This is a genomic window from Streptomyces viridosporus (assembly GCF_002078235.1).
GTDB classification, from domain to species: Bacteria; Actinomycetota; Actinomycetes; order Streptomycetales; family Streptomycetaceae; genus Streptomyces; species Streptomyces viridosporus.
This window is the reverse complement of the sequence record NZ_MSGP01000015.1, coordinates 1-46,250: the sequence shown is the minus strand read 5'-3', so window position 1 is coordinate 46,250 and position 46,250 is coordinate 1. Positions and strand designations below refer to the sequence as shown.

Annotated in this window: 38 protein-coding genes, 1 tRNA gene and 2 pseudogenes; 17 read left to right on the top strand and 24 right to left on the bottom strand. The window is 74.0% G+C overall.

Annotation, left to right across the window (positions count from 1 at the left end; all coding sequences use genetic code 11):
- The 9 genes and pseudogenes from B7L92_RS41835 to ppdK form a co-directional block, all read right to left on the bottom strand.
- A pseudogene (locus B7L92_RS41835) lies at positions 1-163 on the bottom strand (3-hydroxybutyrate dehydrogenase); the annotation flags it as partial.
- 152 nt (positions 164-315) lie between these two features.
- Complete coding sequence (locus tag B7L92_RS01375; protein WP_081235667.1) at positions 316-1,743, bottom strand: 3-hydroxybutyrate oligomer hydrolase family protein; 1,428 nt, start codon at positions 1,741-1,743, stop codon at positions 316-318.
- 173 nt (positions 1,744-1,916) lie between these two features.
- Positions 1,917-3,335 carry an extracellular catalytic domain type 1 short-chain-length polyhydroxyalkanoate depolymerase gene (locus B7L92_RS01370; RefSeq protein WP_174703906.1) on the bottom strand — a complete coding sequence of 473 codons (1,419 nt, stop codon included), beginning with the start codon at positions 3,333-3,335 and terminating at the stop codon, positions 1,917-1,919.
- A 294-nt stretch (positions 3,336-3,629) separates the two neighbouring features.
- Positions 3,630-4,289: a CoA transferase subunit B gene (locus B7L92_RS01365; RefSeq protein ID WP_081235666.1), complete on the bottom strand. Its 660-nt coding sequence runs from the start codon at positions 4,287-4,289 to the stop codon at positions 3,630-3,632.
- A gap of 1 nt (position 4,290) precedes the next feature.
- Positions 4,291-5,073, bottom strand: a complete 783-nt coding sequence (locus B7L92_RS01360; RefSeq protein WP_081235665.1) for a CoA transferase subunit A — start codon at positions 5,071-5,073, stop codon at positions 4,291-4,293.
- Between the two features lie 407 nt (positions 5,074-5,480).
- Positions 5,481-6,500 (bottom strand): sigma-70 family RNA polymerase sigma factor, encoded by a 1,020-nt coding sequence (locus B7L92_RS01355; RefSeq protein ID WP_081235664.1) that lies wholly within the window; start codon positions 6,498-6,500, stop codon positions 5,481-5,483.
- Between the two features lie 173 nt (positions 6,501-6,673).
- Complete coding sequence (locus tag B7L92_RS01350) at positions 6,674-7,138, bottom strand: pyridoxamine 5'-phosphate oxidase family protein (protein WP_174703905.1); 465 nt, start codon at positions 7,136-7,138, stop codon at positions 6,674-6,676.
- 106 nt (positions 7,139-7,244) lie between these two features.
- Complete coding sequence (locus B7L92_RS01345; protein WP_081235662.1) at positions 7,245-7,670, bottom strand: hypothetical protein; 426 nt, start codon at positions 7,668-7,670, stop codon at positions 7,245-7,247.
- A gap of 100 nt (positions 7,671-7,770) precedes the next feature.
- Entirely contained in the window at positions 7,771-10,458 is a 2,688-nt protein-coding gene (gene ppdK, locus B7L92_RS01340) for a pyruvate, phosphate dikinase (protein WP_081235661.1), read from the bottom strand.
- Between the two features lie 256 nt (positions 10,459-10,714).
- Here ppdK and B7L92_RS01330 point away from each other — a divergent pair, with 256 nt between their 5' ends.
- Entirely contained in the window at positions 10,715-11,407 is a 693-nt protein-coding gene (locus tag B7L92_RS01330) for a response regulator (protein ID WP_081235660.1), read from the top strand.
- 112 nt (positions 11,408-11,519) lie between these two features.
- Positions 11,520-12,554, top strand: coding sequence for an Acg family FMN-binding oxidoreductase (locus B7L92_RS01325; RefSeq protein ID WP_081235659.1), 1,035 nt, complete (start codon positions 11,520-11,522; stop codon positions 12,552-12,554).
- Between the two features lie 48 nt (positions 12,555-12,602).
- Here the strand turns inward: B7L92_RS01325 and B7L92_RS40505 are convergent, their stop codons facing one another.
- Together B7L92_RS40505 and B7L92_RS40500 are read right to left on the bottom strand one after the other, a co-directional pair.
- Entirely contained in the window at positions 12,603-12,995 is a 393-nt protein-coding gene (locus tag B7L92_RS40505) for a vitamin K epoxide reductase family protein (protein WP_159460989.1), read from the bottom strand.
- 157 nt (positions 12,996-13,152) lie between these two features.
- Positions 13,153-13,554, bottom strand: coding sequence for a hypothetical protein (locus tag B7L92_RS40500; protein WP_159460988.1), 402 nt, complete (start codon positions 13,552-13,554; stop codon positions 13,153-13,155).
- Between B7L92_RS40500 and B7L92_RS39095 the strand changes: the two genes are divergently transcribed.
- From B7L92_RS39095 to B7L92_RS01300, 4 genes are all read left to right on the top strand, one after another.
- A complete protein-coding gene (locus tag B7L92_RS39095; protein WP_107501340.1) occupies positions 13,496-13,888 on the top strand; it encodes a hypothetical protein in 393 nt (130 codons plus the stop codon). The two genes, B7L92_RS40500 and B7L92_RS39095, sit on opposite strands and share 59 nt — an antisense overlap.
- The gene (locus B7L92_RS01310; protein ID WP_081235657.1) at positions 13,834-15,561 is read left to right on the top strand and encodes a sensor histidine kinase; all 1,728 of its coding nucleotides are present in this window, start codon (positions 13,834-13,836) and stop codon (positions 15,559-15,561) included. The genes B7L92_RS39095 and B7L92_RS01310 overlap by 55 nt, the downstream gene beginning before the upstream one ends.
- 333 nt (positions 15,562-15,894) lie before the next feature.
- Complete coding sequence (locus B7L92_RS01305) at positions 15,895-16,908, top strand: zinc-dependent alcohol dehydrogenase (RefSeq protein ID WP_081235656.1); 1,014 nt, start codon at positions 15,895-15,897, stop codon at positions 16,906-16,908.
- A 337-nt stretch (positions 16,909-17,245) separates the two neighbouring features.
- A complete protein-coding gene (locus B7L92_RS01300) occupies positions 17,246-18,148 on the top strand; it encodes a universal stress protein (protein ID WP_081235655.1) in 903 nt (300 codons plus the stop codon).
- A gap of 9 nt (positions 18,149-18,157) precedes the next feature.
- On the opposite strand, the gene B7L92_RS01295 is transcribed toward B7L92_RS01300, so the two are convergent.
- The 9 genes from B7L92_RS01295 to B7L92_RS01255 form a co-directional block, all read right to left on the bottom strand.
- Complete coding sequence (locus B7L92_RS01295) at positions 18,158-18,829, bottom strand: dienelactone hydrolase family protein (RefSeq protein WP_081235654.1); 672 nt, start codon at positions 18,827-18,829, stop codon at positions 18,158-18,160.
- Positions 18,830-19,083: 254 nt separating this feature from the next.
- Positions 19,084-19,254, bottom strand: a complete 171-nt coding sequence (locus tag B7L92_RS40915; protein ID WP_170102164.1) for a hypothetical protein — start codon at positions 19,252-19,254, stop codon at positions 19,084-19,086.
- A gap of 50 nt (positions 19,255-19,304) precedes the next feature.
- Entirely contained in the window at positions 19,305-19,511 is a 207-nt protein-coding gene (locus B7L92_RS01285) for a hypothetical protein (RefSeq protein ID WP_004979595.1), read from the bottom strand.
- Between the two features lie 46 nt (positions 19,512-19,557).
- Positions 19,558-20,157 (bottom strand): DUF5947 family protein, encoded by a 600-nt coding sequence (locus B7L92_RS01280; RefSeq protein WP_081235652.1) that lies wholly within the window; start codon positions 20,155-20,157, stop codon positions 19,558-19,560.
- Positions 20,154-20,771: a NifU family protein gene (locus B7L92_RS01275; protein WP_174703904.1), complete on the bottom strand. Its 618-nt coding sequence runs from the start codon at positions 20,769-20,771 to the stop codon at positions 20,154-20,156. The genes B7L92_RS01280 and B7L92_RS01275 overlap by 4 nt, the downstream gene beginning before the upstream one ends.
- The gene (locus B7L92_RS01270; RefSeq protein ID WP_081235651.1) at positions 20,768-22,564 is read right to left on the bottom strand and encodes a nickel-dependent hydrogenase large subunit; all 1,797 of its coding nucleotides are present in this window, start codon (positions 22,562-22,564) and stop codon (positions 20,768-20,770) included. Before B7L92_RS01270 ends, B7L92_RS01275 begins: the two co-directional genes overlap by 4 nt.
- A 58-nt stretch (positions 22,565-22,622) precedes the next feature.
- Positions 22,623-23,711 carry an NADH-quinone oxidoreductase subunit B family protein gene (locus tag B7L92_RS01265; RefSeq protein WP_081235650.1) on the bottom strand — a complete coding sequence of 363 codons (1,089 nt, stop codon included), beginning with the start codon at positions 23,709-23,711 and terminating at the stop codon, positions 22,623-22,625.
- Positions 23,708-24,253, bottom strand: coding sequence for a hemerythrin domain-containing protein (locus B7L92_RS01260; protein ID WP_081235670.1), 546 nt, complete (start codon positions 24,251-24,253; stop codon positions 23,708-23,710). The genes B7L92_RS01265 and B7L92_RS01260 overlap by 4 nt, the downstream gene beginning before the upstream one ends.
- Entirely contained in the window at positions 24,240-25,832 is a 1,593-nt protein-coding gene (locus B7L92_RS01255; RefSeq protein WP_081235649.1) for a hypothetical protein, read from the bottom strand. Before B7L92_RS01255 ends, B7L92_RS01260 begins: the two co-directional genes overlap by 14 nt.
- A gap of 577 nt (positions 25,833-26,409) precedes the next feature.
- On the opposite strand from B7L92_RS01255, the gene B7L92_RS01250 reads away from it, so the two are divergent.
- From B7L92_RS01250 to B7L92_RS01205, 10 genes and pseudogenes are all read left to right on the top strand, one after another.
- Positions 26,410-27,930 (top strand): potassium/proton antiporter, encoded by a 1,521-nt coding sequence (locus B7L92_RS01250; RefSeq protein ID WP_081235648.1) that lies wholly within the window; start codon positions 26,410-26,412, stop codon positions 27,928-27,930.
- A 260-nt stretch (positions 27,931-28,190) separates the two neighbouring features.
- Positions 28,191-31,106: a Na+/H+ antiporter subunit A gene (locus B7L92_RS01245; protein WP_081235647.1), complete on the top strand. Its 2,916-nt coding sequence runs from the start codon at positions 28,191-28,193 to the stop codon at positions 31,104-31,106.
- Entirely contained in the window at positions 31,103-31,570 is a 468-nt protein-coding gene (locus B7L92_RS01240; RefSeq protein WP_255310706.1) for a Na(+)/H(+) antiporter subunit C, read from the top strand. The genes B7L92_RS01245 and B7L92_RS01240 overlap by 4 nt, the downstream gene beginning before the upstream one ends.
- Positions 31,567-33,126: a Na+/H+ antiporter subunit D gene (locus B7L92_RS01235; protein WP_081235645.1), complete on the top strand. Its 1,560-nt coding sequence runs from the start codon at positions 31,567-31,569 to the stop codon at positions 33,124-33,126. Before B7L92_RS01240 ends, B7L92_RS01235 begins: the two co-directional genes overlap by 4 nt.
- Complete coding sequence (locus B7L92_RS01230) at positions 33,123-33,728, top strand: Na+/H+ antiporter subunit E (protein ID WP_081235644.1); 606 nt, start codon at positions 33,123-33,125, stop codon at positions 33,726-33,728. The genes B7L92_RS01235 and B7L92_RS01230 overlap by 4 nt, the downstream gene beginning before the upstream one ends.
- Positions 33,725-33,991, top strand: a complete 267-nt coding sequence (locus B7L92_RS01225) for an MrpF/PhaF family protein (RefSeq protein ID WP_081235643.1) — start codon at positions 33,725-33,727, stop codon at positions 33,989-33,991. Before B7L92_RS01230 ends, B7L92_RS01225 begins: the two co-directional genes overlap by 4 nt.
- Entirely contained in the window at positions 33,988-34,401 is a 414-nt protein-coding gene (gene mnhG / locus B7L92_RS01220) for a monovalent cation/H(+) antiporter subunit G (RefSeq protein ID WP_081235642.1), read from the top strand. The genes B7L92_RS01225 and mnhG overlap by 4 nt, the downstream gene beginning before the upstream one ends.
- A 105-nt stretch (positions 34,402-34,506) precedes the next feature.
- A complete protein-coding gene (locus B7L92_RS01215) occupies positions 34,507-36,342 on the top strand; it encodes a thiamine pyrophosphate-requiring protein (RefSeq protein ID WP_081235641.1) in 1,836 nt (611 codons plus the stop codon).
- 135 nt (positions 36,343-36,477) lie between these two features.
- Positions 36,478-37,824, top strand: a complete 1,347-nt coding sequence (selA, locus tag B7L92_RS01210; protein WP_081235669.1) for an L-seryl-tRNA(Sec) selenium transferase — start codon at positions 36,478-36,480, stop codon at positions 37,822-37,824.
- Between the two features lie 5 nt (positions 37,825-37,829).
- Positions 37,830-39,590, top strand: a pseudogene (locus B7L92_RS01205) (SelB domain-containing protein); the annotation flags it as partial.
- Between the two features lie 35 nt (positions 39,591-39,625).
- Here the strand turns inward: B7L92_RS01205 and B7L92_RS40495 are convergent.
- A tRNA-Sec gene (locus tag B7L92_RS40495) sits at positions 39,626-39,718 on the bottom strand.
- A gap of 70 nt (positions 39,719-39,788) precedes the next feature.
- Here B7L92_RS40495 and selD point away from each other — a divergent pair.
- Positions 39,789-40,814, top strand: coding sequence for a selenide, water dikinase SelD (selD, locus tag B7L92_RS01200; RefSeq protein WP_081235639.1), 1,026 nt, complete (start codon positions 39,789-39,791; stop codon positions 40,812-40,814).
- 19 nt (positions 40,815-40,833) lie between these two features.
- Here the strand turns inward: selD and fdh are convergent, their stop codons facing one another.
- The 3 genes from fdh to B7L92_RS01180 all read right to left on the bottom strand — a co-directional run.
- Complete coding sequence (fdh, locus tag B7L92_RS01195) at positions 40,834-44,097, bottom strand: formate dehydrogenase (RefSeq protein WP_255310705.1); 3,264 nt, start codon at positions 44,095-44,097, stop codon at positions 40,834-40,836.
- A 244-nt stretch (positions 44,098-44,341) separates the two neighbouring features.
- Positions 44,342-45,382 carry an NrfD/PsrC family molybdoenzyme membrane anchor subunit gene (gene nrfD, locus B7L92_RS01185; protein WP_174703903.1) on the bottom strand — a complete coding sequence of 347 codons (1,041 nt, stop codon included), beginning with the start codon at positions 45,380-45,382 and terminating at the stop codon, positions 44,342-44,344.
- Positions 45,379-46,250: 4Fe-4S dicluster domain-containing protein (locus tag B7L92_RS01180; RefSeq protein ID WP_081235636.1), on the bottom strand; the 872-nt coding region annotated here is incomplete at its 5' end. The genes nrfD and B7L92_RS01180, both read right to left, overlap by 4 nt.

The window sequence follows — 46,250 nt, the reverse complement described above, 5'->3', positions numbered from 1 at the left end:
GGTCGACCACGTGCACCGCGGCGCCCGCTGCCGCCAGCGCCACGGCGCACGCCTTGCCGATGCCGCTGCCGCCGCCGGTGACCAGGGCGGACCGGGCCGTCAGGTCCGCGCCGGCGCCCGTGGGCGCCGAGCGGGCGGTGGGAGGACGGAATTCGCTTGTCATGGCCGGAAACAGTAGGGATGCCGTCACGTCACACCTATGTATGCAGCCAACCCAATGAGAGCTCGGTCTGTAGTGGCTGCCACTACAGACCGAGGCGCTCGGTCGGGCAAGGCATACGGCGGCCGTGGCGTGGGACCGCGACCGCCGGGTGGTCACCCGTCGAGACGGCAGCTGGTGAGCAGGCTCGCCGCAGTGGCGTCTTCGGGCCGGACGACGGTGTGGTTCGCCGGCGGGCGCTGCCCGGTGGTCAGCCAGCTCTCCAGGGCGGTGAAGGCCGAGCGGTGGCAGGGCAGCAGGGGCCGGAGCCGGCCGGGGAAGCTGTCGACGAGGGAATCGGTGTGCGTGCCGTCCTCGATGCGGTAGTAGCGGTGCAGGTGGCCGCGGCCCGCTTCACGGACCATGCGGGAGTAGACGTCGGAGCCCTTGCCGATGGGCAGCAGGACGTCCAGAGTGCCGTGGATGGTGATCAGCGGTTTGCCGATGCGGCCGGTCAGCGCGACGCGTTGCACGGCCTTGTGGACCTCGGCGGGACGGGCGGCGTAGTCGTAGTCGGCGTCGCAACCGGGGGTCCCGGAGGCGCAGTACGGCGTGCCGGCCTCCGTCGCGCCGTCGAAGGCGGGGTCGAACTCCTCGCGGTAGATGCGCTGGGTCAGGTCCCAGTAGACCTGGTGGTGGAAGGGCCACAGGAACTCCGAGCCGGCCGGGAAGCCCGCGCGGTGCAGTTCCTTTCGCGCCCGGTCGGAGTCGGGGCCGCCCGCGGCGTAGGCGGGGTAGTGGCGCAGCGTCGGCGGCAGGAAGGTGAACAGGTTGGGGCCCTCCGAGCGCCAGAGGGTGCCTTCCCAGTCGACGCCGCCGTCGTACAGCTCGGGGTGGTTCTCCAGCTGCCAGCGCACGAGGTAGCCGCCGTTGGACATCCCGGTGACCAGGGTGCGCGCGGGCGGTCGGTGGTAGCGCTGGGCGACCACCGCGCGGGCGGCGCGGGTGAGCTGGGTGAGCCGGGTGTTCCACTCGGCGACGGCGTCGCCGGGACGGGAGCCGTCGCGGTGGAAGGCGAGACCGGTGTTGCCCTTGTCGGTGGCGGCGTAGGCGTAGCCGCGGGCGAGTACCCAGTCGGCGATGGCCCGGTCGTTGGCGTACTGCTCGCGGTTGCCGGGGGTGCCGGCCACGATCAGGCCGCCGTTCCAGCGGTCGGGCAGCCGGATGACGAACTGCGCGTCGTGGTTCCAGCCGTGGTTGGTGTTGGTGGTGGAGGAGTCGGGGAAGTAGCCGTCGACCTGGATACCCGGCACGCCTTCGGGGACGGCGAGGCCCTGGGGGGTGAGGCCGGCCCAGTCGGCCGGGTCGGTGTGGCCGGAGTCCACGGTTCCCGCCGTGGTCAGCTCGTTCAGGCAGTCGGCCTGCTGATGAGCGGCGCCCGGTACCCGCAGCTGGGACTGGTTGGCGCAGTGGCCGGCGGCGCGGTCGGGGCCCGGCCGCGCCGAGGCCGATGAGGGAAGCAGGGCGGTGGCGGTGGCGAGGGCGAGCGCACCGAGTGCGGTGCGCCTCCTCCAGCTCGACGTGACGCCGGTGGACAGAACCATGGAGAGCCTCCGGTGGGCGACATACGGACGGGCTGGAGGCTAGGTGGCATGTCCTGCACGGCAACATGTGTGTGCCCGCCACGGTGGCGGCTTTTCTCAGGTGGGCCGCCACCATGACGGGCACGGGACCGCGGATGCTGAGGGAAGCATCCGCGGCCGTGACCGGTTGTGTGTCAGGAGCAGGTTCCGTCCGCGAGGGTGAAGTGGCCGACGGGCGACTCCCGCAGGGTGCGGGTGACGAACAGGTTGTACAGCCCCATGTTCTGCTGGGAGCCCTTGGCGTAGGTGTAGCCGCCGCTGGTGGTGGCGCGCCCTGCCTGGACGTGGGCGTAGTTGGTGGCGGTCCAGCAGGCGGTCGCGCCGCCGGTGGTCCGCGCGGTGACCGTGCCGGAGAGCCGTCCCGTCCCGCCGTCGGCGTCGCGGGCGGCGACCGCGTAGGTGTGGGAGGAGCCCGCGGTCAGACCGGTGTCGGTGTAGGACGTGGTGTCCGCCGCGGCGAGCGGGGCACCGTCGCGGTAGACGGTGTAGCCGTCGGCGCCGTCGACGGGGTTCCACCTCAGGCTGACGGCGGTGTCGGTGGCACCGGTCACGGTCAGACCGGTCGGGGCGGGCAGCCCGCCGTCCTCGACGCCCTCCGCCAGGCCGAAGAACCGGGTGATCCAGTGGCTGGAGCAGATCGAGTCCAGGAAGTGGGCGGTACCGGTGCTGCCGCACTGCTGAGCCCCGCTGCCGGGGTCGACCGGTGTGCCGTGCCCGATGCCCGGGACCCGGTTCACCTCGACGGCCACCGAGCCGTCCGCGGCGGCGTACTCCTCGTGCCGGGTGGAGTTCGGGCCGATCACGGACGTGCGGGTCGGCTTCTGGGACAGGCCGTGCAACGCGGTCCACTGGTCGCGCAGTTCGTCGGCGTTGCGCGGCACGACCTTGGTGTCCTGGTCGCCGTGCCAGACGGCCACGCGCGGCCAGGGGCCGGACCACGAGGGATGGGCGTCGCGGACCCGCTGCGCCCACTGGGCCGGGGTCAGGTCGGTTCCGGGACTCATGCAGGTGAAGGCGCTCATGACGTCGTTGGCGCACCCGTAGGGCAGACCCGCGACGACCGCGCCGGCCCGGAAGACGTCCGGGTACGCGGCGAGCATCACCGACGTCATGCCGCCGCCGGCGGACAGGCCGGTGACGTAGGTCCGCCGGGTGTCCGCGCCGTAGGCGGAGGCCGTGTGCGCGGCCATCTGCCGGATCGACGCGGCTTCCCCCTGGCCCCTGCGGTTGTCGGTGGGCTCGAACCAGTTGAAGCACTTGCTCATGTTGTTCGAGAAGGTGGTCTCGGCGAACACCACCAGGAACCCGTGCCGGTCGGCGAGTTCGGGCAGGCCGGAGTTGTCGGCGTACGTCTGGGCGTCCTGACTGCAGCCGTGCAGCGCGAACACCACCGCCGGCTCGGCGGGCAGGGACGCGGGCCGGTAGAGGTACATGTTCAGCTGACCCGGGTTGGCGCCGAAATCGGTGATCCTGGTCAGGCCGACCGCGGCGTGGGCGGTCGGCGCCGGACCGGCCAGGGCAGCCGTCAGGACGAAGACCACGACGGCCACCACACGGGACAGCGATCCGCGCCACCCGCGCCCCGACGGGCGCGGTGACGCATCGGAGGGCGGTACGGACGGGACACGGGACGGCGGGGCGGCGGTTCCCCGGAACGGTGACTGCACGGCGGCTCCCTCGGTGTCGTGGGGGACACCGGGCGCTCTCCTGGCTCGATCCAGCCGGAGCGACCCGGTGTCCGGCACCGTAGGGGGTGGCCGACGAGCCACGGTATGGCACGGACCCCCACAGCCTTCCGGCCACGACAGGAACGCGCGGGGGTTGCGCCACCAGGAGGTGTCTGTTAGTCAGACACCGGCGGGCGCCTCCAGGCGAGCGGGCACGAGGAGGTCGGCGCCCGTCGCGGCGCGCACCTCGTCGACGCCGACTCCCGGGGCGAGTTCGGCCAGCGAGAAGCCGTCGGGGGTGATGTCGACGACGGCGAGATCGGTGATGACGCGCTGCACGACGCCCGTGCCGGTCAGCGGCAGGTCGCACGTCGCGACGAGCTTGGGGCTGCCGTCCTTGGCGGTGTGCTCCATCAGCACGATCACCCGGCGGGCCCCGTGCACCAGGTCCATGGCACCGCCCATGCCCTTGACCATCTTCCCCGGAATCATCCAGTTGGCCAGGTCCCCGGCGGCCGACACCTGCATGGCGCCGAGCACGGCGGTGTCGATGTGGCCGCCGCGGATCATGCCGAAGGACAGCGCGGAGTCGAAGAAGGACGCCCCGGGCAGCACCGTCACCGTCTCCTTGCCCGCGTTGATGAGGTCCGAGTCGACCTCGTCCTCGAGCGGGTAGGGGCCGACGCCGAGGATGCCGTTCTCGGACTGCAGCACCACCTCGACGCCCGGCGGCAGGTGATTGGGGATGAGGGTGGGCAGGCCGATGCCGAGGTTGACGTACGTGCCGTCCACCAGTTCGCGGGCGGCCCGGGCCGCCATCTGCTCGCGGGTGAGCGCCATGTCAGGCACCGCCTTCCTGCTCGGTACGCACACATCGTCGTTCGATCCGCCGCTCGGCGGCCGGATCGCCGGAGAAGACCCGGACCACCCGCTGCACGAACACCCCCGGCAGGTGCACCTCGTCCGGGTCCAGTTCGCCCGGCTCCACCAGGTGCTCGACCTCGGCGACGGTGACGCGGCCGGCCATCGCGGCCAGCGGGTTGAAGTTGCGGGCCGAGGAGCGGAACACCAGGTTGCCGTGACGGTCCCCGATGGTCGCCCGCACCAGGGCGTAATCGGTCGTGATGCCCTCCTCCAGCAGGTACTCACGGCCGCCGAAGGTCCGTGTCTCCTTCGGCGGCGAGGCCACCGCGACCTGTCCGTCCGGGCCGTACCGCCAGGGCAGCCCGCCGTGTCCGATCTGCGTCCCGGCACCGGCCGGCGTGTAGAACGCCGGGATGCCCGCCCCGCCGGCGCGCAGCCGTTCCGCCAGCGTCCCCTGCGGTACCAGCTCCACCTCCAGCTCCCCGCTCAGATACTGGCGGGCGAACTCCTTGTTCTCGCCCACGTACGAACTGGTCATGCGCGCGATCCGGCCGGCCCGCAGCAGGAGGCCCAGCCCCCAGTCGTCCACCCCGCAGTTGTTGGAGACGACCTCGAAACCGCCCGTGCCCCGCTCCAGCAGTGCGGCGATCAACGCACTCGGTATGCCGCACAACCCGAATCCGCCGACGGCCAGTGACGCCCCCTCGGGGATGTCCGCCACCGCCTCGTCCGTGCTGTCGACCGTTTTGTCCAGCCCCATGGTGCCCCTCTCCGCCAAGGGGCGCGTACGCCCCGAACGGCCCAGGCGCGCACATCGTCCGACCCGTGCGCCGTGGCCTTTCCAACGACGCGACGACCCTAAGGACGCAGGACAGTCGATCGGTATGGCTGCTTCCGACACCTTCCGAGGAGACCGGGTGTGGTTCGCTACCAGGCCCGGCAGAGAGGCACACATGTGGGCCCCCGGGCCTCATGGCCGGCCACCATGGTGCCCGCCACCACATCCGCGGCTTTCCACCGTGCGATCCAGCCATAGGGGCAGCGGCAGCGGCCCGGGTGCTGCCCGTCAGGTTCCCCGACGTCCCCGACGAAGGACTTCCGCCGCCGAGGGCGGGCTCGGCGCCGGGCCCGGCGAGGACCCGGGCCGGCACGGTGGTGGTCGTCCGGTCAGCCCGCCCAGGCCAGGAGCCGCTCGCCCTGTTCCCGCTCCCGCAGCTGCGCCAGCGACTGCTTCTCCAGCTGGCGGACGCGTTCGCGCGTCAGGCCCACGTGGTCCGCGACCTCCTGCAGCGTGCGCGTCCGCCCGTCGTGCAGGCCGTACCGCAGGCTGAGGATCAGCGCCTCGCGCGGCGCGAGCGTGTCGACGGCCCCCCTGAGCTCCTCGGCGAGCGCCTGGAACTCCGCGACCTCCGGAGCCTGCAGGACGTCGGTGTCGGGGATGAGATCGCCGACGACCGTGTCACCGGTGTCGTCCACGGGGGTGTCCAGGCTGACCACCTGCCGGCCGACCCGGCGCAGCCAGACGACCTTCTCCTCGGCGAGACCGCTCTCGCGGGCCACCTCCTCGACGGTCGGCTCCCGGTCCAGACTCAGGTGAAGCCTGCGCTCGACCTTGCCGAGCTTCTGCAGCTGCTCCACGACGTGCACCGGCAGCCGTACCGTGCGGGCGTGCGTCGCCACGCCGCGCTCGATGGCCTGGCGGATCCACCAGGTCGCATAGGTGGAGAACTTGAACCCCTTGGTGTGGTCGAACTTCTCCACGGCCCTGATCAGTCCCAGGTTGCCCTCCTGGATGACGTCGAGCAGGGGCAGTCCCCGGTGGGCGTGGCGCTTCGCCATCGACACCACGAGCCGGAGGTTGGCGCGGATCATGCGGTCCTTGGCCGCCTGCCCGTCGTGCACGGCCGCCTCCAGCTCGCGCCACCGCTCCCGCGTCAGGTGGTGGTCGCCGCTCTCGGCCCGCTCGCACTCCTCCTTGGCGCGCAGACCGGCCTCGATGCGCTGCGCCAGCCGCACCTCGTCCGCCGCGTCGAGCAGCGGTGTCGCCCCGATCTGCCGCAGGTACTGGCCCAGGAGATCAGGTTCCTGATCGGGCTCGGGGGCGGAACCGAGCCGCTTCCCGGCACGGGCCGGGCGTCGGCGGACGTCTCGTGCGGACGCCGCGGGCCTGCTGGTCGAGGGAGCCATCGTCGCGCTCCTCTTCTTGCCATGTTCCGGTTCCCATGTTCCGGATGCCCCGGGTACCCGAGGGGGCACGGACGAACCCACGGGTCCGTCCGGCGCGACCGCCGGACGGCCGGGAGGCGGGTCGGCACCCGCGGCGCTCGGCCCGCGGGCCCGCCTCCCGCCCCGGGCCGGGGTCAGGGGCCGTCGGGCCCGTCCGCGGTGGTGAGCCGGATCCCCGTGACCAGGTCGGGGCGGATGCGGACCGCGTAGTCCATGGTCCGGTCCACCCAGGGGCGGAGCAGGCTGTGGTAGTGGGCCAGCTCCCGCGGGTCGGTCACGAGGTGGGCGTAGCCGGTGACCACCACGCTCCAGCCGAGGTGGGTGAGGGGGTCGATGGCATCGGCCTCGTACGCCACCACGACACCGCGGTCGTCCGCCTCCTGGGCCCGGGCGGTCAGCGCCATGCCCTCGTGGGTGCGGATGACGACGTCACCGCGGTCCAGGATGTGGTTGACCGGGCGGATGGTCGGCAGCGCGTGCCGGGTGAAGACGATCCTCCCGAAGGACACGCTGCCCAGCAGGCGCAGGGCCTCGTCGGTGTCGAGCTCGACGCTGCGACGCGGCGCGGCGGGGACCGACGGGGCTTGGTCGATCGTCATGGCGGACTTCCGTACGGGTTCGTTGCTCACGGGTGTGTGTCTCCGGCCGGTGCTGTCAGGCGCGGTCGAACCGGCCCGTCGCCGTGGGGACGGCGACTCGGTCAGATCATTGGAGCGGCAGCGGCCCACCCCCCGCTAGGGCCGTTCGGCCCTCGCCCGCCGGACCGCCGTACCACGGCGGCGCGGCCGGCCTGCGGGTCGTCCGCGCGCCGTACACGACGCGTTCCACCTGGCCCCGCAGCCGGTCCTGCAACCGGTCCGCGAGCGCGCGGACACCGGCCTCCCGGGCGTGGACGACCACGAGGGCGTCCCCCACCCGGATCTCGGCCCCGGCCGACCACGACGGTCCGGCGTGCGGTGCCGCCGCCCTCGTGATCCGCACGTCGCCGCTGACCGCGGGCAGTCCCGACCGGCCGAGGACGGCGCCGACCCCGGACCGGACGCAGGCGAGGTCCCGCGCGCCGACGTCGCCCTCGGCCCGTACCCGTACGGTGCCGGGGGCCGGTCGGGTGCCGGTGTCCTCGAGGGGCATGCGCTCGACTCCTTGTGCTCGCTCCGTGGCCCCAGCGTGCCGCGGGCGCCCCTCCCGGCCCAGGGCCGTCCGGCCCCGGTACGGGGGCCACGGGTCCCCGTCACCGGCCGTCGCCGTCCCCGGTCCCCGCCAGCGCGGCCCGCCCGGCCTCCAGGCGGGCCACCGGGACGCGGAACGGCGAGCAGGAGACGTAGTCCAGCCCCGCGCCGTGGAAGAAGTGGACGGAGTCCGGGTCGCCGCCGTGCTCGCCGCAGACGCCGATCTTCAGGTCCGGCCGTGCGGCACGGCCCTCGGCGACGGCGATGCCGACCAGGCGGCCGACGCCCTCGCGGTCGAGGGTCTCGAACGGGGAGACGGAGAAGACGCCCTTGTCGAGGTAGGCGGGGAAGAACTCCGCCTCGACGTCGTCGCGGGAGAAGCCCCAGGAGGTCTGGGTGAGGTCGTTGGTGCCGAAGGAGAAGAACTCCGCCTCCCCGGCGATCCGGCCCGCCGTGAGCGCGGCCCGGGGCAGCTCGATCATGGTGCCGACCGGGCACGTCACCGGGACGCCGGACGCCTCGGACACCTCGGCCAGGACCCGCTCGACCTCCGCGCGGGCGAGCCGCAGCTCCTCGACGGCGCCGACCAGCGGCACCATGATCTCGGCCATCGGGGAGCCCCCGGCCCCGGTCCGCTCCACCACCGCCTCGGCGAGGGCCCGCACCTGCATCGCGACCAGGCCCGGCACCACCAGGCCCAGGCGCACCCCGCGCAGGCCGAGCATCGGGTTCTCCTCGTGCATGCGGTTCACGGCGTCGAGCAGGGCGGCCTCGCGCGGGTCCGGACGCTCGCCGCGGGCCTCGGCGGCGGCGAGGCGCACCGCGAGGCCGGTGCGGTCGGGCAGGAACTCGTGCAGCGGCGGGTCGAGCAGCCGGATGGTGACCGGCAGGCCGTCCATCGCCTCCAGGATGCCGGTGAAGTCCCGCCGCTGCAGGGGCAGCAGGGCGTCGAGGGCGCGGTCGCGGGTGGCGTCGTCGGGGGCGAGGATCATCTCCTCGACCAGCTTGCGGCGCTCGCCGAGGAACATGTGCTCCGTGCGGCACAGGCCGATGCCCTGTGCCCCGAACCGGCGGGCACGCGCGGCGTCCTCGGGCGTGTCGGCGTTGGCCCGCACCTCCAGCCGCCTGAGGGCGTCGGCTCCGCGCAGGATGCGGGCGACCGACGCGACCACGCCCTCGGTGGACTCGCCCGTCTCCAGGTACCGCATGACCGCCGAGTCGACCAGCGGGGCCGCGCCGGGGTACACGGCGCCGGCGGAGCCGTCCACCGAGACGACCGTGCCCTCCTCGACGACGGTGCCGTCACGGGCGGTGAAGCGCCGCCGTCCGGTGTCGACGGCGAGCTCCTCGGCGCCGCACACGCAGACCTTCCCCATGCCGCGGGCCACGACGGCCGCGTGCGAGGTCTTGCCGCCGCGGCTGGTGAGCACGGCCTGGGCGGCGACCATGCCCGGCAGGTCGTCCGGGGTGGTCTCCTGGCGCACGAGCACCACCTTCTCGCCGGCCTCGGCGCGCCGCACCGCCTCGGCGGAGTCGAAGACCGCCGCGCCGACCGCGGCACCGGGCGAGGCCGGGATGCCGCGGGCGATCGGGTCACCGGTCGCGGAGGTGTCGAACCGCGGGAACATCAGCCGGGCGAGCTCCTCCCCGCTCACCCGGTCCAGCCCCTCCCGCGGGGTGATGAGCCCCTCGTCCGCCAGCTCGGTCGCGAGCGTGAACGCGGCCTCGGCGGTGCGCTTGCCGACCCGGGTCTGCAGCATCCACAGGGTGCCGCGCTCGATGGTGAACTCGATGTCGCACAGATCCCGGTAGTGCCGCTCCAGCGTGCCCATGTGGTCGAGCAGCCGCCGGTACGACAACGGGTCCAGGCGCTCCAGCTCGGCCAGGGGCACGGTGTTGCGGATCCCGGCGACCACGTCCTCGCCCTGCGCGTCGGGCAGGTAGTCGCCGTACAGGCCGGGGCGCCCGGTGGCCGGGTCGCGGGTGAAGGCCACGCCGCTGCCGGAGTCGTGGCCGAGGTTGCCGAAGACCATGCGCTGCACCGTGACCGCGGTGCCCAGGTCGTCGGGGATGTGCTCGCGCCGCCGGTACAGGCGCGCCCGCTCCCCGTTCCAGGACTCGAACACCGCCAGGATCGCCCGCTGCAGCTGTTCGGCGGGGGACTGCGGGAAGGACTCGCCGGTCTCGCGCCGGATCAGGTCCTTGTACGTCTCCACGAGCCGGGCGAGGTCACCGGCGTCCAGGTGGACGTCGTCCGGGGCGCCCCGCTCCTCCTTCAGCAGGGTCAGGGCGTCCTCGAACAGGGCGGCGTCGACCCCCATGACCGTGCTGCCGAACATCTGGACCAGACGGCGGTAGGAGTCCCAGGCGAACCGCTCGTTGCCCGACACCTCGGCCAGTCCCGGCACGGAGTCGTCGTTCAGGCCGATGTCCAGGACCGTCTCCATCATCCCGGGCATGGAGACCTGCGCCCCGGAGCGGACGGACAGCAGCAGCGGGTCGTCGGCCTGGCCCAGGCGCCGCCCGGCGGACTCCTCCAGGGCGGCCAGGTGGCGGGAGACCTCCCGGGACAGCCCCTCGGGCTCCGCCCCCGTCGCCAGATAGGCGCGGCAGGCCTCGGTGGTGGCGGTGAAACCGGGCGGCACCGGCAGCCCCAGCCGGGTCATCTCGGCCAGGTTCGCGCCCTTGCCGCCGAGCAGGTCGGCCATGTCGCGGCCGCCCTCCTGGAAGTCGTACACGTATCGGACCATGACGTCGCGCTCCTCAGCTCCGTGCGGCGGGCCGGTGCGCCGCCGGCGCCGTACGCGTGACGGCGGGCGGCGGGCCCCGGCCGGTCCCGAGCGGGTGGTCGTCGGTGAGGATGGAGAGGGGGGATCGGGGAGGGAACAAGGGCCGGCCGGCCCTGGCCGTTCGGCCCCGGACCGGGGAGGATCTCGAACGGGAGGCCGATGGGGTCCATGATGGGCCACCGGCGCGCACCCAGCACGCAGAGAACAGGAGCATTCCATGGCGGACGGCGAGCAGCCCGGTCCCGACACCCCGATCCGGGTCTTCCTGCTGGACGACCACGAGGTGGTCCGGCGCGGGGTGCACGACCTGCTGAACGACGAACCGGACATCAGCGTGGTCGGCGAGGCCGCCACCGTCGAGCAGGCCCTCGTCCGGGTTCCCGCCCTGCGCCCCCAGGTGGCGGTCCTCGACGTCCGGCTGCCCGACGGGGACGGCGTGAGCGTGTGCCGGGAGCTGCGCTCGGGCATGCCCGACCTGGCCTGCCTGATGCTGACCTCGTTCGACGACGAGGAGGCCCTGCTGGACTCGATCATGGCGGGCGCGTCCGGCTACGTGCTGAAGCAGATCCAGGGCTCCGACCTGGTCGCGGCCGTGCGCACGGTGGCCCGGGGCCAGTCGCTGCTCGATCCGAGCGCCACCACCAAGCTGATGGCCCGGCTGCGCGGCGGACAGCAGAAGGAGGAGGAGCCGGACGCGCTGCCGGGGCTGACCGACCGCGAGCGGGAGATCCTGGCGCTGATCGGGGAGGGACTGACCAACCGGCAGATCGGCCAGCGGCTGTACCTGGCCGAGAAGACGGTGAAGAACCACATCTCCCGCCTCCTGGCCAAGCTGGGCGTGGAACGCCGCATCCAGGCCGCCGTGATCGCCACCGAGGCCCGGGACCGGCTGCGGCAGGGAAGCCGCTGACGCCGCGCCGCGGGCTCGTGCGCGGGCCGGACCGGTGGCGCCCCGGCGTGCACGGACGCGGCCACCGGGGTACCCGCGGCCGGTGAGGACCGCGCGGCGCGAGGAGGACGGGATGGTCACGCAGCGGCTCGACGCCGGCACGGTGGCCTCGCTGGTCGAGGACGCCACGGCCGCGCCGTCGATGCACAACGCGCAACCGTGGGCCTTTCGCCACGTGACCGCCGAGGACGTGCTGGAGCTGCGGGCCGACCTCACCCGCGCCATGCCCCGGACGGACCCGGACCACCGCGCGCTGCACATCGGCTGCGGTGCGGCCCTGTTCAACCTGCGGGTGGCCGCCGTGCACGGCGGACTCGCCCCGGAGGTCCGGCTGCTGCCCGACCCCGGGGACGACCGGCTGCTGGCCGTCGTCCGCCTGGTGCCCGGCCGGGCCGGCCGGGCACCGGACGCCGGGCTCGCCCGGCTCCATCCCGCGATCCGCCGCCGGCACACCAGCCGCCACCCGTTCACGGAGCGGGCCGTCCCGGACCCGGTGCGGCAGACGCTGCGCGAGGCGGCGGCACAGGAGGGGGCGGAGCTGTCCTTCGCCGACGAGTGGCACGCGGAGTTCGTGCTGGACCTGGTGCGCGACGCCGAGAGCCGCGACCTCACGGACCCGTCGGGCCGGGCGGAGCTGGAGCGCTGGACCCGGCTCGGTCCCGAGGCGGACACGGCCGTCGACGGCGTTCCCGAGTACGCGTTCGGACCGCGCAGGTCCGGAGGCAGGGCCCCCTGGCGCGACTTCGCCGGCCGCAGGCCGGTGGCCGGCCACGGGACGGTCCCCTTCGAGCACACCCAGCACCTGGCGCTGCTGAGCACCCGCGGCGACCGGCCGGCGGACTGGCTGGCCGCCGGCCAGGCGCTGGAGCGCGTGCTGCTCGCCGCGACCCTGGAGGGCCTGGCGACCTCCCTGTCCTCCCACCCCCTGGAGAGCCCGGACCTGCGCCGGCTCACCAGGGACCCCCGCTCCGGCGGCGGCCAGGTCCAGATGGTGCTGCGCCTGGGATACGGCCCCGAGGGCCCGGCCACCCCACGACGCCCCGTGCGCGACGTCCTCACCGTCGTACGACCGGTGGACGGGGGAGCGGCCCGGCCGGTGGACCGGTGAGCGATCGGGCCGCTCACAGCAGGCCGCTCCCGTACGTCCGGAAGCGGGTCAGGACGAGCGGGACGACGACGCCGTACCAGCCGGCCAGGGGGAGCCAGTGGTTCCCCGGCACCAGGTCCACGGCGGCGCGGGCGCCGCGCGGGACCGGCCTCCTGGACCGGGGACGCCGTGCCGGAGGTCGCGCGGGGTCACGTACCGGAACAGGGCGACGGCCACGATCCAGACGACGACGCAGGACGGGCAGAGGCGGCCGAGGTCGTACGGCGACTGCCGGATCAGCCAGTGGACGAGGCCGGCCGCCGCCGGCGCCCCGGCGTCCAGCGCGAGCCACAGCCCCCGGTGGAGCCGCGCCCCCGCCGGCACGGTCGGGCCGGGGGCGGCGACCGCGGCGAAGGCGCCCCGGCCGATCAGTGGAGCCGCCCGGCGGGACCAACGGCCCACCGGCCCGGGGCCGATCGGCCGCGGCGCCGGCCCGGCCCGGTGCCGCAGGCTGACCCCGACCGATCCGGAGGTGTCCCGTGTACGACCGTCACCGGCATCCGTGCGGCTGCTCTCCCCGCCGGCCCCCGTCAAGGGTGCTGCGCACGGTCCGGGCCGGTCACCGTCCGGCCGCCCGGCCCGTCTGCCCCGGCTCCCGGGCCGCCGGACGGACGCTGCGCACGAACCGGCGCGGAAGGGCCCGGTGAGCGGCGCACGGGCGATCCGGCGGCCGCACCAGGGCGTCGCCATGGCCTGACACAAGGGCGTCACCCGGGCCTCGCCCGCCGAACCCGGCCACGGCCGCACCCCGGCCGCCGGACTCGTCCTGTGCGCCCTGGCCGTGCTCGCCGCCGTCGGCGAGCACGCCCACCGCGCCCTCGCGGTCGCCCTCGGCACCGTCGCCGGCGTGCGCATCCCGGGCGGCCCGGCCACCCACCCCGGTCCTCCTCCAGCCGCACGCCCTGAGCGCCCTGCTGCTCTCCGCGGCCTGGCCCTTCACCCGCCCGGTCCGCATGCTCACGGCGCCGCCGGGCCACCTGACCCGCCCCCACGTCGTCCACCGCAGCCGCGACGCGCAGCCCGGCACCCGCACCCCGCGCCGGGGGGTGGGAACGCGTCCGACGACCGCGCCGTGCCCCGGCAGGCCCCGTCCCGGAAGCTCCGCAGGGAGGCCGCCGAGGGCCCCGACCGCGGCCCGGCCCGATCCTGTACCGTCCTTTTCGGCGAGCCGTCACCGGGGCACAGCGCCCGGAACGTCGGCCGGCTCTCGACACCGTGAACGGGACCTGGAGGATCACCGGTGGGAAGCTCCGAGGAGGCTCGGGAGGCCCATGTGCGGCTGCTGCCGCAGCTGAGGCTGGACGAGTTGCTGGAGGAGCTGCAGGCCCGCCTGGACGCGGCCCGCGGTACCCGGGACCGGGTGCACAGCCTGCTGGAGGCGGTGCTGTCGGTCGGCCGGGAGCTGGATCTGCAGCAGGTGCTGCGCAGCATCGTGGAGGCGGCGGCGCTGCTCGTGGACGCGGAGTACGCCGCCCTGGGGGTGATCGGGCCGGACGGCAGGCGGCTGTCGGCCTTCCTCACGGTCGGGGTCACCGACGAGCAGATCGCCGCCATCGGTCCCTATCCGGAGGGGCACGGCATCCTGGGGGAGCTGATCCGGCATCCGGAGCCGCTGCGGCTGGCGAGGCTGTCCGAGCATCCCGCCTCGTACGGTTTCCCGGCCCATCATCCGCCGATGGACTCCTTCCTGGGGGTGCCCATCCGGGTGCGCGACCAGGTCTTCGGCAACCTGTACCTGACCGAGAAGCGGGGCGGGGCGCAGTTCGACGAGGAGGACGAGTCGGTGCTGTCCACCCTGGCCGTGGCGGCCGGGGTGGCGATCGACAACGCCCGGCTGTACGAGGAGTCCCGGCTGCGCGAGCGCTGGCTGCGGGCGAGTGCCGAGGTCACCCACGGTCTGATGTCGGGCAGCGAGCGCGGCGAGGTCCTCGGGCTGATCGCGGAGCGGGCCCGGGAGATCACCGGTGCCGCCCTGGCCGTGGTCGCGGTGCCGATGGAGGACACCGGCTCGCTCACCGTCGAACTGGCCATCGGGCAGGAGGCGGAGCTGCACCTGGGGCTGGTGCTGCCGGTGGGCGGCAGCCTGATCGGTGCCGCCTTCTCGGACGCCGCCCCCGTCACCAGCCCCGACATCACCTGCGACGGACGGGTCTCGCCGGGCCCGCCGCGCTTCCAGGGCCTCGGCCCGGCGGTGGCCGTCCCCATCGGCTCGGGCGACCGGGTGCGCGGTGTCGTCCTGCTGGTCAGGGAGGCCGGCCGGCCGGGGTTCTCCGAGGAGGAGATCGAGCCGCTGCGGGGCTTCGCCGCGCAGGCGGCGGTGGTGATGGAGCTGGCGGACCGCCGCCGGGACGCGCAGCAGATCGCGGTGCTCCAGGACCGTGACCGGATCGCCCGGGACCTGCACGACCTGGCGATCCAGCGGCTGTTCGCCACCGGCATGACGCTGCAGAGCGCCGGCCGGCTCATCGAGCACCAAGGGGCCGCGGAGCGGGTGGCGCGGGCGGTGGACGACCTGGACGAGACCATCAAGATCATCAGGTCGACCATCTTCGGGCTGCGCGCGCGCGAGGAGGCGGCCGGGCCCGGGCTGCGGGCCCGGGCGATGCGGGTGGTCGGCGAGGCGACGCCGGTGCTGGGGTTCGCGCCCGGGGTGCGGATGGAGGGGCTGCTGGACACGCACGTGCCGAAGGAGACCGCCGACCACCTGGTGGCGGTGCTCTCCGAGGCGCTGACCAACATTGCCCGGCACGCCCGGGCCGGGCGTGCGGAGGTCGTGCTGGAGACCGACGGCCGGGAGGTGCGGCTGACGGTGTCCGACGACGGGGTGGGCATCCCGGCCGACGGCCGGCGCAGCGGCCTGCGCAACATGGCCGAACGCGCGGAGCAACTGGGCGGGGAACTGGAGTGGACCAGCCCCGCCGACGGCGGCACGACGCTCGTGTGGCGGGTGCCGATCACGACGGAGTAGACACCGCTCCTCCGGGGCGCCGCGCCGCCGCGGTCCGCCCGCCTCCCCGCACGGCCGGGCCACCTGGCCCCCCGCCGTCGAGACATAGGGCTGGGTGATCGGTGCCGCCCATGGAAACGACCTGACGTCCCGTCAGGCAGTGGTCCGGCCCGCGCGAGCGGAATCGTCGCTTTCGGTTCGCTCCGCGGCTGCCCGCGGACCGGCGGCGTGCGACCCCGGTGGGAACAGGTGCCGCCCGGCCCGTGAGCCGGGGACCGGTCGGCCCATCCCGTCCGGCGGGGCGCCGGGGGAGGCTGGGACAAGCCGGATCTCCGCCAGCGCGAGGAGCAGATCATGAAGGCAGCGGTCGTCACCGACTTCGGCAAGCCCCTGGAGATCCAGGACCTCCCCGTCCCCGAGCCCGGCCCCGGCCAGGTGCTCGTGCGCATGGAGGCCTCCGGCCTGTGCCACACCGACATCCACGCCGCCCACGGCGACTGGCCGGTCAAGCCGCGCCCGCCGTTCGTCCCCGGCCACGAGGGCGTCGGCCCCGTCCGGGCCGTGGGCGCCGGCGTCCCCGGGGACCTGGTGGGCGCGCGGGTCGCGATCCCGTGGCTCGGCTCGTCGTGCGGCGCCTGCCGCCACTGCGTCTCCGGCTGGGAGACCCTGTGCGAGAGCCAGGTCAACTCCGGTTACTCCGTGGACGGTTGCTTCGCCGAGTACGCCGTCGCCGACGCGAAGGCGGTCGTACGGGTCCCCGACGGCGTGTCCTCGTTCGACGCGGTGCCGCTCACCTGCGCGGGCGTCACCACGTACAAGGCGGTCAAGGTCGCTCGTGTGGTCCCGGCCGAGCGCGTCGCGGTCTTCGGCATCGGCGGTCTCGGCCACCTGGCCGTGCAGTACGCGCGGCTCGTGGGCGGGCTCGTGACCGCCGTCGACGTGGAACCCGGCAAGCTGGACATGGCACGGCGTCTCGGCGCCGACCGGCTCGTCGACGCCCGCACGGCCGACCCGGTCGAACAGATCAAGGAGGCGGGCGGGGCGGACGTGGCCGTCGTACTGGCCGCGGCACCCGTCGCGTTCGAGCAGGCCTACCGGTCGCTGAACCGCGGAGGGCGCCTCGTGATGGTCGGGCTGCCCGCCGACGGCGCGGCCGTCAACGTCCCGATCTTCGAGACCGTGCTCGGCGGGATCTCCGTCATCGGCTCCATCGTCGGCACCCGGCAGGACCTGGCCGAGGTGTTCGCGCTGCACGCCGCCGGACGCACCCGGGTGATCGCGGAGCCGCGACGGCTCGAGCAGGTCAACGACTCCATCGGCGAGGTCCTCGGCGGACGGGCCGAGGCACGGCTCGTCTTCGGGTTCTGAGACCCGGCCGGGGCCGCCCGGCACGACGGGGCGGGAAGGACCCCACCCGCTTCTCGCGGATCCGGATTGCGCGGTGCGCGGCGGTGAACCGCTTCCCCGCGTCGGTATCGAGTCCTTCCCGTCCCTCCTAGTACACCTCGGCATCCACCGGGCCGCCAGGGCCGGTCGGCCCCGGCGCCGGGGAGCGGGCCGGTCCGCTCCCCGGCCGACCGGTCGCCCCGGCCGCGAGCACACCGGCGTGGAGGGCGGACGGAGCCCGCCCGCGGCCCCTCCCCGCCCCCTGGTGACGGCACGACGCCGGCGGTGGAAGCCGACCCAGTTTCAGGAGGTACATGTCATGGCGCAGCCCGTGCTCGCCGGAGTCGACGGATCCGCCGAGAGCCTGGCCGCCGCCCAGTGGGCGGCCCGGGAGGCCGTACGCCGGGACCGGCCGCTCTGCCTGCTGCACGCCAGGAGCCCGTGTCCCCGGGGCGGAGGCGACCGGTCGGCGAGCGCCGCCCGGCGGCACCTCGCGCGCCGGCTGCTGCGCGAGGCGGAGGACCGGATCCGCGCCACCTGCCCGGACGTGCGGCTGTTCGACGAGCAGGTCGAGGGCCCCGCGACCGAGGCGCTGGTCGAGGCGGCCCGGCAGGCCGAGCTGCTCGTCCTGGGCTCACGCGGGCTGAGCGCCTTCACCGGGTTCCTCCTCGGGTCGGTCTCCCGCGGCGTCGTGGCGAGGACCACGCGTCCCGTCGTCCTCGTCCGCGCGGGCGGGGAGGCGGTGGACGGGCACCTCGCCCCGTCCGACGGGCTTCCTGCGGCGCGTACCGGCCACCGGGACGTGGTGCTCGGCCTCGACGTCACCGAGCCGTGCGACGAGGTCGTCGGCTTCGCCTTCGAGGCCGCACGGTCGCGCGGGGCGCGGCTGCGCGCCGTGCACGCCTGGCGGGCCCCCGGCACGCTGGGTCCCGGCCCCGGCGGCACCGGTCCGGCGGACGGAACGCACCGGGCCGAGGAGTGGCTGGGCTTCCTGTCGGCGGTCCTGCGCGTGTGGCGCGACAAGTACCCCGACGTCCGGGTCGTGGAGACGGTGGCGGAGGGAAGACCCGGCACCGTGCTGGTGAAGGCCGCGTCCGGGGCGGGCCTCCTCGTCGTCGGCCACCGGACGCCCGGCCGGCCGCCGGTCCGGCGCGCCGGACCGGTCACCCACGCCGTCGTCCACCGGGCCGACTGCGCCGTGGCCGTCGTGCCCCACACCTGACACGCGGCTTCAGGCGGAGGGTTCACCACCGTCCCCGGTGCCCAGGTGGTCCCGGAACCAGCCGGCGGCGGCTCCGGCGACCTCTTCCAGGGCGCCGGGCTCGGGGAAGAGGTGGGTCGCGCCCGGCACCACGTGGACGGCGTGCTCCGCACGGAGCGCTTCGGCCGCCCGGCGGTTGAGGTCGAGCACCGTCCCGTCGTCGCCGCCGACGACGAGCAGGACCGGGGCCGTGACCCGGGGGAGCGCCGCGTCGGCCAGGTCCGGCCGCCCGCCGCGCGACACGACCGCGGACACCCTCCCCGGACGCTCGGCCGCGGCCACCAGCGCCGCGGCCGCTCCCGTGCTCGCCCCGAACAGGCCCGCCGGAAGGTCCGCGGTGTCCGGTCGCCGCCCGAGCCAGTCGACGGCGTCCACCAGCCGCCGGGCCAGCAGGGGGATGTCGAAACGGTACTCGGCGGTCGCGGAGTCCCGGCGTTCCTCGTCCCCGGTCAGCAGGTCCATCAGCAACGTGCCGAACCCGGCCCGGCGCAGCACCTCGGCGACCGCGCGGTTGCGGGGACTGAGGCGCGAGCTGCCGCTGCCGTGCGCGAACACCACCACGCCGCGCGCACCCGCCGGAACCACGAGGTCACCGGTCAGGTCCGCCTTTCCCGAGGGAATGACCACGGTCTCGGAGATCATGCGCCGTCACCTCCTGGGGGCGTCCGTCGCTCCGCTCGGGTACCCGGGCCCCGCGGCCTCCCACCGGGCCGTCCGGGGACCGGCGTCGGCGAGACCGCCGGGCGGCCCGCCGCCGTACGACCGGCGGGCACCACCGGCGGACGCCGGGGTCGGGCGAGGACCGCGCACCGCGGCACCCCGCGCCGCTTCCCCCCGCTCGGCACCGAGCGGGGGAGAGGGAGAAGCGGCCCTTTCGAAGCCGGGCCGGCGAGCGGCTAGCCGGGGCGGGAAACGGACCTGTAGCCGGGGCGGGAACCGGGCCGGAGGCCGACCATCCGCCAGATCCGTACCTCGCGCACCATCCCGGGCCACTCCTTGACCAGCAGGGCCACCAGTGCCCCACCCACCAGCACCGCCTCCGCCATCAGGATTCGTCTGGCCGTCATCGTCGCCTCCTGCGTCCTCGTGTCGTTCAGGGCGTACCGCGGTCCGGGGCTCACCCGGGAGACAGGTTCGGCATGACCTTCATGAGCGTGTCGTGCCGCTTCCAGTGGATCCCGGTGGACCGCCGGGCGTCGGAGGTACCGTCCTCGTGGTGCCCGGGCTGGTGGTGGTGGGGGCCCTTGTTGCCCTGGTGGATGCCGGGGACCGTGGACGGCGTGTCCGGCTTCACGTCGGGCCGGCCGACCTTGACTCTGCTCATGCCGTGTTCCTCTTCCCGATCGCTTTCCCGATCGCTTTCCCGATCGCTACGCCGACCGCTCGGTCAGCGCGGCGAAGAACTCCTCGACGGCCGGCCAGATCCGGCCGCCGCCGGACAGGCCCCGCCACTCCCGGCGGACCAGGGCGACCAGCCGGAAGCAGTCGTCGACCGGAACGATCCAGTGGTGCCGCAGACCGCGGGCGGTGTTCACCAGCAGTGCCTCCACCTCGGGTGCCACGCCCGCGAGATCGGTACACCGCGCCACCGCCTCCCGCCAGGCGTCCGGTTCCACCTCCCAGCGGGTGGCCCCCGCCGGGCTCGGGTAGTGCGCCGTCACGGTGCCGTCCCTCCGGGGCACGAAGAACGCCAGGCCGACGGGCACACCGAGGGGCGCGGTCTCCACCGGGGGCAGCCGCACCCGCCGCCGCGGGACCAGCAGGTAGCGGGCGTCGCCCGCATCGTGCTCCGTGAAGAGCAGCGAACACGCCTGACAGGCGCACAACGTCTCCGCCCGGTCGGTGTCGTGCAGGTGCCGGTGGGTTCCGGCCAGCGGCTCGCCGCACAGGTCGCACCGCTCCTCGGACCGGCCCGTCGGCCGGTCGGCGGACGAGCGGATGATGCGGGCCAGGGCGCCGGGAGGGGTCATGGCCGCCCCAGCGGTGGTGCGGGGCGGCGCGACAGCGCGTCGAGGGGGACGAACGCGGCCTCCCGGGCCGCCGTCTCCGGCACCGGTTCGACCGCCGTCAGCTCGGGCGCCACGGCGAGCACGGCCTCCCGGACGGCCTCCTCGATCCCGGTGGACGCCGAGCCGCATCCGGACCCGCACCCAGGGCTCCGCAACCGGACGCGGGCGACCCGCCCCTCCACGCCGGTCAGTTCGGCGTCGCCGCCGCGTTCCCGCAGGGCGGGCCGGAGCCGCTCGACGGCGCGGGCCGCCCGTCGCGTGGGCGGCTCCGGGTGGATGTCGTGCAGGACCAGCAGGTGGTCGAGGAGGTCGTCCTCGACCAGGCGTCCGGCCACGCTGTCATCCACCTGGTCCAGACACCGGGCCAGCGCCTCGCCGTACACCTCGGTGAGCGCCCGGACGGCGTCGACGGCCGCCCGGGCCGTCGGACCGGGAGCGGTCTGGACCTGCTCCAGCAACTCGTCGATGCGGCTCAGCCGCGCCGTGACGTCGTCGTCGCCGAGCCGCGGTGCGGGGCGGGCGCCGTCCGCGCCGTCCGTGCCGGGCCCGTCCGCCGGGCGGCCGGGCCCAGTCATCGCGAGGCTCCGTAGGTGGGGGAGTGCAGTGTGGTGAGCGTCTTCCCCTTGCCCAGGTACATGTGCACGCCGCACGGCAGACAGGGGTCGAAGCTGCGCACGGTGCGCATGATGTCCACGCCCTTGAAGTCCTCCGGCCCGTTCTCCTCGAAGATCGGCTGGCCCTGCACCGCGTCCTCGTACGGGCCGGGGGTGCCGTAGCTGTCGCGGGGGCTGGCGTTCCACGGGGTCGGCGGGTACGGGTGGTAGTTGGCGATCTTCTTGTCCTTGATCACCAGATGGTGCGAGAGCACCCCGCGCACCGCCTCGTGGAAACCGCAGCCGATGGCCTCGTCGGGCACCTCGAAGTTCTCGAAGACCTTGGTCTGCCCGGCCCGGACCAGCCCCATCGCCTCCTCCACGAACTGCAGGGCCATCGCGGCGGCGTAGGCGACGAAGTAGGGGCGTGCGCGGTCGCGCTCGATGGTGTTGCTCCACTTCGGGATGTGCCACTCGAGCGTCGTCTCCGGCAGCTTCTCGCTCTTGGGCAGCGAGATCCGCACGCTGTGCCCGGTCGCCTTGATGTACGGCGTGTCCACGATCCCGTTCAGCGCGGTCGACCACAGCCGGGCGAGCGGGCCGCCGCCGGTGTCCAGCGCCAGGTGCTCGTTGGTCCTGTCGTCGTACCAGCGCGGACTCATCACCCAGCTGTACTTGTCGTCGAACTCCCGCTTCTGCGGAACCGGCACCGTGGTCTGGTTCCACGGGTGGCGCATGTCGACGGGGTTGCCGAGCGGGTCGTGGGTGACGAAGGGGTCCTCGTTGACCCAGTCCTCGTAGTAGGAGCTGCCGAGCAGGATGCGCATGCCGAGGTTGATGTCGACGAGGTTGTTGGTGACCAGCTCGCCGTCGACGATGATGCCGGGGGTGACGTACATCGCCCTGCCCCACTCGTTCATCGTCTCGTAGCGGTAGTCGCAGACGTCGGGGTTCTGCCAGGCACCCCAGCAGCCCAGCATGATGCGGCGGCGGCCGACCTCCTCGTAGCCGGGCAGGGCCTCGTAGAAGAAGTCGAAGACGTCGTCGTTCATCGCCACGGCCTGCTTGACGAAGTCCAGGATCCTCATCAGGCGGGAGAGGTAGTCGAGGAACGTGGTGGGTTCCGGCATGGTGCCGACGCCGCCCGGGTACAGCGTCGACGGGTGGACGTGCCGGCCCTCCATCTTGCAGAACATCTCCCGGGTGATCCGGCTGATCTTGAGGGCTTCCCGGTAGACCTCGCCCTCGAACGGGTTGAACGCCCGCATGATGTCGGCGATGGTGCGGTAGCCGTGGATGTCGCCGCGCGGGGCGTCGGTGCGCTCGGCGCGCGCCAGCACGCTCGGGTTGGTCGCCTTGACCATCGCCTCGCAGAAGTCCACGAAGACCAGGTTGTCCTGGAAGATGGTGTGGTCGAACATGTACTCGGCCGCCTCGCCGAGGTTGACGATGTGCTCGGCCAGCATCGGAGGCTTGACCCCGTAAGCCATCTGCTGGGCGTAGTCCGAGCACGTGGTGTGGTTGTCGCCGCAGATGCCGCAGATGCGCGAGGTGATGAAGCCGGCGTCACGCGGGTCCTTGCCCTTCATGAACACCGAGTAGCCGCGGAACAGCGACGACGTGCTGTGGCACTCCACCACTTCCTGGTTGGCAAAGTCGATCTTCGTGTAGATGCCGAGGTTGCCGATGATCCGGGTGATCGGGTCCCAGGACATGTCCACGATCTGCGGGGGTTTCCGCTCGGTGGAGCCGGCCCGGTCCTCGGTTGTCGTCATGTCCGTTCCTGTCCTCACTGTTCGCGGCTCGGTGTGTGCGTCGTTCGGGGCGTGGCCCTCACGGGCGCCAGTAGGGGTCGTAACCGGACGTCAGCTCCGGCTCGTTGTGGTGCCACTTGGGTTCGCGGTTGAGGGCGACGTTGGTGATGCCGCGCAACCGCCGGATGAGGGCGCCGTAGGGCCTGATGAGCGTGGCCGACATGGCTCCGCCGGACGGCTCGTCCATGAACGGCATGAAGGCGTCGGGGAAGCCGGGCATGGTGCAGCCGATGCAGACGCCGCCGACGTTGGGGCAGCCGCCGATGCCGGACATCCAGCCGTGCTTGGGCACGTTGCAGTTGACCACCGGCCCCCAGCAGCCCACCTTCACCTGGCACTTGGGGGAGTTGTAGTCCTTGGCGAAGTCGCCCTGCTCGTAGTAGGCGGCGCGGTCGCAGCCCTCGTGCACCGTCTTCCCGAACAGCCACTGCGGGCGGAGCATGTGGTCGAGCGGAGGCGGCGGGGCGGCCCCCGCCGCGTGGTACAGCACCCAGACCAGCGTCTCCATGAAGTTCTCCGGCTGGATGGGGCAGCCGGGCACGTTGACGATCGGCAGGGCGCCCTGCGACTTGAAGTCCCAGCCCAGGTAGTCGGCCAGGCCCATGGAACCGGTGGGGTTGCCCGCCATCGCGTGGATGCCGCCGAACGTGGCGCAGGTCCCGGCCGCCACCACCGCCCACGCCTGCGGGGCGAGCCGGTCGATCCACCAGTTGAGGGTCAGCGGTTCTCCGGTCTCCGGGTCGTTGCCGAAGGAGGTCCAGTAGCCGTCGCCCTCGATGATGTTCTGGTTGGGGATCGAGCCCTCGATGACCAGGATGAACGGCGACATCTCACCGCGGACCGCCGCACGGAACGGTGCGAGGAACTCCTCACCGCCCAGGCTGGGCGAGAGCACCTTGTTGTGCAGGTTCACCTTCGGCAGCCCGGGGATCAGCCCCTGGACGAGGTCCTCGACGGCCGGCTGACCGGCCGCGGTGAACGACACGGTGTCGCCGTCGCAGCTCATTCCTTCGGAGATCCACAGGATGTTGATCTCGTCGAAGCCGTCACGTGCCTCGGCCCGGCTCGGCTGGGCGCTGACGTCCTGGGTGCCGCTTTCCACGGTCATGTCCTCGGCCTTCCCTGCAGTCGGTCCCGCACGCGGTCGTACGCGGCGGCCATCGGCGCCGCGAGGGTGAGAGCGGGTGGTCTGTCCGGTGCCTTCGGGTGCGGGCGGGTCGGCGCGGTCCGCTTGGCCCGCACGAGCGCCCGCCCGAGTGCGTCGAACCGCTCCTGGCCGACCGCCGCCCGCAGCCCGGGCAGGAACTCGGTCTCCAGTGCGCGCACGTGCTCCTCCACGTCCCCGCGCAGGCGCGCCACCAGGTCGTCGGTGCGCGCGTCGCCCTCGTCGAGCCGGTCCAGCTCCACGAGGGTCCGCTTGACGGCCTTGTGCTCGTCGAGGTGCCGGTCCACCAGCCGCCTGCCGTCCGGCAGGGCCGTCCGCGCGAGCGGATGGACGATCAGCTCCTCCAGGGCCGCGTGCCGGGACAGCTCCCGGACCAGCAGTTCGACCACGGCACGCCGCTGACCGTCGGAGGCCGCCGCGTGGTAGTCGCGGAACAACTGCTCGACCATCCGGTGGTCGTGCGCCAGCACGTCAAGAGCGTCCATCGGGGCGTCCCCTCCCGTCCGGTCCGTCGCGTCCGTCCGGTTCATCGCGTCCGTCCGGTTCGTCCTGCCCGTCGGTCACGGGACCGAGCGGTTCCAGTTCCTCGGGCCGGAAGTGGTGGAAGCGGCCGTACCAGCCGTTGAGCTCCGCCGCCGGGTCGTCGTCCAGGGTCACCGCGACGTGCGCGCTGCCGTCCACGTCGTGCAGGACCGCCGCGACCCGCGCGGTCCGTCCGGACAGGAACATGTCCTGGGCGTCGGTACCGCGTTCGCGCGGACGGAGCCGGACCCGGCTGCCGCCCCGCACGGGCACGCCGTCGACCGACACCGCGTCGGTCGCGGGCGCCAGTCCCTCGTCGGCGCCCTCCTGCCACCACACCGGCCGGCGGGCGGGGGAGTCACCGGCCGGGGGGTCGGCGGGGCTCAACGAGCGGATGGCGCCGTGCAGCCGGGCGAACACCTCGGGCGGCATGGTGTCGACCCGGTCGAGGATCCGGGCGGCACGCCGGTCGGTGGCGCGGGCCTCGCGCTTCTCCTCGTCGGTGAGCAGCAGGGTGCGCAGCGTCAGGATCTCGTCGATCTCCGCCGCGTCGTGCAGGTCGCCCGGGCTCTCCGGCGCCACCTGCGGGTGGTCGGGGAGGATGATCGGCGAGGAGAGCAGCAGGTGCGCCCCGGGCGGACGCGCGCTCCCCGTGCCCGGCGCCTCCCCGTCGCCGGTGGCCGGGGGCGGATCACCGCCGAGGACGGGCCAGGTGAAGGCGTTGCGGCAGGCCCGGGCGTGCTCGCGCAGCTCCGCGGGCGGGTCGAGCAGTGACACGAACTCCGCGCCCTCGACGCCGACGAGCGTGTGCGTGGCGATGAGCGCGGAGCGCAGCGCCTCGTCGCGGGTGGCGTCCGGGTCCGGTGCGGGTCCGGTGTTCTCGGTGCGGACGCGCAGCCGGAAGGCGTCGTCCGTGAGCCGTTCGGCCCCGACAGCGGTGCGGGCGTGCATCTCGAAGCACCGCCGCACGACACGCCCGGCGCCCCCGGGGAGCACCTCGGTGTGCTCACCGGCGGGCCCGTGCACCGGAAAGGTGAACTCCCGCCGCAGCAGGTCGTCCAGGGGGACGGTGAACTCCTCCTCGCGCGGCACCGCCTCGTCGAACGTCAGGTGCGGTGTGCCGTCGTCCAGGCGCAGCGCCGCCACCGGCCGGTGGCGTCCGTCCGGGCCGGTCTCCTCCACCTGTTTGTGCTGCAGTTGGAGGTGGCGGACCCTGACCCGGACGACCGCGCCGGGCCGCCGGACCCGCAGCAGGCACTCGGTCTGCTGGTACCAGGAGTCCGCCGAGCCGGAGACACCGGGCTCGACGGGGCCGTGCCGCTGCGCCCAGTCGCGGGGGAAGAGGACACCGAACTGCCAGCGCACCCGGTTCTTCGGCGAGGAGCGGCGGTACGGGTAGAGCAGGTAGCCCTCGTACAGGACGGCGTCGGCCACCGCGCTCAGCTGCTCGAAGGGGCGGCCGGAGCGGTCCTGCCGCCCGGTCCCGGCATCGCGGTGCCCGTCGGCGCACGCCACGGCACCCTCCGCCACGGTCCTCGCCATCCGGCCTCCTCACGTCCGTCCGTGCGTCACGACTGGCACCACATTCGCGCCACCGCGGCGTTTCCGCCCCTCGGACGCGGCCGTTTTGGGCCGTCCGGGTGTTCGACGGGAGTGCACCCGGGTGTCCGGCGGGAGCGCACCCGGGTGTCCGGCGGGCCCGTCGCATCTGCGTTCGGCGCGCCCGCAATTGGGTGCTGCCCCCGATGCCTCCGGGACGGGGAGCAGGAGAGGGTTGGGAGGACGAACCAACCAATGCGAACGCGAGTTCGGTTGCCATGAAGGGTCGGTGCCGTTTGGTCAGAGAACGCGACTCACGCCCATGGCCGTCCCCGCGGTCCGCGGGGGAGGAGCCGGGTCCGCACGCCACGAGCGGCCCGGTACCGCTGGATTCCCCGCGCGGCACGACGGTCCCCGCTCGTACGAGGCGCAGGAGGAGGACCGCTCGCCCCGCCCGCGCGAGCGCCGGCGCATGGGACTCCGGCCGCTGTTCCTGGCCGGGTTCGCCGGGCAGGCGGCCGGCCCTCGAGGACCCCGGAGGTCCCGGTCCCGGTGACGCGCGCGGCACCGGGGCCCGCCGATGACGCTGCCGGAGCTGTACATGGCGCTGCTCGTGGGGGGAGCGGTGCTGCTGGCCAGCATCGCCGCCGCCCGCGCGGCACACCGCATCGGACTGCCCAGCCTGCTGCTGTTCCTGGCCGTGGGCGTGATCGTCGGCGAGGACGTCATCGGCGTACGGTTCGACGACGCGGAACAGGCACAGGCCCTGGCCAACGCCGCACTGGCGATCATCCTCGTGGAGGGCGGACTGACGACCCGGTGGTCGAGCGTCCGGCCGGTCGTGGCACCCGCCGGGGTGCTGGCCACGCTGGGGGTGGGGATCTCCGTCGCGGTCACCGCGGCCGGGGTGCACTGGCTGCTGGGCCTGGAATGGCACCTGGCGCTGCTGCTCGGGGCGATCGTCTCCTCCACCGACGCGGCCGCGACCTTCGCGGTGCTGCGCTCCCTCCCCCTGCCGCGGAAGCTCACGGGCCTGGTCGAGGCCGAGTCGGGCTTCAACGACGCCCCGACGATCATCCTGGTCACGGTGTTCACCACGGCCACGGCCGATCTGCCGCATCCGGGGCACATCGTCGCCAGCGTCGTCTACCAGCTCGTCGTCGGCGGTCTGATGGGCCTGGCCGTCGGCCGGATCGGAGTGGCCGCGCTGCGGCGGATCGCGCTGCCCGCCACCGGCCTGTACCCATTGGCCACCGTGGGATTCGGCATCATCGCCTTCGCCGCCGCGGGAGTCGTCGACGCCAGCGGCATCATCGCCGCTTACCTCGCCGGGGTGGTCCTGGGCAACGCCAAGCTCCCCCACCGGGCCGCCACCCGGTCCTTCGCCGAAGGCGCCGGCTGGCTCGCGCAGATCGGACTGTTCGTCACGCTGGGGCTGCTCGTCGATCCCAGTGAACTGCCCTCGGCCGCGCTGCCCGCCGCGGTGGCCGGCCTGATCCTGCTGCTGGCGGCACGGCCGGTGTCCGTCTTCCTGTGCCTGCTGCCGTTCCGCATGTCCTGGCGCGAGCAGGTGTTCATCTCCTGGGCGGGGCTGCGCGGAGCCGTTCCCATCGTCCTGGCCACCTACCCCGTGGTCGCCGGCATCGACGGGGCCGGCAACCTGCTCGGCATCGTCTTCGTCCTGGTGGTGCTGTTCACCCTCATCCAGGGCCCCGCCCTGCCGTGGGTGGCCCGGTGGGTCGGGCTGTCCGGGGCCGGCGTGGTGCGCGACGCGCAGGTGGAGACCGCGCCGCTGGACGTGCTCGATGCGGAGCTGCTCACCGTCTCGGTGCCACCCGGTTCCCGTCTGCACGGCGTGAGCGTCCTCGAGCTGCGGCTGCCGTCCCCGACGGTGGTCACGCTCGTCGTCCGTGACGGCACCACGCTGGTGCCCGACGGCGACACCGTCCTGCGCACCGGCGACGAACTCCTGCTGATCACCTCCCGGGACATGCGGGAGGCCGCCGAACGCCGGCTGCGCGCGGTCGGCAGGCGCGGCAGGCTCGCCCGCTGGCTGGGCGAGCACGGCGATGCCGAGGCCGCCGAGACCGTCGGCAGGTGACACGCCCACCCGGGGCCGTCCGCACCCGGGTGGGCGTCCGCGCGGTCTCCGTCTTCTCCCCGCTTCTCCCCGGACGAGTCCGCGGCTCCCGCGGCGCACCGGTGCGGTACACCCGTCTGCCACATCTTTGCGGTTGATTGTTGCTGCTCGGGGCACACGCGGAAGTCGAACCGGGGTACACCGCCAGAACCGAGCGGGACGGATCCGCCCGCACGGGGGGACCGCGTGAACCGGCAGTCGACGGAGGAGTTGGTGCGGCGGTGCTGTTCCTGCTGGCCGCCCATGCGGGGGTCGCGCTGGCGATCCCCTGGTGGCAGCGACGGCTCGGCCGCGCCGTGTGGCCGGTGGCGGCCCTGGTCCCGCTGGCGGTCGTGGTCTGGGCGGGCACGCGGGCGCCGCGGGTGCTGGCCGGCGGCGAGTACGTGGAGAGCCTGTCCTGGGCGCCCTCGCTCGGGCTGACCGTCGAACTGCGCCTGGACGCCCTGGCCCTGCTGATGCTCTGGATCGTCGCCGGTGTCGGCGCCCTGGTGCTGCTGTACTGCCGGTACTACGTGGAGCACGACGCCGGCCGGCTGGCCGCCACACTGCTGGCCTTCGCGGGCGCGATGACCGGACTGGTCCTGGCCGACAACCTGTTCGTCCTCTACGTCTTCTGGGAACTGACCACGGTCGCCTCGTTCCTGCTCATCGCCGAACGCGGCGAGGCCGCGGAGCAGCGGCGCGCCGCCCGGCAGGCGCTGCTGGTCACCACGGGCGGCGGCCTGGTCATGCTGCTCGGCTTCATCATGCTCGGCCAGGCGGCCGGGACCTACAGCGTCTCGGGCATCCTCGCCGACCCCCCGCGCGGCACGACGGTCTCCGTCGCGGTGGTGCTCGTCCTGATCGGGGCGTTCGCCAAGTCGGCGCAGATGCCGCTGCACGGCTGGCTGCCCGCCGCGATGGTGGCCCCCACCCCGGTGAGCGCCTACCTGCACGCGGCCGCGATGGTCAAGGCGGGCGTCTACCTCGTCGCACGGCTGGCGCCCGCCCTGGCGGACGTGCCCCCGTGGCGGCCCATGGTGCTCGTCGTCGGGCTGGTCACCATGGTGCTCGCCGCCTGGCGGGCGCTGCGCGTGACCGACCTGAAGATGCTGCTGGCCTACGGCACGGTCAGCGAACTGGGCATGCTCACCGCCCTGCTGGGGGCGGGGACCCGGACCGCGGCGCTGGCCGGGACGGTCATGCTGCTCGCCCACGCGGCGTTCAAGTCCGCGCTGTTCCTGTCGGTCGGCATCATCGATCACGCCACGGGGACCCGCGACATCCGCGAACTGTCGGGTCTCGGCCGCCGCATGCCCGTGGTGTGCGTGGTCGCGACCGTGGCCGTGGCCTCGATGGCCGGCCTGCCGCCGCTGCTCGGGTACCTGGGCAAGGAGGCCGCGGTGGAGGCGTTCCTGTACGGCACGGAACTCGGCGGCCACCTCTGGCTGACGGCGGCGCTCCTGCTCGGCTCCCTCCTGACCGTGGCCTACGGGGCCCGCTTCCTGCAGGGTGCCTTCGGCGGACCTCCCGGCGACGTGGCGGCCCGCGCCCACCGGCCCGCCCCGGGGTTCGTCGCGCCCGTGGCCGTCCTGTCGACCGCGACCCTGGTCCTCGGCGTGTGGTACGCGGGCACCGCGGCCCTCACCACGCCCTACGCCGACGCCTATCCGCCGGGCCCGCACGGCTCGTACGAGCTGTCCCTCTGGCACGGCTTCACCGCCGTGTTCGGCCTGTCGATGCTGTCCATCCTCCTCGGTGTCCTGCTGCACCTGGTGTGGCGCGACCGGTGGCGCCCGCCCCGGCTGCCGGACGTGCAGCGCGGGTTCGACCGTGCGATGGCGGCCGTGGACCGGCTGGCCGTGGTCCTGACCGGTCGCACCCAGGTCGGTTCGCTGCCGGTCTACATGACGGTGCTGCTGGTCACCGTGGTGGCGGTGCCGGGTGCGGTGCTGGTGGCCTCGACGCCCTCGCTGGGCTCGCCGCAGTGGTGGTGGTCGCCGAGCGAACCGTTCCTCGCGGTGATGGTGCTGGCGGCAGCGGCGGCGGTGGTCGTCACCCGGCACCGGCTGACCGGCATCCTGCTGTCCGGAGCCGCCGGTTACGGGGTGGCGGTGATCTTCCTGATCCGGGGAGCACCGGACCTGGCGCTCACCCAGTTCCTCGTGGAGACCATGACGCTGGTCGTGGTGGTGCTGGTGCTGCGCCGGATGCCGGCCCGGTTCGAACCCGGCCGGGCGCGGACCGGCACCCGCGTCGTACGGGTCGTGGCCTCGGGGGCGGTCGGGGTCTTCGTCGCCTGCCTGGCCCTGATGACCTCCTCCGCGCGGGAGACCCCGGCGATCTCCACCGAGTACGTGAGCCGGACGCCGGAGACCGGCGCCCAGAACATCGTCAACGCGATCATCGTCGACTTCCGCGCGATGGACACCCTGGGCGAGATCGCGGTGATCCTGGTCGCGGCGGTGGGCGTCGCCAGCCTGGTCAGGGTGGGCGGCCCCGGCGCGGTGCGGGAGACCGGCGACCGCGTCGGCCGACCGTTCCCGACGGCGCACTGGGACGAGCCCGTGGAGACCTGGCTGCCGGGCGCCCGCGAGCGGTCCGGCGGCGAGCGGTCGGTCCTGCTGGAGGTGGCCACCCGGCTGCTGTTCCCCTCGATCCTGCTGCTCTCGCTGTACCTGCTGTTCTCCGGGCACTACAGCCCCGGCGGAGGATTCTCCGGCGGCCTGGTGGCGGGTCAGGCGTTCGTACTGCGGTACCTCGTGGGGGGACGTGCCGACCTGGGGGCCGCCGTGAGGGTGCGCGGGAGCGTGATCGCCGGTTCGGGACTGATGCTGGCGGCCTTCGTCGGCCTGCTTCCGCTCGCCTTCGGCGGTGTGCCGCTGGAGAGCGTGGTGGTGACCCTCCACCCGCCGGTGCTGGGCACGGTGAAGTTCGCGACCAGCACGTTCTTCGACATCGGCGTGTACCTGCTGGTCGTCGGCGTCGTGCTCAGGCTGCTGTCGGCGGTGGGCGTCTCCCTCGACGCCCCCAGGGCCGCGGCGAGGGACGAGGACGACGAGGACGCGGACGACGAAGACGACGAAGACGACGACGACAACGGCGGGGGCGACGAGGCCGGGCACGGGGCCCGGGGGGAGGAGGGAGGCCGGTGGTGAGCACGATCGACGTGACGCTGGCCCTCGTGGTCGGCGGCCTCTTCGCCGTCGGTTTCTACCTCATGCTCCAGCGCTCGCTGATGCGCATCGTCCTCGGCTTCCTCATCCTCGGCCACGGCACGAACCTGCTGCTCCTGGTCGGCGGAGGCACACCGGGCCTGCCCCCGGTGCTGGACGGCGCGTCCGCGGACCCCGACCGGATCGCCGACCCGTTGCCCCAGGCCATGGCGCTGACGTCCATCGTGATCACCTTCGGCCTCACCGCCTTCCTCATGGCGCTGGCCTACCGGTCCTGGTACCTGACCGGCAACGACGGGGTCCCCGACGACCCGGAGGACCGGCGCATCGGCACCATCCGGGAACGCGCCGACAAGGATCAGGACACCTACCCCGACCCCGAACCCGATTCCGGTCCCGACGCGGGCCCGGCCGACGACGGCACACAGCAGGGAGGTGACCGATGACGGAGGCGCTGCTGGCCCTGCCCGTCATGCTGCCGGCCATCGGAGCCGGTCTGACCCTGCTCCGCCTGTCCCAGCGCGCGGTGCGCCTGCTCAGTGTCGTCGTCCTGACCCTGGTCCCGGCCGACGCGCTGGCGCTGCTCGTGCTCGCCGACACCCGCGGCCCGCAGGCCCTGCACGTCGGCGGCTGGGACGCGCCGCTGGGCATCACCCTCGTCGCCGACCGGCTGTCGGCGCTGCTGCTCACCGTGTCGACGCTGATCACGCTGGCCGTGCTGCTCTTCGCCATGGGGCAGGGCACCGCGGAGGAGGGCCGCCGCGTGGCCGTGGTCTTCCACCCCGCCTACCTGGTCCTCGTCACGGGCGTGAGCCTGGCCTTCCTCACGGGTGACCTGTTCAACCTCTTCGTCGCCTTCGAGGTGATGCTCGCCGCCTCCTACGTGCTGATCACCATCGACGCCGACGAGAACCGCACCCGCGCGGGCATGACGTACACGATCGTCAGCCTGACCTCGTCCATCCTGTTCATCACCCTGATCGCCCTGGTGTACGCGGCCGCAGGCACCGTCACCCTGGCGCAGCTCGGGCCGCGGCTGGCGGAACTGCCGCACGGGCTGCGCGAGACGCTCTCCCTGCTGCTGCTGGTCGTCCTGGGCATCAAGACGGCGATCATCCCGCTCCACCTCTGGCTGCCCGACAGCTATCCCACGGCTCCCGCGCCGATCACCGCGGTGTTCGCCGCGCTGCTGACCAAGGTCGGCGTCTACGCCGTGCTGCGCACCGAGACCCTGCTGTTCCCGCGCGGCAGCGGGTGGATCCTCCTGGCCTGCGCGGCGATCGTCACCATGGTCGTGGGCATCCTCGGCGCCATCGCCCAGGACGACATCAACCGGTTGCTGTCCTTCACCCTGGTCAGCCACATCGGCTTCATGCTGTTCGGCATCGCCCTGTTCGACGTCCGGGGACTGACCGGCACCATCCTCTACATCGTCCATCACATCGTCGTCCAGGCCGGGCTGTTCCTCGCCGCCGGCCTCGCCGTGATCCGGGCGGGAACGGCGTCGCTGCCCCGCATGGCGAAGTGGCCGCCGCCGGGCGTGCTGGTCGCCGTGCTGTTCGCCCTGCCCGCCCTGAGTCTGTCGGGGGTCCCGCCGTTCTCCGGCTTCGTCGCCAAGCTGGCCCTGCTCGAGGCCGGGGTCGCCCAGGGCGGTGCGGCCGCCTACTGCCTCGCGGCGGCCGCCCTGCTCACCAGCCTGCTCACGCTCTACGCCATGACGCGGGTGTGGACCACGGCCTTCGCGGGGCGACCGATGGGCACGGTGCGCGGCGCGCCCGGAAGACTCGCGTCCTCGGTCACCGAGGCGCCCGAGCCGCAGCCCGGCGGAGTGCGCGGTGCCCGGCTGATGCTCACCGCGACGGCCGGCATGGTCCTGACCGGAGTGGCGGTCGCCGTCTTCGCCGGCCCGCTGGCGCACATCGCCGAGCGGGCCGCCGAGGACCTCCTGCATCCCGAGGCGTACCGGTCCGTCGTCCTGGTGGGGGAGGGGGAGCACCGGTGAGCCCGCGGAAGAGGTCCCGCAGGATCCTGCACCACCTGCCGCTGGTCGTGTGGCTGTGGCTGCTGTGGGTGGTGCTGTGGGGTTCCCTCAGCGCGGTGGTGCTCGTCGGAGGGCTGCTCGCCGCCCTTCTGATCGTCGCGCTCTTCCCGCTGCCGTCCGTCCTGCCGGGAGCGGTGCCCCGGCCGCTGTGGATCGGGGCGCTGCTGTTCCATCTGCTGGTCGACCTCATCAGGTCGGGGACCACCGTCGCCTGGGCGGCCGTCCGGCACGGCGGGAGGACCCGCTCCGCGATCATGGAGGTTCCCCTGCACATCGACGACGACGTGCTGATCACGGTCGTCGCCGAGATCACCACGATCGCCCCGGGCACGGTGGTCATCGAGATCGACCGCCGTCGCAGGCGTCTGTACGTCCACACGCTCCCGGTCCGCGACCAGGAGACCGTCGACCTCCGGAAGAAGGAGACACAGGACCTGGAGCGCAGGGTCGCCCGATCCGTCGGGTACCGCCACGCCCCGCCCGGGCGCGGGTCACCGATCGATCCGTCGGACGTCCCCCCGCGGGACGGCACACCACCGGACCACCGAGGGGAACGAGGATGACCCACCTGTACAGCGTCACGCTGGGCGTACTGGTCGTGGCCGGACTGCTCACCCTGGTGCGCCTCGTGCACGGGCCGCGCGCCCTGGACCGCATCATGGCGCTCGACGTCATCGTCACCATGGTCATCGCCGGGACGGCCGTGGGCATGACGCTGCGCGACGACAGCACCGCCCTCCCCGTGCTCGTGGTCCTCGCCCTGCTGGCCTTCATCGGGTCGGTGACCGCGGCTCACCTCGTCGAGAAACGGAAGGGCATGCGATGACCCTCCTGCGCGACGTCGTCACCGCCGTCCTGTTCCTCACCGGCGCGTGCTTCTGCCTGCTCGGCGCGGTGGGGCTGCTCCGCTTCCGGGACACCGTGAGCCGTCTCCACGCGGCGTCCAAGGCGCAGACCCTGGGCCTGCTGCTCATCCTGGTCGGAGCCGCCGTGAACCGGCCCCTCAGGGACGCCCCGGTGCTGCTGCTCGTCGCCCTCTTCCAGCTGTTCAACGCGCCCATCACCAGTCAGATCGTCGGCCGCACCGCCTACCGCACCCACGCGGTCGACCGCCGCCGGCTGTTCTCCGACGAACTCGCGGACCGTCTCGCCCGGGACGGCACCCCCCTGCGCGAGCAGGGCGGCCTCACCCCGGACAAGGAGGAGGGGAAGAACCCGGACGACGAGGACCGCTGACGTTTGTGCCGGGGGCCGCACGGAACCCGTCACGCTCCCGACGGCGTGCCGCGCGGCCGGGCCGAGCGGGCGCACCCCAGCGGAAACGGAAGGTCGAGGGCCGGCATGAAGGTATCCGACTACATCCTCCAGCGGCTGCGCGAGTGGGAGGTGGACCACGTCTTCGCCTACGCGGGCGACGGCATCAACGGCCTGCTGGCGGCATGGGGGCGGGCCGGCGACGATCCGCGGTTCGTCCAGTCCCGGCACGAGGAGATGTCCGCGTTCCAGGCCGTCGGATACGCGAAGTTCTCCGGCAAGGTCGGCGTCTGCGCGGCCACCTCGGGCCCCGGCGCGATCCACCTGCTCAACGGGCTGTACGACGCGAAGCTCGACCACGTGCCCGTCGTCGCGCTGGTCGGGCAGACCAACCGCAGCGCGATGGGCGGCTCGTACCAGCAGGAAGTCGACCTGCAGAGCCTGTACAAGGACGTCGCCTCCGACTTCTGCGAGACGGCGACCGTGCCGGAGCAACTGCCGAACCTCATCGACCGCGCCTTCCGCACCGCGTACGCACGGCGCACGGTCACCGCCGTCATCATCCCCGCCGACGTGCAGGAGCTGGACTACAGCCCACCGACGCACGCCTTCAAGATGGTGCCGTCGAGCATGGGGCTCGGCCGGTACGCCCCGGTGCCCGCCGACGCCGACGTCCAGCGGGCCGCCGAGGTCCTCAACGCCGGCGAGAAGGTCGCCGTGCTCATCGGCCAGGGCGCCCGCACCGCCCGTGCCGAGGTGGAGGAACTGGCGGACGTCCTCGGGGCCGGCGTCGCGAAGGCCCTGCTCGGCAAGGACGTGCTCCCCGACGACCTGCCCTACGTCACCGGCGCCATCGGCCTGCTCGGCACCCGGCCCTCCTACGAGCTGATGCAGGACTGCGACACCCTGCTGATGATCGGCTCCAGCTTCCCGTACACGCAGTTCATGCCGGAGCTGGACCAGGCGCGCGGGGTGCAGATCGACATCGACCCGCACATGATCGGCCTGCGCTACCCCTTCGAGGTGAACCTCGTCGGCGACGCGCGCGAGACGCTGCGCCGGCTCCTGCCGCACCTGCGTCGCAAGGAGAAGCGGGCCTGGCGCGAGAAGATCGAGAAGGACGTCGCCCGCTGGTGGGAGGTCATGCAGCGGCGCGCCGCCGTGGACGCCGACCCGGTCAACCCGGAGTACGTCATCCACGCCCTGGACGGCAAGCTTCCCGACGACGCGATCCTGAGCGCCGACTCCGGCTCGGCCGCCAACTGGTACGCCCGCCACCTGCGGCTGCGCGGGCGGATGCGCGGCTCGCTGTCGGGCACCCTGGCCACCATGGGCCCCGGCGTGCCCTACGCCATCGGCGCGAAGTTCGCGCACCCGGACCGGCCCGCCATCGCCCTCGTCGGGGACGGCGCCATGCAGATGAACGGCATGATGGAGATGGTCACCGCCGCGAAGTACTACCGCGAGTGGTCCGACCCGCGGCTGATCGTCGCCGTGCTGAACAACGGCGACCTCAACCAGGTCACCTGGGAGATGCGGGCCATGTCCGGCGCCCCCCAGTTCGAGGAGTCCCAGCACATCCCCGACCTGCCCTACGCGGAGATCGCGCAGCGCATCGGCCTGGACGGCGTGCGCGTGGAGAAGCCCGAGCAGGTCGAGGCGGCCTGGGACCGGGCGCTGGCGGCCGACCGGCCCTTCGTCGTCGACTTCCGCACCGACCCGGCCGTGCCGCCGATCCCGCCGCACGCCTCCCTGGACCAGATCGAGGCCGCCGCCTCCGCGATCCTGCAGGGCGACAGCGACCGCGGCTCCATGGTCAGGCAAGGGCTCAAGGCCAAGGTGCAGGAGATGCTGCCCGGCACCCGGCACCGGGACGACCGCCCCGGTGCCGGCGCCGAGGACAGCGCCGGGGGCCGCTCGTGAGATCGACCGGCGGCCCGGCGTGTCGTACTCCCCGCAGGGGGCACAGGGGGACGATGAGGAAACGATCGGCCGACGACCGGGCCCGAACGGAGGAACCGGGTGGACCAGTGGGTCACCACCGGACGGAGCGGTGGGCTGACCGGGGGCGGCGCCCCCGAGGGGGAGGGGGACGCGTCGCGCGGACCCGGTCCGGACGTGCGCCGGCGCATCCCGCGCACCGACACCGTCCTCGGTGATCCGCGCCTGCGGGAGGCGGCGCGCCGACTCGGGACCGGCGCGGTGAAGTCGGCGGTCCGCCGGGCGCAGGAGCGGGCGCGCGACGGCACCGTGCCGCCGGAGGCGGTGGCCGACACGGCCGTCGCCCTGCTGCCGCGGTCGGCGAGCGGGCTGCGGCCGGTGATCAACGCCACCGGCGTGGTGCTGCACACCAACCTCGGCCGGGCGCCGCTGTCGGCGGCCGCCCGGCAGGCGGTGCAGGAGGCCGCCGGCCCCACCGACGTCGAACTGGACCTGCGCACCGGCGTACGGGCCCGGCGGGGCCGCACCGCGCTGGCCGCCCTGCGCGAGAGGGTGCCGTCCGCCGCCGCGGCGCACGTCGTCAACAACGGGGCCGCCGCGCTGGTGCTGGCGGCCACCGCGCTCGCGGCCGGCCGGGAGATCGTCATCAGCCGGGGGGAGATGGTGGAGATCGGCGACGGCTTCCGCCTGCCGGACCTGCTGGTGTCCACCGGCGCCCGGCTGCGCGAGGTGGGGACCACCAACCGCACCACCGCCGCCGACTACGCCGGGGCGATCGGCCCGGACACGGCCTTCGTGCTGAAGGTGCACCCCTCCAACTTCCGCGTCACCGGCTTCACGCGCGCCGCGGGCGTCGGCGAACTGGCGCCGCTGGGCGTCCCGGTCGTCGTCGACATCGGCTCCGGACTCCTGGCGCCCCACCCGCTGCTGCCCGAGGAACCGGACGCCGAGAGCCAGTTGGGCGCCGGGGCGGCCCTCGTCACGGCGAGCGGCGACAAACTGCTGGGCGGCCCGCAGTGCGGTCTGCTCCTGGGACGGGAGGAGACGGTCCGCGCCCTGGCCCGGCACCCGCTCGCCCGCGCCCTGCGGGTGGACAAGCTGACCCTGGCCGCACTGGAGGCGACGCTCACCGGGCCCGCGACCCCGACCGACGAGGCCCTCGACGCCGACCCGGGGCACCTGCGGCGCCGCGCCGAGCGGCTCGCCGCCCCGCTGGCCGCCGCCGGCATCGACGTACGGGCCGTGGACAGCTTCGCGACGGTGGGCGGCGGCGGGGCGCCCGGTGTGACGCTGCCCAGCGCCGCCCTGTCGCTGCCCGAGCACTGCGCCGCCGCCCTGCGCACCGGGCCGGTCCCCGTGGTGGGGCGGCTGGAGGGCGGGCGGTGCCTGCTCGACCTCAGGGCGGTGCCGGAACAGGACGACGAGCGGCTGGCCGGGGCCGTCCGGTCGGCCACGGGGAGGTAGGCGGGATGCGGGTGCTGGCCACCGCCGGGCACGTCGACCACGGCAAGTCCGCCCTGGCCCGGGCACTGACCGGGATGGAACCCGACCGGTTCGAGGAGGAGCGGCGCCGGGGCCTGACCCTGGACCTCGGATTCGTGTGGACGCGGCTGGACGGCCCGGACGGCCTGGAAGGTGAACACCTGGCCCTCGTCGACGTGCCGGGCCACGAGCGGTTCGTCGCCACCATGCTGGCCGGCGTGGGGCCCGTCCCCGCCGTGCTGTTCGTGGTCGCCGCCGACCAGGGCTGGCAGGAGCAGTCGCAGGAGCACCTGGAGATCCTGGACGCGCTCGGCGTCCGTCACGCCGTGCTCGCCGTGACCCGGAGCGACCTGGCCGACCCGGAGCCCGTACGGGCCGAGGCCGTCCGCCGCATGGCCGCCACCTCCCTCGGCACCGTGCCGTCCGTCGCGGTGAGCGCGGTGACCGGCGCGGGACTGGACGCACTGCGCGGGGAGCTGGCCCGGCTGGCCCGCGCCCTGCCCGTCCCGCCCGCCGACGCGGACGTGCGGCTGTGGCTGGACCGCGCCTTCACCGTGCGCGGCCACGGCACGGTCGTCACCGGCACCCTGGGCGCGGGCACCCTGCGCGTCGGCGACCGGCTGGTGGCGGGGGACGGCACGGACGGGCTGCGGGTGCGCGGGCTGCAGTGCCTGCACGAGGACCGGTCCGCCGTCGGCGGTGTGGCGCGCGTGGCCGTCAACGTCCACGGGGCCCCGGACGGCGTACTGGGCCGGGGCCAGGTGCTGCTGACGCCGGACCGCTGGCTGCTCACCGGGACGACCGACGTCCGGGTGGGCGGAGCGCCGGCCGACGAGCTCCCCCGGAGGATCACCCTGCACCTGGGCACCGCCGCGGTGCCGGTGACCGTCCGGCCGCTGGGGGCGGACACGGCCCGGCTCACCCTGGCCCGGAGGCTGCCGCTGCGGATCGGCGACCGGGCGGTGCTGCGGGAGCCGGGCGGGAGCCGCACGCCGTGCGGGGTGACCGTGCTGGACGTCCGGCCGCCGGAGCTGAACCGGCGCGGTGCGGCCCGGGCCAGGGCGGCCGAACTGGCGGGGATGACCGGCCGCCCGGACGGCGCGGCCGAACTGAGGCGGCGCCGGCTCGTCCGCCGCGCGGAGCTCCTGGCCATGGGCGCGCGTGCCCCCGCGCCGCCGGTCGCCGGGGACTGGCTGGCCGACCCGGAGCACTGGGCGGCGCTGCGCGGCCGCCTGGGCACCGAGGTGGAACGGTACGCGGCACGGCACCCGATGGACCCCGGCCTGCCCACCGAGGCCGCCCGGCGCCTGCTCGGCCTGCCCGACCGGGCCCTGGTCGACGCGCTCGCCGACCACCCCGGCACGGTACGACTGCGCCGCGGCCAGGGGCGGTTGCACGGACCCGGGAACGACGGACCCACCCTCCCGCCGCCGGTCCGGGCCGCCGTCGACGCCGTGCGGCGGGAGCTGGAGCGGACCCCGTTCCGTGCCCCGGAGGCCGACCGGCTGGCCGAACTGGGGCTCGGGCGCAGGGAGCTGGCCGCCGCGGTCGCCGCGGGCGCGCTGTTGCGGGTCGGCGAGGGCATCGTCCTGCTGCCGGGGGCGGACGCCCGGGCCGCCGCCGTACTGCGCGGCCTTCCGCAGCCGTTCACCCTGAGCGAGGCCCGCAAGGCCCTGGACACCACGCGCCGGGTGGCCGTACCGCTGCTGGAGCTCCTGGACGGACGGGGCCTCACCGAACGGGTGGACGACCGGCACCGGCGCTGCCGGGCCGGCGCGGGGAGCGGAGGCGGACGGGAATCGAACCCGCCTGCCCGAGATCCTCGGGCACCTCGGTTTTGAAGACCGGGAGGGCCACCAGGCACCCACACGCCTCCTCCGCCGCCCAGGCTATCCGTTACCCCCTCTTCCTCCCGGCACACGCACCGAACCGATCAGGAGCCAGACATGCACACCCCGACGCACGCACCCGTCCGCCTCACGCAGTTCGCCCACGGCGGCGGCTGCGCCTGCAAGATCCCGCCCGGCGAGCTGGAGGACGTCCTCGGCGGCCTCGCCGGGCCGGTGCCGCCCTCCGGCGACACACCGCTCCTGGTCGGGCTGGCCACCGGTGACGACGCGGCCGTGGCCGGCCTGCCCGCGCGGGGCGGCACCGCGGACCTGGCCGTGGTCGCCACCGCCGACTTCTTCACCCCCGTCGTGGACGACGCCTACGACTGGGGTCGGATCGCCGCCGCCAACGCCCTGTCCGACGTGTACGCGATGGGCGGGCGCCCGGTCCTCGCCGTCAACCTCCTGGCCTGGCCGCGGGACGTCCTGCCCTTCGAGCTGGCGCGCGAGGTGCTGCGCGGCGGGCTGGACGTCGCGGCCGAGGCGGGCTGCCACGTGGGGGGCGGACACAGCGTGGACGACCCGGAGCCCAAGTACGGGATGGCCGTCACCGGCCTGGCGGACCCGGCCCGGCTGCTGCGCAACGACACCGGCCGCCCGGGCGTGCCGCTGTCGCTCACCAAGCCGCTGGGGCTGGGGGTGCTGAACAACCGCCACAAGGCCACCGGCGAGCGGTTCGAGCAGGCGGTGGCCACGATGACGGCGCTCAACCGGGACGCCTCGGCCGCCGCCCTGGCCGCCGGGGCGACCTGCGCCACCGACGTCACCGGCTTCGGCCTCCTCGGCCATCTGCACAAGCTCGCCCGTGCCTCGGGCGTGACCGCCGTGGTCGACACCGCCGCCGTGCCCTACCTCGACGGGGCCCGGGAGGCGGTGCGGGACGGCTACGTCAGCGGCGGCACCCGGCGGAACCTGGAGTGGGTGGCGCCGTTCACCGACTTCGGGTCCGCGGACGACGACACGCGCCTGCTCCTGGCCGACGCCCAGACCTCGGGCGGGCTGCTGGTGGCCGGGGAGGTGCCGGGCGCCCCGGTCATCGGGGAACTCGTCCCGAAGGGGGCGCACTCCGTCGTCCTGCGGTGAACCGGCGGACGCGGCCGGCTCACGGATCGGTGCCGGTGCGCTCGTCGATGCCCGCCCGTTCCCGGTAGCGGCGCACCAGCTCCGGGGCGGCCGGGCCCCGCGGGCGGCGCCCCGGCCGGATGTCGACGGCGAACGCCTTCGCCTCCTGGATGTGCGTGTTGGGGTCCAGGGACAGGTGCAGCAGCTCGTTGGCCGCGTCGCCCGTGCTGTAGCCGTTCGGGCCCCAGTGGTAGGGGAGCCCCACCTGGTGCAGGGTGCGGCCGTGCACGGTCAGCGGCGGCACCCGGTCGGTGACCAGCACCCGCGCCTCGATCACGGCGCGGGCGCTGACGATCGTCGCCCAGCCGGTGTGCTCCAGACCGCGCTCGGCGGCGAGTTCCGGTGACACCTCGCAGAAGAACTCCGGCTGCAGTTCTGCCAGATAGGGCTGCCAGCGGGACATGCCGCCCGCCGTGTGGTGCTCGGTGAGCCGGTAGGTGGTGGCCACGTAGGGGAACACCTCGGTGCCCGGCTCGCCGGCGCTCGGCTGGTAGCGGTTGTCCGAGTGCGGCGGCAGCAGCAGGTGCCGCACCGGGTTGCGCTGCCGGCCGTACAGGAGGTTGGGGAACGGCGAGTCCTGCGGCTCGTAGTGCGTCGGCAGCGGCCCGTCGGTGAGGCCGGACGGCACGTACAGCCACGCCTTGCCGTCGGCCTGCATGATGAACGCGTCGGTGCCCGACAGGGCCTCGGACCCGGTCGCGTCCGGCGGCGGCTCGTGGTCGGGGGACTTGTCCTTCTTGACGTCGGGGACGTCGTGCCCGGCCCACTCCCCGCGCTCCGCGTCCCACCACACCAGTGCCTTGCGCGCGCTCCACGGCCTGCCCTCCGGGTCCGCCGACGCGCGGTTGTACAGCACCCGGCGGTTGGCGGGCCAGGCCCAGCCCCACTCGCCCGCGACCCAGTTCTGCCGGTCACCCGGCTTGCGGCGGTCGGCCTGGTTGACGCCGTCGGCGTACACCCCGCAGTAGATCCAGCAGCCGCAGGAGGTGGAGCCGTCGTCCCTGAGCTGGTCGTAGCCCGTGAGCGGGGCGCCCTCGGCGTCGCGCCCGTTGATCTCGGCCAGGACGGCCTCGGCGTCCGGCTCGGCCTGCGCGCCCTTCGTGGGGTAGTCCCAGACCAGGTCGAGCAGCGGCCGGTCCATCGGGTCGGTGGACGCGGCGAGCTTCTCCCGGATGATCCGCCCGAGGTGGAAGGTGAACCACAGGTCGCTGCGCGCCTCGCCGGCCGGCTCGACGGCCTGGTGGTGCCACTGCAGCAGGCGCTGGGTGTTGGTGAAGCTGCCGTCCTTCTCGGTGTGCGCGGCGGCCGGCAGGAAGAACACCTCCGTGCCGATGTCCTCGGTGCGCAGCTCGCCCGTCTCGATCTCCGGGCCGTCCTTCCACCAGGTGGCCGACTCGATGAGGGAGAAGTCCCGGACGACCAGCCAGTCCAGGTGGGCCATGCCGAGCCGCTGCAGCTTGGCGTTGGCGGAGCCGACCGCGGGGTTCTCGCCCATGAGGAAGTAGCCCTTGCAGGTGCCCTCCAGTTGGGCCATGACCGTCTCGTAGGTGGAGTGGGAGCCGGTCAGCCGCGGCAGGTAGTCGAAGCAGAAGTCGTTCTCCGCGGTCGCCGCGTCGCCCCAGTACGCCTTGAGCAGGCTCACCAGGTAGGCGCGCATGTTGCCCCAGTAGCCCTTGCTCGCCTCGTCGGCCCGGACGAAGGAGTCCAGGTTCTGGTTGTGGTGGGCGTGGGGCATCGGGATGTACCCGGGCAGCAGGTTGAACAGCGTGGGGATGTCCGTCGACCCCTGGATGGAGGCGTGGCCGCGCAGCGCGAGGATGCCGCCGCCGGGTCGGCCGATGTTGCCGAGCAGGGCCTGCAGCACGGACGCCGCGCGGATGTACTGGACGCCGACGGTGTGCTGGGTCCAGCCGACCGCGTACGCGAAGGCGGTGGTGCGGTCCCGCCCGGAGTTCTCGGTGACCAGGTCGCACACCTGGCGGAAGAGGTCCTGGGGGACACCGCAGATCCGTTCCACCATCTCGGGCGTGTAGCGCGCGTAGTGCCGCTTGAGCACCTGGAAGACGCAGCGCGGGTGGGTCATCGTCTCGTCGCGCTCCGGCTCGGTCTGGGAGATCGCGGCACCGCCGGAGCCGTGGGCCTCGCCGCGCGCGGCCTGCGAGACGGAGCTGTCGGTCTCGTGGCGCTCCTCGAAGTGCTGGTCGCGCTGGCCGGAGGCCGGCCGCACCGAGGAGCCCTGGTACTGCCAGGTGCCGGGGTCGTAGTCGCGGCTCTCGGGGTCGAACCCGGAGAAGACCCCGTCGAGGTCCTCGGTGTCGCGGAAGTCCTCCCGCAGGATGTCGGGTCCGTTGGTGTACGCGACCACGTAGTCCCGGAAGTAGGCGTCGTTCTGCAGGACGTGGTTGATGATCCCGCCGAGGAAGGCGATGTCCGAACCGGCCCGCAGCGGCACGTGCACGTCGGCCAGCGCGCTGGTGCGGGTGAACCGCGGGTCGACGTGGATCACCTTGGCGCCGCGGGCCTTGGCCTCCATCACCCACTGGAACCCGACCGGATGGCACTCGGCCATGTTCGAGCCCTGGACGACGATGCAGTCGGAGTGCTGCAGGTCCTGCTGGAAGGTGGTCGCGCCGCCGCGGCCGAACGAGGTTCCCAGACCGGGAACGGTGGAGGAGTGTCAAATACGCGCCTGGTTCTCGATCTGGATCGCGCCGAGCGCGGTGAACAGCTTCTTGATCAGGTAGTTCTCTTCGTTGTCCAGCGTGGCCCCGCCCAGGCTCGCGATGCCCATCGTGCGCCGGGTGCGGGTCCGGTCCACCTCCCACTGCCAGCCGGCCCGGCGGGCCTCGATCACCCGGTCGGCGATCATGTCCATCGCCGTGTCGAGGTCCAGGTGTTCCCACTGCGTGCCGTGCGGGCGGCGGTACAGCACCTGGTGCTCGCGTGCGCCGCCGGTGGTGAGCTGGAGGCTGGCCGCGCCCTTGGGGCACAGCCGGCCGCGCGAGATGGGGGAGTCGGGGTCGCCCTCGATCTGGGTGACGCGCCCGTCCTCGACGTAGACGTTCTGGCCGCAGCCCACCGCGCAGTACGGGCAGATCGACTTCACGACCCGATCCGCGGAGGCGACCCGGGGCGTGAGCCGCGCGCTGTGGCCGCTCTTGGCGGCAGCCCCGCGGCCCAGCGGGTCGGTGCCCTTGAGCTGGCGGTAGACCGGCCAGGAATCGATCCAGGTCCGCACACCCATGAGGTCAGCCCCTTCGGAGTGCCGCTTGCCGTGTGTCGCTCGTCTTGTGCCGTTCGTCGTGCGCCGCCCGGGGCCCCCGGGTCCCGGCCGCGGGCCCGTCCCTGTACGAATTCTCCCGCGGCGGCCCGCACGCGGCATTCCCGGACGCCGTGTCCGGGCGGCCCGGACGGCTGGGGAGTACCCCTCCCGCGGAGACCCAACCCCNNGGGGTTGGGTCTCCGCGGGAGCGGGGCCCGGGCGGGGGCTAGGGCGCTCCGCCGGGCCCCTGGGCCCCGGACCGGGCCCGCAGCCGCTCCCGCTGAGGCACGACCATGTACTTCGGGTCCTCGGCCGAGGCCACCCCGGCGTGGAACACGCCGAACCGCAGGACCGCGGAACCGGCCAGCAGGGCCGTGCCCGCCACGGCGCCGAGCACCCGGCTCCGGCGGCCCGCGGACGCCGCCAGCACGGCGCCACCGGCCGTGAGCGCCTCCGCGGCGCGCAGCAGCGTGCGCGGCCGGCCCGTCCCGTAGGGCTCGGCCGCCAGTCCCATGCGCCGCTTCATCACCCGGAAGGCGCCCAGCTCGAGCGCCGTGCCCAGGACGGCCGCGCGGCGCGCCGGACCGGTCTGCCCGGTGGGGGCCCCGGCCAGGGCGAGCCCGGCCGCCGCGGTGGCGGCGGAGCCGGCGAAGACGAAGGGCAGCTCGCGGTGGCCCTCGTGCCACGACGGCACGGCGGTGTCGGAGAGCAGCACGGCGGTGTACGTCGCCACCGCCGGACCGAGGGCGGCGGCGCCCGCGGTGGCGGCGGCGCCCACGGCGCGGTACCGGCCCGCGACGTCGGCGGCGGCCGCGGCCATCGTGAGCGGCGCGTAGCCCGCCAGCAGCCACGAACCCAGGTTCATCGGGGACGTGGGTTTGACGACGCGGAGCATGTTGAGGAAGCGGGCGGGGCGCCCGAGGTCGTGCACCAGCGCCACCAGAGAGAGGGAGACGGCGCCCGCCGCCCCCAGCTTCGCCGTGCGGGCCAGCGCCGGCCGGGCGGTGGCGTCCGCCCCGGCGGCCAGCAGCGACGACGCCCCGGCGAGGCCGCCGAGGTAGAGGTAGCCCGCGATGTCCAGCGCCTTCCACGTCGGTCTGTTCAGGACCGGCTTGCCGTAGTACGAGGAGAACTCGACGTCGGGCACCATGGCCTGCTCGCCGCGTCCGCGTCCGCGCCGGCGTCGGCCGGCGCGCGCTCCGGTGAGGGCCTCGCGTCCCGGACGGGCGCCCTCCGCCCCGTCCCGGGGGGCGTCGGACCCGGTCATCGCGGCCTCCTGGTGAAGCTGACGGCGGCCAGCGCGGCGAGCGAGGCGGCCGCCGCCGCCGCGTGCCGCCACATGGCGGGCAGGTCGCGGGTGGTGACGACCGGATCGGGCGGCAGACCGTACACCTCCGGCTCGTCCAGCAGCAGGAAGAACGCGCCGTCGCCGCCGACGCCGTCCTCCGGGTCCTCGCCGTACAGACGGGCGTCCGCGACGCCGGCCGCGTGCAGCTGGGCGACCCGGGCCGCCGCGCGCTCCCGCAGTTCCTCCAGCGGGCCGAACTGGATGGAGTCGGTGGGGCAGGACTTGGCACAGGCCGGTTCCATGCCCACGCCGAGCCGGTCGTAGCACAGGGTGCACTTCCAGGCGCGTCCGTCGTTCGGACGCTGGTCGATGACGCCGTACGGGCAGGCGGGCACGCAGTAGCCGCAGCCGTTGCAGATGTCCTCCTGCACGACGACCGTGCCGAACTCGGTCCGGAACAGGGACCCGGTGGGGCACACGTCGAGGCAGGCGGCGTGGGTGCAGTGCTTGCACACGTCGGAGGACATCAGCCAGCGCAGCTCGGTGCGCCCGTCGGGTGCGAGGGGGGAGATCTCCCCGGCCGGGGCGCCCGCGGGAGCGGCGCCCGGCGCCGGGGCGGTCGCGCCCGGCCCGGGGGAGTCCGGCGAGGTGCCGAGCCCCCGGGCCGCGGCGAAGACGTCGACGCCCTCGTGGCCGGTGCCCGGTTCCTGACCGCCCAGCGGTTTGCGCTGCTCGATGAACGCCACGTGCCGCCACGTGTCGGCACCGAGCCCCTGGGTGTTGTCGTAGGACATGCCGGTCAGTTCCAGGCCGTCCTCCGGAACCGCGTTCCACTCCTTGCACGCCA

Bases quoted from the DNA above. Each gene is read 5' to 3' on its own strand.
- B7L92_RS01215 (WP_081235641.1), top strand. From the start codon at position 34,507: ATGAAGGTATCCGACTACATCCTCCAGCGGCTGCGCGAGTGGGAGGTG.
- B7L92_RS01275 (WP_174703904.1), bottom strand. From the start codon at position 20,771: ATGACTGGGCCCGGCCGCCCGGCGGACGGGCCCGGCACGGACGGCGCG.
- nrfD (WP_174703903.1), bottom strand. From the start codon at position 45,382: ATGACCGGGTCCGACGCCCCCCGGGACGGGGCGGAGGGCGCCCGTCCG.
- mnhG (WP_081235642.1), top strand. From the start codon at position 33,988: ATGACCCTCCTGCGCGACGTCGTCACCGCCGTCCTGTTCCTCACCGGC.
- B7L92_RS01250 (WP_081235648.1), top strand. From the start codon at position 26,410: ATGACGCTGCCGGAGCTGTACATGGCGCTGCTCGTGGGGGGAGCGGTG.
- B7L92_RS01260 (WP_081235670.1), bottom strand. From the start codon at position 24,253: ATGGACGCTCTTGACGTGCTGGCGCACGACCACCGGATGGTCGAGCAG.
- B7L92_RS01255 (WP_081235649.1), bottom strand. From the start codon at position 25,832: ATGGCGAGGACCGTGGCGGAGGGTGCCGTGGCGTGCGCCGACGGGCAC.
- B7L92_RS01305 (WP_081235656.1), top strand. From the start codon at position 15,895: ATGAAGGCAGCGGTCGTCACCGACTTCGGCAAGCCCCTGGAGATCCAG.
- B7L92_RS01360 (WP_081235665.1), bottom strand. From the start codon at position 5,073: ATGGGGCTGGACAAAACGGTCGACAGCACGGACGAGGCGGTGGCGGAC.
- B7L92_RS01235 (WP_081235645.1), top strand. From the start codon at position 31,567: ATGACGGAGGCGCTGCTGGCCCTGCCCGTCATGCTGCCGGCCATCGGA.
- B7L92_RS01285 (WP_004979595.1), bottom strand. From the start codon at position 19,511: ATGAGCAGAGTCAAGGTCGGCCGGCCCGACGTGAAGCCGGACACGCCG.
- B7L92_RS01365 (WP_081235666.1), bottom strand. From the start codon at position 4,289: ATGGCGCTCACCCGCGAGCAGATGGCGGCCCGGGCCGCCCGCGAACTG.
- B7L92_RS01325 (WP_081235659.1), top strand. From the start codon at position 11,520: ATGGTCACGCAGCGGCTCGACGCCGGCACGGTGGCCTCGCTGGTCGAG.
- B7L92_RS01300 (WP_081235655.1), top strand. From the start codon at position 17,246: ATGGCGCAGCCCGTGCTCGCCGGAGTCGACGGATCCGCCGAGAGCCTG.
- B7L92_RS01355 (WP_081235664.1), bottom strand. From the start codon at position 6,500: ATGGCTCCCTCGACCAGCAGGCCCGCGGCGTCCGCACGAGACGTCCGC.
- B7L92_RS01295 (WP_081235654.1), bottom strand. From the start codon at position 18,829: ATGATCTCCGAGACCGTGGTCATTCCCTCGGGAAAGGCGGACCTGACC.
- B7L92_RS40915 (WP_170102164.1), bottom strand. From the start codon at position 19,254: ATGACGGCCAGACGAATCCTGATGGCGGAGGCGGTGCTGGTGGGTGGG.
- ppdK (WP_081235661.1), bottom strand. From the start codon at position 10,458: ATGGTCCGATACGTGTACGACTTCCAGGAGGGCGGCCGCGACATGGCC.
- B7L92_RS01375 (WP_081235667.1), bottom strand. From the start codon at position 1,743: ATGGTTCTGTCCACCGGCGTCACGTCGAGCTGGAGGAGGCGCACCGCA.
- B7L92_RS01345 (WP_081235662.1), bottom strand. From the start codon at position 7,670: ATGCCCCTCGAGGACACCGGCACCCGACCGGCCCCCGGCACCGTACGG.
- selD (WP_081235639.1), top strand. From the start codon at position 39,789: ATGCACACCCCGACGCACGCACCCGTCCGCCTCACGCAGTTCGCCCAC.
- B7L92_RS01330 (WP_081235660.1), top strand. From the start codon at position 10,715: ATGGCGGACGGCGAGCAGCCCGGTCCCGACACCCCGATCCGGGTCTTC.
- B7L92_RS01280 (WP_081235652.1), bottom strand. From the start codon at position 20,157: ATGACCCCTCCCGGCGCCCTGGCCCGCATCATCCGCTCGTCCGCCGAC.
- B7L92_RS01225 (WP_081235643.1), top strand. From the start codon at position 33,725: ATGACCCACCTGTACAGCGTCACGCTGGGCGTACTGGTCGTGGCCGGA.
- B7L92_RS01270 (WP_081235651.1), bottom strand. From the start codon at position 22,564: ATGACGACAACCGAGGACCGGGCCGGCTCCACCGAGCGGAAACCCCCG.
- B7L92_RS01265 (WP_081235650.1), bottom strand. From the start codon at position 23,711: ATGACCGTGGAAAGCGGCACCCAGGACGTCAGCGCCCAGCCGAGCCGG.
- B7L92_RS01350 (WP_174703905.1), bottom strand. From the start codon at position 7,138: ATGACGATCGACCAAGCCCCGTCGGTCCCCGCCGCGCCGCGTCGCAGC.